The organism is Bacillus cereus group sp. BfR-BA-01441 (assembly GCF_022663075.1).
GTDB classification, from domain to species: domain Bacteria; phylum Bacillota; class Bacilli; order Bacillales; family Bacillaceae_G; genus Bacillus_A; species Bacillus_A cereus.
In genome coordinates this window covers 56,511-114,181 of record NZ_JAKUEU010000005.1, presented here as the reverse complement: position 1 = coordinate 114,181, position 57,671 = coordinate 56,511, and the positions used below count along the sequence as shown (strand labels likewise).

Sequence of the window (57,671 nt, the reverse complement as noted above, 5' to 3'; positions counted from 1 at the left end):
TTTCATATTATGAATAATATGTTAGCATTCTTAGGATAAAGAGAGGTATCATGATGATACCTCTCTTTACTCTTTTTATAACAACTTCTTTATACTAATTTTAATTTCTTTAATTGTCTTATTAGCGAGGATAAATGGATTACAAGCACAATGTAAAAGTATACACAACATAGGATTTATTATTTTTATTGCGGGACTACTGGGGGTTATTTTCTGGGTTCTCATGTCTGCAGGTGATTCATTCTATATCTAATTGAATCCTTGTATAAGAAAACAAAAAAGCAGGGAAATTAATTCCCTGCTTTTCTATTTGGTTTATTGCCTGATTGTAAGAAGAACGATAACACCCAAGCGATACCTGCTAGTATCGTTGCGATTAAGAAGGCATCGTTAATACCGTTAATTGCAGATAGCTTTGAAATTTGTCCATATAATAGTTGTGTGCTCATCGCGTCTCCTGCTTGAGCTGATCCAGCTAAGGCCGCTAAGCTTTGACCCATGCCGTGTACTTTATCAACTAAAATTGGGTTTGATGTTGTTAACATGTTGCCGTAATCAGCTACGTGAGCAGTCGTTTGTTGCGTCATAAGTGTAATTAAAATAGCTGTTCCGATTGAACCCGCTACTTGTCTTGACGTATTTTGCGTTGCTGTACCGTGAGAAATTAATTTCATCGGCAGCGCGTTCATACCAGCTGTCATAATTGGCATCATAATGAATGACATACCAATTGAACGTATAATGTAATCCGTCATAATAACGCTATACGGCGTATCCATCGATAATTTTGTAAATTCATATGTCGCATACGTCGTAATTGCCAATCCAATTATCGCTAATGGACGAATACCATATTTATCGAATAATTTACCCGCTACTGGTCCCATGATCCCCATAATTAATGATCCTGGAAGAAGTAGTAAACCAGATTCAATTGGCGTAAAGCCACGAATGTTTTGCAGATATACTGGAAGCAATAACATACCTCCGAATAATGCCATCGTAACGATTGCATTAATTACTAAAGTAAAAGTAAATACTGGATATTTAAATACTTGTAAATCAAGCATTTTATTGTCCGTTGTTAACTCTCTCCAAATAAATAACGCTAAACCAATTACACCGATAACAAGTGAAATAATGACTTCTGCACTAGTCCAACTATTATTTCCAGCTTCACTAAATCCGTACAATAAGCTTCCTAGTCCAATACTTGAACTAACCACACCGAATATATCTAATTTCGTTTTAGACACCGGCTGAGCTAGTGTAAAGAATTTTAAAGATAGGAACGTAATAATTAAACCAATAATAAACATCGCATAGAACATTAAGTTCCAGCTATAGTTTTCAATCACCCAACCTGTTACAGTTGGTCCGATAGCTGGTGCTAAAATCATCGCTACACCTAGTAATCCCATCGCCGCTCCGCGTTTATGAGGCGGGAATAACGTCATGAAGATATTCATACCAACCGGCATTAAAATACCCGCACCAACTGCTTGAATTACGCGACCTGTCATCATCATTGTAAAGTTTCCTGAAGTAGCACAAATGATAGATCCTACCGTGAAGAATAACATTGCTGCTACGAATAATTTACGATACGTAAATCGTGAAACTAAAAAGGCACTAATCGGTACTAAAATACCATTTACAAGCATGAAGCCTGTAATTAACCATTGTGCTGTTGAAGTTGATACATTAAATTCATTCATTAACGGAGGTAATGCAACATTAATGATTGTTTGGTTTAAAATAGAAACGAACATGCCTAGAATTAATACAGCTACAACTGCTTTTGCGTTCACATTCTCTACAGGCATAGACATTTGTTTTTTCGGCACTTCTTTTTCTTGTTTTACTTCTTCTTGCTTTCCTGTTTCTAACTCAACTACATTAGAAATTTCCGATTCTTGCTTTCGTTCAATTTCTTTCTCTTTTGTTTCAACTTTACTTACTTCTATTTTACTTACGGCTGGGACTTGTTCTTCTCCCATTTTCGTTTTTTTCTTTCGTAAAAGACGATTTACAAGGAAGAAGACGATTATACAAAATAGTGCATATCCTGCAATTACAATTGAGGACATCTCATCTCCCCCTTACTTATGAATACGAACTGTCACATTCATGCCAGGAACAATATTTACTGATTTGCTATGATCTAAAGAAATTTTAACTGGTACTACTTGTGTTACTTTCGTATAGTTCGCTGTTGCGTTGCTTGATGGCAACATAGAGAATGTATTCGCTGTTGTTAAGCCAACTTGTTCTACTTTTCCTGTTAACGTTGTATCTGGGTATGCATCTACATACACATCTACATCTTGACCTTTTTGAACATCATCAACATCTGTTTCTTCAATGTTTGCTGTTACCCATAAATTGTTCATATCAAATGCATAAGCAATTGGGCTACCCGCTCCAACGAAAGCATTTGTTGTCGCGTTTGATTGTACAACTGTTGCATTTTGTGGAATTGTTACATCTACTGTTTGTTCTCCATTAGCTGCCGCTACAGTAACAGTACCTAATTTATCGTTCTCATTATAATTTTTTCCTACTTCAGCTTTCCAGTCAGTTAGTTTACCTGCTACTGGTGAAGCAACCGGAATTACCTTTCCATCAATCTTTGCATTGTCTGTTTTTAAGTAATTTTCCGTTTGATTGTAATAGTAATAACCGCCAATACCGCCGCCAACTAGTACAATTAATGTGATAATGTTGATAATTACCATTCTTCGAAACTGATTCATTGCATTCCTCTCCTTATATCGCATATAATTTTTTTCTAAACTATTTATGTCCTTATTGTTTAGATTGTTTAATTGTTAATTATATTAACCTTTTAACAAAAAAATCACACCATCTGCAGCGTAAATCGAAATTTATCTACCTGCGAGCGGTGCTGATTTCTGAAGGACTATCGTTTATAATTATAAATAATTATTTTGAATCTACAACCGACAATTTACGTATGAAATGTTGCTTAAACAACAATATAATACCAATATGTTGTTTAAGTATAGAAAATTAAACGAGGAGAAGGAAAATGTCTATTAAAAATACAAATGATCCACGTGTAAAGCGAACGAGACAACTCATTCAGGATGCTTTTGTCGCTTTAGTAGGCGAAAAAGGCTTTGAAAATGTAACTGTGCAACATATCGCAGAACGCGCTCCTGTAAACCGCGCTACATTTTATAGCCATTACCATGATAAATATGACCTATTAGACAAAAGCATTGAAGAAATGTTAGAGAAGCTAGCAGAAGTAATTAAACCGAAAAATAGAAATAAAGAAGATTTTCAACTTACATTTGATTCACCTCATCCTACATTTTTGGCTTTATTCGAACATATCGCAGAAAATGTAAACTTTTATAACGTTATGCTTGGGGATAAAGCTGCCGGAAACTACTCTTATAAAATGATGAAAACAATACAAGTGCATTTAACATTAAGCTTGTCTATTTCACAACCAGATGATGAAGATCTTATGGTTCCTCGTGATATTTTGATTAGTTATGTGACAGGGGCTCACATCGGAATGATTATGTCATGGTTAAAAAGAGGAATGATATATACCCCGCATTTTATGGCGATGCAATTAACTCGTTTAATTATTTTAGGGGCTCATACTGCTGCAGGATTAGAAAGGCCTTTTTAAAACATAAAAAAGCGAAGGAGAAGCTCCTTCGCTTTTTCTATTAATTAAATGTAATGTTATGTACAGCCTCTTTATCAAGACGTTTAATAACTTCTACAATTAACTTCACTGCATTTTCATAATCATCACGATGTAACATTGCCGCATGAGAATGGATATAGCGCGTTGCAATTGTAATTGCCATAGAAGGAATACCATTTACAGCAATGTGAATCGCACCCGCATCCGTTCCTCCGCCTGCTACTGAATCATATTGATACGGGATTTGTAATTCATCAGCAACATCAACTACGAAATCACGTAAACCTGTATGTCCAATAACAGAAGCATCATATAAAATGATTTGTGGCCCATCGCCCATTTTACTTTGTGCTTCTTTTGACGTTACACCCGGTGTATCTCCAGCGATACCAACATCTACTGCGAACGCGATATCTGGTTTAATATAATTCGCAGATGTTTTTGCGCCACGAAGACCAACTTCTTCTTGTACAGTTCCAACGCCATATACAACGTTTGGATGCTTTTCATCTTTTAATTGTTTTAATACGTCAATTGCAATTGCACAACCGATTCGGTTATCCCATGCCTTTGCAAGTAACATTTTTTCATTCTTCATCACTTGGAATTCAAAGTAAGGTACAACTTGATCTCCTGGTCGTACGCCCCACTCCATCGCTTCTTCTTGGCTAGAAGCACCGATATCGATGAACATGTCTTTAATTTCAACTGGCTTTTTACGAGCTTCTGGAGGTAAAATGTGCGGTGGTTTTGAACCAATTACACCTGTTACATCTCCTTTACGCGTTACAATCGTCACGCGTTGCGCAAGCATAACTTGTGACCACCAGCCACCAACCGTTTGGAAGCGAAGGAAACCTTTGTCATCGATTTGTGTAATCATAAATCCAACTTCATCTAAATGACCTGCAACCATAATTTTCGGGCCGTTTTCTTCCCCTACTTTTTTCGCAACTAAACTCCCTAAATTATCAGTAGAAAGTTCGTCCGCAAACGGCTCAATATATTTCTTCATTACTTCACGTGGTTCACGCTCATTACCAGCAATACCACGTGCATCTGTTAATTCTTTTAGCATTGTCAATGTCGCGTCTAATTTTGTCATTGCCAACACCCTCCTTTTTCTTCAGTCAATTCATTATACAATAATTAAATTGAAATATTCAAAAATTAAATTAGTATCCTTGTGTTTGACGCTGATGATTTACTTCATTTTTATCTAAATATGCTTTTTCAATCTCTTCTTGTTCAAATTCAAGTGCTTGTCCAAGTCGAAGATAGCTCGTAAATAATTCAATATAGTTTGTAATAGATGGTTGATCTGTAAAACGAATTACTTTCGCATATGTGTCTAAGAAAATTTCCACTTGTGTTTTATTCGTCTGTGCACATTTATAGAATAGGAAGTTTTTATCAATACCTAAATCAATTCCGATTGATAAAATAAAATGCAAACCATCTACGTATTCTTCTAATATTACTTCACGTTCTGATGCTGGTTTGTTGCTCCAATATTTAAAACAACGTGTTTCATTTGCAAGTTCTCCAATTTCTACAAGAAGAGCTAACATTTTTTCTTTTAACAATTTTTTCGGTTGTAAGTCATGTTCTTTTGCAATACGGTCATCTAATTCTTTTTGTAATTTAAATAGTTGTAGTAAGTCCATTCTATTGTCCTCCTCCAACATCGCATTTTACGCAACAATGTTGTTTCATCTCAAAGTTCATTATTATGTTTCAGTTCTTATGAATAAGTCAGCTATCTAACTCTTTATAAAATAGCTTGTCCTTAATTTACAAATACGTTTCAGTCATCGCTCTTAAATTGTTCATCTGATGAAAGTTCCATATCATCTTTCCATTATAGCAGTGTCGTTTCAGCTAGGAAAGATACTCTTCTTTCCAAACGAGCAGAATTGAAAAAAGCCAGGAGTATTCTCCTGACTTCATATGTATATTCTTCTATACTGCTATAACTTTTATATTGATTTTGTCATATTGATAACAACATAGCCGTTAATCTTTAGAATTTCTTTCACTTCTAACTTCTATTTGAATACAAATAAAAAAACCTTAGAAGAAAATTCTTCTAAGGTTTCAACTAATTAATTAGTTAATGTTGTTTTTTGCAACTGTTGCTAATTCAGCGAAAGCTTTTTCGTCATGAACAGCTAAGTCAGCAAGCATCTTGCGGTTAACTTCGATGCCAGCATTTTTAAGACCGTGCATTAAGCGGCTGTAAGAAAGACCATTCATACGAGCTGCTGCGTTGATACGTGTAATCCATAATTTACGGAAGTCACGTTTCTTTTGACGGCGGTCACGGAATGCATACATTAGAGATTTCATAACCTGTTGGTTAGCAACCTTGAATAATGTATTTTTTGAACCGTAGTAACCTTTTGCTAATTTAATTACTTTTTTACGACGTTGACGAGTAACTGTACCACCTTTTACTCTTGGCATAATATTACCTCCTAATTGTTCTATATATCAGCCGAACTTATTTTAAGTTGTCAAGCATTTGACGAATGCGTTTGAAGTCACCAGCGCTTACTACACCAGCTTTACGTAGTTTACGTTTAGCTTTTGTAGATTTGTTAGCGAATAAATGGCTTGTGTAAGCGTGAGAACGTTTCAGTTTACCTGATCCAGTCTTTTTGAAACGCTTTGCAGCGCCGCGATGAGTTTTTTGTTTAGGCATAGGTATTTCCTCCTCTATCTATTACTTATCGTTTTTCGGTGCTAAAACTAAGAACATACTGCGTCCTTCCATTTTAGGCTTAGATTCAACTGTGCTAACTTCAGCACAAGCTTCTGAGAAGCGATCTAAAACACGTTGACCGATTTCTTTATGAGTAATGGCACGTCCTTTAAAGCGAATTGATGCTTTAACCTTGTCGCCTTTCTCTAAAAACTTGATAGCATTACGAAGTTTTGTGTTAAAGTCGTGTTCATCAATTGTTGGACTTAAACGAACTTCTTTCATGCTAATTACTTTTTGATTTTTGCGCTGCTCTTTTTCTTTCTTCTGTTGCTCAAAGCGGAATTTACCGTAGTCCATAATGCGGCATACTGGCGGTTTCGCATTTGGAGCAACTAATACTAAATCAAGATTAAGATTTGCAGCTAAGTCTAAAGCGTCATTACGAGACTTGATTCCAAGTTGATCGCCATTTGCGCCAACTAAACGTACTTCACGTGCACGAATTTGCTCGTTAATCATCATATCCTTGCTAATAGTAAGCCACCTCCAAGGTTTTCTCAGAACATATTTTGTAGTCATAGAACCCGAACAAAAAAAGTGCGGGCATACGACACCCACACTTGTAAAATCTTAAGTAAGAAATACATTTACCTGTTAACTGCGAATGCGTCCATCAGGTGAGAAGCGGGTGCTTCTACTTGTTCCACAAAACAATATTCTATTATCCTTGATGAGTTTATCATAGGACATGACGTCTGTCAAGAAGACGCGATGTGTTTTACTAACAACAAGAAATATTGTAACAAACAACTAACATACTTGCAATACTTTTTTATGATAAGTATTACATGGTTATTTTTTCTAATTTTTCTCAAGTATATTACATAAAAAAGCCGCGGTATACCGCGGCTTTTTCTTATCGTTTTCCTTCTACTTTAATCATGTCAACAAAAGCATCTAATGCGATTGTTTCTGATTTTTGTTCACCATATTTACGTACGTTTACGCCGTTTTCAGTTACTTCATTGTCACCTACTACAAGCATGTACGGAATTTTTTGCATTTGTGCTTCACGGATTTTGTAACCGATTTTCTCTTCACGAGTGTCTAATTCAACACGGATACCAGCACGACGCAATTCGTCTTGTACTTTCTTCGCATAGTCTAAATGTACTTGCGGAGAAACTGGAATTACTTGTACTTGAACTGGAGCTAACCATGTTGGGAATGCACCTTTGTATTCTTCAATTAAGAAGGCTACAAAACGTTCCATAGTTGATACAACACCACGGTGAATTACAACTGGACGATGTTGTTTACCGTCTTCACCGACGTATGATAATTCAAAGCGTTCTGGAAGCAAGAAGTCTAATTGTACAGTTGAAAGTGTTTCGTCTTTTCCAAGAGCAGTACGAACTTGAACGTCAAGTTTTGGACCGTAGAATGCCGCTTCACCTTCAGCTTCATAGTAATCAAGACCCATTTCATCCATAGCTTCTTTTAACATACCTTGTGCTTTTTCCCACATCTCATCATCCGCATAATACTTTTTAGTATCTGCTGGGTCGCGGTAAGATAGACGGAATGAGTAGTTCTCTAAACCGAAATCTTTGTACACTTCTAGAGTTAAGTTTACAACACGTTTTAACTCTTCTTTAATTTGATCTGGACGAACGAAAATATGCGCATCGTTTAAAGTCATTCCGCGTACACGTTGTAATCCAGATAACGCACCTGACATTTCATAACGGTGCATTGTTCCAAGTTCCGCAATACGGATTGGTAATTCACGGTAGCTGTGAATATCATTTTTATAAACCATCATATGATGAGGACAGTTCATTGGACGAAGAACTAATTCTTCGTTATCCATTTCCATTGATGGGAACATGCCATCACGGTAGTGGTTCCAGTGACCAGAAGTTTCATAAAGCTCTCTGCTTCCTAGTACTGGAGTATATACGTGATCATAGCCTAAGCTTGCTTCTTTATCAACGATATAACGCTCGATAATACGACGAATTGTTGCACCCTTTGGTAACCAAAGTGGTAAACCTTGTCCTACTTTTTGGCTATTAGTAAATAGTTTTAATTCTTTACCTAATTTACGGTGATCGCGCTCTTTCGCTTCTTCAAGCATACGTAAGTGCTCATCTAATTCCGCTTTTTTAACGAATGCAGTACCGTAAATACGTTGTAGCATTTTATTATTGCTATCGCCGCGCCAGTAAGCACCTGCAACGCTTAATAATTTAAACACTTTAATTTTCCCTGTAGATGGAAGGTGAACACCACGACAAAGGTCGAAGAATTCGCCTTGCTCATAGATTGAAATAACTGCATCTTCTGGAAGATCGTTAATTAAATCTAATTTTAACTCATCGCCGATTTCTTCAAAGCGACGAATTGCTTCTGCACGTGGTACTTCATGACGAACGATTTCTAAGTTCTCGTTCACGATTTTTTGCATTTCTTTTTCGATTTTCTTGAAGTCTTCAACTGTAATTGCTTCTTCCATATCAATATCGTAGTAGAAGCCATTTTCAATTACTGGACCAATGCCGAGCTCAACCTTAACATCTTTATATAAACGTTTTAACGCTTGTGCTAAAAGGTGGGCTGTTGAATGGCGTAAAATATATAGGCCATCTTCAGAATCTAATGTAATGATAGAAACTGCACCATCTTCTTCGATTGGTGTAACAAGATCGATCATCTCATCGTTTAATTTTCCAGCTACAGCTTTTTTCTTTAAGCCTGGGCTAATAGAAGCTGCGATTTCTTCAGTTGTTACGCCTTTTGGAAACTCCTTCACAGCTCCATCAGGGAAAGTAATTTTAACTACATCTGCCATCACTGGTCACTCCTCTTTTTCTCAAAATAAAAAACACTCATCCCGTAAAAAGGGACGAGTGTTGAATTCGTGGTTCCACCCTTGTTCCAATTAACATAATTGTTAATTGCTCAAGTTCAACATAACGGTGTTGTCCGTTAGCAATTACTAGAAAAACCGTTCACTGCTAAAGTTTAGAGGTGGTAAGTAATAATCCCGTACTAGGAAGCTCACACCCTAAGGCTTCCCTCTCTGAAAATCGTAGAAAACTACTCATGTCCTCATCATGACATTTCAATATATTTCATTTATGTAGGTAATTATATGCTCAAAAACTTAGAAAATCAAGGGCGTTACCTTTATTTTTTAAATTTTTCACATTGCGCTCAAAATCATGTAATCCATGTAATTGGACCCGTTCTTGGAACACATTTCGCAAAGTAATAATCATATTATGGTCTTGTTCTTTCGTATATAAATAAATCTTTTTAGGCGAAATAGAAAGAAGCGGCGCAATTACTTTCGTATCAATATATACATCATTTTGCTTTAATAATTCCTCATCTATATATTGGACCAACTTCTCCTGTTTTAAACGTCTACCTTTATCATCATAAAAGATAAAGCTTTCATCAAAAATAAGATGCACGCAAGACAAACGTGATTTACGGCTACTTACTTGTTGCCGAAGCGTCTCAATGAACATTTGGTATTCTTGCTCCATCTTATATTCATCAATTGCCACTTCCGCAAGTTTAGCCACCATTTCCCTATATGTACGAAGACGAAAACGGATATATGATGAAAACGAGAATGAGAGCGGATCACAAAGCCAATTATTTAAAGAAGACTTAATATATGACTCAAATGCGTTACGCGTTAAATCCTGAGCTACACCTTTTCTTCTTCCCTTTAAAATCTCATGTGCCATGTGCAATATTTGATGACACTCTTCTTGTTCTTCATAAAAAAACTTTTCTTTTAAAATCGTATAAATCCACTCATTTTGTTTCACATTCACAATGAAATACACCATTACTGGCAATAAGATCTTTTCAATATAATTCGATTCACGTACTGGTATGTGAATCACCACTTTTTGTTCCTGTAAATACACACTCGTTTCCTTATATAATACTTCCGCTCTTTTCAGCAATTGTCTATATACGTGCATAGCATCATTTTTTTCTTCGAAGCAAATTTCAATCACTTCTGTCCCCCCTTTTATCCCCGCTCTAAAGGACTGTATCTATACGTTACAAATCCTATAAGAGTCCGTTCCGCGTGAAGTTCACTCTTAGTAGAATTACATTTCCTATCGTTAGAAAATCCACTCAATATGGCTTGCTAATTTTATATATATTAAGGGAGGGAGAAAAAAATGATACAAGCTACTATGAATTTTTATTGTATACTTTACTTATCAATAAAATGAGGTATCAGAATGTTTGAATATAAATTCGTAAAAGTCGAATTACATTGGGGGTTCACTCGCTCAAAACCAGCTGAAGACTACCAAGAAATTATTCAAGAACATGCTAGAAATGGCTGGAGGTTCGTACAGATTGTTGCCCCTACGATTGGCAGTTCTGGACAACCTGAATATTTCGACCTCATATTTGAAAAGAAAATATCACTATAATACAAAAGAGCAAGCCTCTCAGCTTGCTCTTTTACTTATGACGACGGTTTTTCCCACCAATCGGAATTGGTTTCGCTAAATATTTAATTCGTTCCATAATACGTGCTGCCTTCATTTCTTCAGCCTCGCCACGCTGCGTATACGTTAAATGGTGTTCCAGTTGTTTAAAATCAAAATTAGACGTAAAGAACGTCGGTAAGTTTTCTAACATACGGAATTGTAAGATTGCACCGAGTACATCGTCACGGACAAAGCTTGACATCGCTTCTGCCCCGATATCATCTAACATTAAAACTTGTACGCGTTTAACCGCATCAATCTTCTCACCAATCGAATTATCTTGAATTGAACTTTTAATTTCACGTAAAAATTCCGGGAAGTATACGAGCATCGAACTTATTTTCTTTCGAGCAAGCTCGTTCGCTATTGCTCCTAACAAATACGTTTTTCCTACACCAAATTTACCGTACAAATATAAACCTTGTGCTTTTTTACCTGGTTCATATGTACTTAAAAATTCATTCGCTGCACCAATCGCATCGATACGTGCATTTAAATCAGAAGGATCTAAGTTTTCCATAGTTGCCTGTAAAATATCCGTTGGCATATATACACTTTGAACAAGTTTTTCATATTTCTTTCTCTCGTCATGCGCTACTTTTCTAACGCAGCGATCGTATTGAATATCAATCATCTTCCCTTGAATAACAAGCTTTGGCTCGTACCCTTGTAGCATATTTTTACATGAGCCTAAATCCGGACAATCCACGCAACCTACACTTTGTCCAATATATTCATATAACTTCACAAGACTGCGCTCAATCATAGAAGTCGTTACTTCACCCTTATGTTCATCTATAAATTCTTTCACACGCGGATGCGCCATTACTTCTGCCTTTAATACTTCATATCTATTTTTAAAGTTTTCATTTTCCATTAATTTTGCAAATGAATTTTGAATATGCTCCATTTTCTCACCTCAAAGAGCGTTCATTCTCTTCTATTAATCACGCTTATATTTTTTTAACACTTCTTCTAGTCGTTTTCGTTCATCTTCTAGCGTACTTGCATCTTTTTCTACACTTACATCTTTCTTCACTGTTTCTTTCTCTTGTTCTTTCGGCTCTTCTTCCTTAAGCCAATCTGGCACCATTTCTTTCCGCACCGTTTTCTTCGCCGTACGGCCTTTTTTCTTCGTCTCAGCCCACTCTTGATATTGACGGTTCTCTTCTTTCGCTAACGCCATCGCGTCCGCTACTGTACCGACCTTTTTACGTGCCCAATGCCCAGCAATCTTCTCGACATACGTTTTCGCAAGTTTCATATCTGAGCGTAGCATAACGTAATAAATAAGTACATTCACAACTCCTGGTGTCAATTTTTGATTAATCATGACATCTTCAACGATCTGCAAGTCCGCTTTCGTTGCCTCTGCACCACCAGAAATCTCTTTCAATAGTTGTTTTGGTGAGATTTCCTCTAGCTGCTTTATTAGCATCTCCTCTTGCGATGAAGGCTCTTTCTCTTTCATCGTACGTGCAGCATGAGGCTGTACTCTTTCACTTAATACCGGTAATGCTTGACCATTTTCAAATTGATACCAATCGCGCGCTCCTTTTCTAAGCCTTTCCATATCAATTGTTTGCATCTCTGTCACTGCACCAAGAACGATATTTTGCATCGATAACACATCTACACCATACACGTAAGCAAGTGTTATAACGCAGTCTCTCACTTGATCTGTAATCGCCTTTTTAGGAACAAGAGCGGACAATCCATCTACAAATAAAGAGAAATCAAAGAAATCATTCCAAACTTTCGGAGCGTCTCCCTTCTCGTTACTTGGCATAGTTGTCGTTTTTGGAATACGAAGGTCTTCTTGCGCATGCTCAAGCTGTCCTGGATTAAACGAACCAAACACATCATTGAAAGAACGCGTAACATTTTCATAAGAAGCAAAATCAAATTCTTCTTCTAAGAAATATTGCTTTACTTGATTATATTTTGTCCTGCTCAATCGATTGTATAAAAAGATACTTAAAACAATATCATCAAAAAACTGCTTCGGAGATAAAGGTGGTTGCAACTCATATATGAACATTCGAATATCTTTTTCTTTCTTAATATATACCTTCAAAAGCCCAATTGCCTCTAACTTTACTCGTTCCTCATATACTTCAGGAAGTTGCATTTGCATAGTCACCATAAGGGAATGATGCGTATTCTCTTTTCCAAATACACGATCTTGCTCAAGCTCTCCCCATAGTGTCATGTATAAGCTAAAAGCTCTACTACCTATTAACGGCTGATACAACATCGTTAACACTTTTCGGTCGTAATTGTGCAGTAGTCCTTTCGCACTTACTTTATAACGATCAATCGGCAATAGCTCCATCCATGACTGTTTTTCCATTCTTGCTTTTCCTTTCTCTCATCCAATCTATCCTCTACTTCATTCGTTCTATCTTCATTATATAAATTCTTAGTGAAAAAGAGCTATTAGCTTGCGCTTCTAGCTCTCTTATCCTATTACTTACGGTATATAAAGAGAATAAAATACAACTTCTACTCTCTTTCTTTTTGCAGTATATCTTTTAATTCTTCAATAAATACATTTAAATCTTTAAATTGACGATATACAGAAGCAAAACGTACGTAAGCAACATCATCAATATCGCGAAGTTCTTCCATAACAATTTCACCAATCATATCACTTTTCACTTCTGATATACCTAAATTACGCAGTTCACGTTCCACGCTTTGTGTTACTTCTTCTAATTGTCTTAAAGATACTGGTCTTTTTTCACACGCTTTAATTAAACCGCGTAAAATCTTTTCTTTATTAAACTCTTCTCGTGTGCCTTCTTTTTTTACAACGATAAGAGGTGACTCTTCTACCCTTTCAAAGGTCGTAAAGCGACTTAAGCAGCTTTCACACTCTCTCCTTCTTCGAATAGAGCGCCCCTCGTCTACCGGACGCGAATCTAACACTCTTGTACCATTATGAGAACAGGATGGACAACGCAATTCATTCACTCCTTTACACTATACTCTTTATTTTTCTCTACTCACTTCACCTAAAATATATATACAATATTATATAACTCATTCTAACTCTCTTACCACTTTAAATTCCAGCGCATCACTTTATCATCTCATCCTTAAAAATAAGATGGTATATAGGGCACTACCTCATTTGCAAGAGTCCAATTTATTCAACTAACGAGTACGTTATATTTTCCCTTTTTTATAAACTAAAAAAGAGGTGCATTATACACCTCTTTACATTTTAAATCAATTATGTTCTTTTTTAAAGAGCTTTTGTTTCTCTCTGCTTAATTTCGAAGCTACCAGTGCCTCGAGGAAGCTCGATGCTCTCACGCGTTTTCGCGTTTAAACCTTCTGCAATATATTCTGCAGCAACATTTGGATCAATACGATCCCCACAAGTATAAACATCAATACTTGCGTAACCGTGCTCCGGAAAGCTATGAATTGTTAAATGTGATTCTGAGATAATTACTACTCCACTTACACCTTGTGGTGCAAATTTATGGAAAGCAACCTCACGCACTTCAGCACCAGCTCTTAGTGCTGCATCCACAAATAATTGTTCAATATACGGCATGTCATTAAGCTTGTCGAAATCGCAATCCCAAAGTTCAGCGATCACGTGACGACCCATCGTATCCATAGTATCCATTCTACAGTTCCCCCTTGTAAATTTATTCTAACTGTTCGAATTGAAAACTAATTTGCAATTTGGCTTGCTCCACTACCACGGGGGAAAGTTAGTCCAGAGAGGTCCTAACCCTTTAAGTAGTGACTACGTACCTCAGCTCTTAAGTTTACGAGTGTTAGTATACTTTGTTTATTTTCATTTTGCAACAACAGTTTTTTCGATTTTCTGTCATATTTTCCTCTTTACTTTTCCCTAAAAAAAATAAACGATTCACAAATGCAGTAATCACAACGTTTCGTGGTATGTCCACTTTTTAAAATATACTTATATAATTTTTTTCCTTTTCAGAAAAAATTAAAAAAAGAGGGCAAATATTGCCTTGCCCTCTCCTCCCTTATTCACTTAAATGTGTTGCACATTTTCTTGTTTCGCTAACTCTTGAACAACTAATGTTACAAGATCTACAACACGACGAGAGTAGCCCCACTCGTTATCATACCAAGCAAGTACTTTCACTTTACGATCACCCATTACCATTGTAGATAAACCATCGATAATAGCTGAGTGTGTATTTGTATTAAAGTCGATAGATACTAAAGGCTCTTCGCTGAATTCTACAATACCTTTTAACGCACCGTTTGCAACAGTTTTGAATGCATCGTTAATAGCTTCAACTGTCACATCGCGTTTTACATCTACTACTAAATCAACAAGAGACACGTTTGGTGTTGGTACACGAAGTGCCATACCATGAAGTTTTCCGTTTAAATGTGGAAGAACTTTTGCTAGCGCTTTCGCAGCACCTGTCGTTGTCGGAATGATTGATTGTCCGCAAGCACGTGCTCTTCTTAAATCTTTATGTGGGTTATCAATATTTTTTTGGTCATTTGTATAAGCGTGAACTGTCGTCATTAAACCGTTTTCAATTCCAAACTGCTCATCTAACACCTTCACAACAGGCGCTAAACAATTTGTTGTACAAGATGCATTTGAAATAACAGTATGTTTTGTAATATCTAATTGGTCTTCGTTCACACCAACTACAATTGTTACATCTTCATTTTTACCAGGCGCTGTTAAAATAACTTTTTTCGCTCCAGCTTCAACGTGAAGAATTGCTTTTTCTTTCGAATTAAATTTACCAGTTGCTTCAATTACAACTTCAACACCTAAATCTGTCCAAGGCAATTCCTTTGGATCGCGGTTGTTTAAAAGGCGAATCATTTTTCCATCAACTAATAAGTGATCTTCAAATGCTTCTACTGTTCCGTCAAACTTGCCATGAACTGTATCATATTTAATTAAGTGTGCTAACGTTTCAGATGGATAGCTTGCATTGATTGCTACAATTTCGAATGCGCTTTCTTTTATTGCTTGACGAAATACCATTCTCCCAATACGTCCAAATCCATTAATTGCCACACGAGTCATAATATGTTATCCCCCTTGAATGCGTTATACTATTTATCTCCAATCCCAATAATAGTATAACACAAAAAGGGGATATGTCACTAAGCATTTTCATTAATTTCACAATTTTTTAGTCAATAATGTTCCACTTTTTTAAAATTACCTGCAATTGTGTTTTCGTTCCCATAATTGTGCCATCATTATTTATCACTTCATCTGCATTTTTCATTTTTTCTTCTAACGGCATTTGAGATTGAATACGAGCTGTTGCTTCCTCTTCTGAAAAGTTATTTCGTTTCATTAAACGTTCTAATTGCGTATGCGGCTTAACCGCTACAACTAAAATGCGGTCAACGAGACTTGTTAATTTGCTTTCAAATAAGAGAGGAATATCTAACACAACCGCTTGCATACCTTCTTTTATGTACATTTCCTTTTGCCTATTCATTTCCTCACGCACTGCAGGATGAACAATTTTATTTAACTGCAATCGTTTTTCTTCATTATAGAAAACGACACTTCCTAGTTTTGGACGATCTAGTTCTCCATCCTCTTGTAACACTTCCGTTCCAAATACTTCTACTATTTTGTTATATGCTGGTTTTCCTCGCTCTACAACTTCTCTTGCGATAATATCTGCATCAATAACTGGTATGCTCAGTTCACGAAACATTTCTGATACCGTACTTTTTCCGCTTGCAATGCCTCCCGTTAATCCAATTACTACTGTCATAATAATCCTCCTCATAATAAAAGGCGCGAAACTAATGTTCCACGCCCATACTTACATTTTCCAAATTCCAATAATGATGAGTAATACTCCAGGCAGGAATGTAAATTTTTGTAACCATTTCATATTTGATAAAACCGTTCCAAGTTTCATTCCAATAAATAAAAACAAAGAACTCATAACTGCAACTAATATCGCCATCATAGCGGGTGCATACCCTAATAAAGATGCACCAATTCCGGCACCAAATGAATCTACAGAAAGAGCTATACCAAGAAGTAATGCTTCTCCTGCAGAAATGGTGCCTGATTTATCAAAATCTGCTACAGTCGGTTTCCGTAAAATTTGAATCACTAGCCCTAGCGAGGCAATCTCTAATTTCCAGACCTTCTCCTCTTGCTTCGGTTCTTCTTTTTTCTCACTTCGAAAAAATTGATATAATACCCAAATCCCTATTCCAATAAGAACAAGCCCACCGATACGCGTTGCGATAACAGGTGAAAATACTTTCGCGATCATATGTCCAATTCCCATTGAAACAAGCATAACAGCCGCTGAACACATTCCGATAATTATAATTGATCTTAGTGGAATTCTTACGCTTCTTAAACCATATGTTAGCCCTACACTACAGCTATCTAAGCTTAATGTAAAAGCTAATAAAATAAGAGATAAATAAAGGTACATCGGTAAGCTCCTCCCTTATACATAGCTCTGCTGTATGTATATGACAAATGCCTATCCGATGTTATCTCTTTTCTATATTCTAGGCTGACAAATTGGGCAGTAATGCGTTCCTCGCCCGCCAACAACTGTTTTTTCTAATATCGTGCCACAAGTTACGCACGGCTCTCCTTTTTTCCCATATACATTTAGGATTTCTTGGAACGAACCAATTTGCCCTTGTGAGTTGATATACGTCCGAATTGTACTTCCGCCACGCTTTACTGCTTCGCCTAGCGTTGTAACGGTAGCCTCATAAATTCGCTCAATTTCTTCTACTGTTAAAGACGAAGCTTCTCGTTCTGGATGAATTTGAGAACGGAATAAAACTTCATCTACATATATATTTCCAAGCCCTACTAAAAGACGCTGGTCCAGTAGCACAACTTTTATTTTACGATTTGTCTTTTGTAATCTTTCTTGTAAATACTGCGGTGTCATTTCAGCATCAAATGGCTCCGGACCTAAGTCAGCAAGAGGCATTTGGTTCATTTCTTCACCTTTCTTAAAGAGATGCATCGTACCAAACTTTCTCACATCTTTATAATGTAATTCCGTTCCATCTGTAAATAAGAAACGGACGTGCGTATGTTTATCAATCGGCTCATCCTCTTGATGTAATAAAAACTTACCTTCCATACGCAAATGTGAAACAATGACATAATTCGTTACATATAAAAGCAAAAACTTTCCTCTTCGCTTTATATTTTCAATCTTCTCGCCTTTTAGCATTTCTTTAAAGATTTCTGCATCATCCGGTCGTTTCACTATTTTTGGATAAGTAACAATAACATCTTCAATCGTTTTTCCTGTTACAAGATTTTCAAGTGTCCGTCTGACGTTTTCAACCTCTGGTAATTCAGGCATTTCATCACTTCCTTATTTTGCGTCGTACCAAGTTGGACCGTAAGAATAATCAACTTTCAGCGGAACTGCAAGTTCAATCGCATGTTCCATTACTTCAGGTACAAGCTGCTCTAATTTTTCGATTTCTTCTTTTGGTGCTTCAAATATTAATTCATCGTGTACTTGCAGAAGAAGACGCGCTTGTAATCCTTCTTCTTCTAAACGATCTGCCATAATAATCATCGCTTTTTTAATAATATCTGCTGCAGTACCTTGAATTGGTGTATTCATCGCTGTACGCTCAGCGAAGCTACGCAAGTTAAAATTACGACTCGTAATTTCTGGAATATAACGGCGACGATTTAATAATGTAGCTACATATCCTTTTTGTTTCGCATCTTTTACGATGTCCTCCATGTATTCTTGTACACCAGGGAAACTTTCTAAATACTTTTCAATAAATTCCGCTGCTGCTTTTCTTGTAATTCCTAAGTTTTGTGAAAGACCATAATCACTAATACCATACACAATTCCGAAGTTAACAGCTTTCGCTTGTCGTCTCATATTTGAAGTTACTTCATCTTTTTCAACGCCAAATACATCCATAGCTGTTTTCGTATGAATATCCATGTCATGTTGGAACGCTTCAACTAGCCCTTTATCATTTGCAATATGAGCTAATACACGCAGTTCGATTTGTGAATAATCAGCCGCATACATAATCCATCCTTCTTCTGATGGAACAAATGCCTGACGAATCTTTCTTCCTTCTTCTAATCGAATCGGGATATTTTGCAAGTTCGGATCCGTTGAACTTAATCGACCTGTTTGCGTTAACACTTGATTAAAGCGAGTATGAATTTTAGATGAATCTTCATGTACAACTTTCAGTAAACCTTCAATGTAAGTTGAATTTAGTTTCCCTAATTGACGATAATGTAAAATATTTGGAATAATTTCATGGTGATTCATAAGCTTATCTAGTACATCAGCTGACGTAGAATAACCTGTTTTCGTCTTTTTAATAACCGGTAAGTTTAAGTTCTCAAACAGAATAACACCAAGTTGCTTCGGTGAATTAATATTAAACTCTGTTCCCGCAAGCTTATAGATTTCCTGTTCCATTTCCTTTAATCTACCCGCAAGTTCTTCTCCCATATTACGAAGACGCTCTGTATCAACTTTTACACCCTTTACTTCCATATCAGCTAATACACGTGCAAGCGGCAATTCTAACTCTGTAAACAGTTCATATTGCTCATTCTTCTTTAACTCTTCAACGAATGTTTGCTTTACATCATATAATACATGCACTTTACGAGCCACATGCTCCGCGACTACCTTTAACTCTGGAACAGCACGCTTCGCACCTTTTCCGTAAACTTCTTCATCTGATTTCACAGCATGCGTTTCTTTCATTTTCGCTACAGTACGGAAATCTTTATCTGTATCAGCCGGGTCAAGTAAATAAGCAGCGATTAATAGATCAAAGTCAATCCCTTGCATATCTATCCCATTCCATTTCAGTGCAACGATTGCACGCTTCGCATCAAATGTATGCTTTCTCATCTCTCCATCTGCAAGCCACTCTTTAAAAGCGTCTGACTTAAGAGCAATGTCTGTCTGAATAAAGTAACATCCATTTTCATTTTGAATACCGAAACCTTGAATGTCTGCTTTATGATAGTTATCTTCTTGTACTTCAACGATAAGCGCACTATCTTGCTGAAGCATTTCTTCTGTAACTTCTTCCACAATATCAAATGTAATATTATCTAATTCAGCTGGAGCTGTTTCTTCTGGCGTAACGCCTAATTTATTTAAAAGAGATGTAAATCCTAAACTCTCGAACATTGGAATGACATCACTTGCTTCATATCCTTTATACGCCATATCATCCACATGAACTTTAATCGGCGCATCTGTAATAATAGTTGCAAGATCCTTACTCATAAGAGCTTGTTCTTTATTTTCTTCCAGTTTTTCTTTTAATTTCTTCCCACTTACTTGATCTATATTTTCATACACCGCTTCAACCGTTCCAAACTGTGTTAACAATTTAATTGCCGTTTTTTCACCAACTCCTGGTACACCCGGTATATTATCTGACTGGTCTCCCATTAAACCTTTCATATCGATAATTTGCTTTGGTGATAAGCTGTATTTTTCAAATAAAGCTTCTTTCGTATATTCATCCACTTCTGTAATCCCTTTTCGCGGAATACATACAAGCGTGTTATCAGAAACAAGTTGAAGTAAATCTTTATCTCCTGAAATAACTTTTACACTTGCCCCTTGCTCACTCGCTTCTTTCGCTAACGTTCCCATGATGTCATCCGCTTCATAATTTTCTAATTCATAACGCGGTACATTGAACGCATCCAGCATCTCACGAATAAACGGGAACTGCTCTGATAATTCAGGTGGAGTCTTTTGACGTCCTCCTTTATACTCACTATACGTTTTATGACGGAACGTTGTTTTGCCTGCATCAAACGCCACTAACATATGAGTTGGCTTTTCTTCCTCTAATATTCTCATTAACATCATTGTAAAACCGTAAATTGCGTTCGTATGTATACCTTTGTCGTTATTTAAAAGCGGTAGTGCAAAGAAAGCACGATACGCGATATTATTACCATCTACTAATACGACCTTTTTTTCCAAAATTGAAACCTCCCCATACAAATTTGAAATGATTTTTTTCACAGAAAAAAACCGTTCCTTTCCTCTCTCTATATTAACATGACTAATAGAGAGAAGAAAAATAACGGCTATTTTCTTTCATATATAAAACAGACTTATATTGGCATAAAGGGAAGTGACGAGAACAGCTTAACTATTCTCGTCCAAAATTACTCCTTGGATGAAGGGGTTTTCATGTATTATATTAACAGAGCTTTATTAATATTTAATTAAGCCATTGTTAATATATTGTAAACATCCTTCATCCTATTTTTCAGTTGCTGATTTCGGTAAAACAACTGTAAACGTTGTCCCTTCTCCAACTTCACTATCTACTGTAATCGTACCTTGATGCGCCTCAACTAAATGCTTTACGATCGACAATCCAAGGCCGGTACCACCAGTATTTCTACTTCTTGCTTTATCCACCCGGTAGAAACGTTCAAAAATACGCGGAATTTCCTCTTTACTAATACCAATTCCAGTATCCGATACTTTTATATAAGCATTATATTTATCTTCCGCTAACTCTACTGAAACAACGCCTCCAGCCGGTGTATATACGATTGCGTTATTAATTAAATTAATAAAGATTTGTTTCAAACGACTTGGATCTCCAATAACAGAGACACGTTTTAATACATTAACTTGTAAAGAGATTTCTTTTTCTCCTGCTTTATTATCAAGTACCATATGAATATCTTCAAGCAGCCCCTTCATATCAACGGTTCCCATATTTAATTTAAATCCTTGTTGTTCGATCTTCGACAAATCTAATAAATCTTCAATTAATCCTTGCATGCGCTCACTTTCTTTTAAAATAATGTGCAAGAAATGTTCGCAGAATTTTTTATTATCCATCGCTCCGTCTAAGAGTGTTTCTGAAAAACCTTTAATAGAAGTAATCGGTGTCTTTAATTCATGAGAAACATTCGCTAAAAAGTCTTTTCTCATTTGTTCTAATTTCTTTAACTCTGTTATGTCATGGAATACGAGAACAATCCCTTTCCATTCATGGTTTGTCCCGATAATCGGCGCTCCATATACTTCGAAATGCTTCCGTTCAATTCCAAGTGGCAATAACATTTGTTTACGCACTTTCACTTCTGTCATAAAGATTTCTTCTACAAGCTCAATAATTTCTGTATGATGAAACGATTCATAATATAAGCGATCTAAATATTCTTCATCTGTTACGTGGAAAGTTTCCTTATAAGAGCGGTTTACAAGGTTTATATATCCTCGGCTATCAATTAAAATCATTCCGCTTCCCATATTTTCAATTAACGTATGCAGACGATCTTGCTGCATTTCTTGTTCAAGTGTCATCTCTTGTAAATTTCGAGCTAAAATATTAATCGCTTTACTCAGCATTCCAGTTTCATCCGAATGACTTTCGTATGCACGTGCTTTATAATTGCCCTTTGCCAATTCAATTGCAACTTTCGTAACCGATTCAATTGGCCTAATATATTGCCCTGTAATTTTCATACCTAAAAATACAACTACGAGACAAGCAATGACAAATCCGATAATTAATAATCCCCACGTTTTTTGATGTACGTCTCTTAAAGGATCAATTATACTTTTCACCAAAATGTATCCTTGTTTTCCTTCTACATCTTGAACGAACACCGCATGATAAAATTCATTCTTTCGATCCGTTTCTTTCGTAATCACTTTACTTCGTTGTTTTGCCACTTCCGAAGAAAGTTCTTTAATCGTCTCTGGACTAAATGCCAATTCTTGTCCTTTTCTATATTGAACTTTCTTTTTTTCATCCAAAAATACGATAGAAGCTGGTATTTTTTCTTCTAACTTTTCAAATATGTATGGGTTTTTTAAGACATTATCAAAACCTTGCTCTTCTGCTAACGTCGCAACATACTCTGTCTCTTTTACCATTCTCTCTTTAGCATGATCTATATAGTAGTTTTCAAACACAGTTTCTAGTAATAAACCTAGTCCAACTAAAATAAATACAATAAGAGAAACAAATGTAAAAAGAAGCCTGGAACGAAATTTATTCATTCCCTTTTGGCTCCTCTAATTTATATCCTAAACCACGTATCGTTTTAATGTACGTCGGTTTTTTCGTATTTTGTTCAATTTTATCGCGCAAATGGCTAATATGAACATCAACAATTCGTGTATCACCAGCAAAATCGTAATTCCATACAGCACTTAGTAATTGATCACGTGTCAACACGCGACTTTTATTTTTCGCAAGATACACAAGTAGTTCAAATTCTTTTGGTGTTAATTCAAGCTTTCTTCCTTGGAAATAAGCCTCATAAAATTCCGGTAAAATTTTAAGTTCTGCAATTGTGATGCTATCTTCATCTGGCGCTTCTGCAACTTGTTCTTCTTGTTGTAATTTCGTACGACGCAAAATCGCCTTCACACGAGCAACAACTTCTCTTGGACTAAATGGCTTTGTCATATAATCATCCGCCCCAAGTTCAAGGCCTAGCACCTTATCAAACTCATCATCTTTTGCCGTTAACATTAAAATCGGCGTCATAACGCGCTGCAATCGTAATTCTTTACACACTTCCATACCATCCATTTTCGGAAGCATTAAATCTAATATAATTAAATCTGGGCGTTCTGTTGTCGCTTTTTGAAGCGCCATTTCTCCATCCATCGCTGTTATAACTTCAAACCCAGCTTGTTGTAAATTAAATTCGATTAAAGTTAAGATAAATTCCTCATCATCAACTACTAAAATACGATTGTTCATTCTTTTCCTCCAAGTTATAGACTTGAAACCTTCTTCATCCTAGTATTTTCCCCGTTATTCTCATCATACTAGAAAACAAGGTCCCTCTCAATATAATTGTCTATTCATGGAGATCGTTTGTGTAGAATTGAGAAAATAGAAGTAATTACGATTCACCTGCAACTACACAGGATTTTGCCAAACTTTATAGATTGCTCTCTCTTCTTTAAAGCTCACTTCCGTATGAACTATAAAATCTTGATTTTGTGCTAGGAAAAACGAAAGAGCATACGCTATTTTATAATCTGGTGTTTCATATCCATCAAATACTCTCCCGTACATTTCATTCGCAACCCCGTCTGCCCACACTTCAGCTTCTCTTACCGTTTCAAAGATTACGTCTTCTCTTTTCCACCTCACCTAAAAAACCACTCCTTTAATTGACTTCAATTACCGATAATTATATTATTAATCTTAATATATAAATTAATAATATAAAGAGGTCTATTATGCGACTAATACTATCCATTCTATCTTTAGCAGTCACATGTATCCTTGCTTTTAACGCTCCGAGCTGGGATACGATTAAAACGGGGTGCTCAGAATTTGCTGAAGGGTTCAAAGAAGGATTCTTCAACTAAAAATAGCGCTAGCATCCTTATTAAAGGTATGCTAGCGCTATTCATATTTTCATCTTTTAAAAATTATCTAATGCTTTTTCCATAATAGAGACTGATTTAAAAGGTGGCGTTACTGTTAATGAACCTTTCACAACAGTTTCTCCTTTTTCATCATGAGCAGATACAAGCATATCAATTGTATGTTCCTCCTCAGAAACAGCCACAACTTCAAAGTGGATTTGTAACGTTTCATAATGGTGAACATGTTTCACGAATGTAAGGTCCTTTCTCGTAATATGACTTCCTGGACCCGGTAAATATTTCGTAACCGCCGTTGTAATCATTCCCGTTAGCATAATGCTTGGTACAATCGGCTTTTCATACGGAGTTTGGGATGCGTAATCATGCTGAATATATAATGGATTGGCATCATTCGTTAACCCTAAGTACAATAACAAATCTTTATCCTCAATTTTTTCAGTGATAGATAATTTCTCTCCTACTGTAATTTCATCCATTTTACGACCAATTTGAACTTTTTTCTTTAACATGTTACAACCCCCTCCGATTTTTTCACCTTATTATCCTACTAAAAGCGATACCTTATCCGAAATTTACTATGATGAGGGCAATGTATAGTATAAATCTACAGTTTCATTATAGGATATTACAAATGATAGCGTTTTCATATTATTTCAAAAAAACAATTCGGTAAATAGTAGAAAAAGATTCGGAATCCCGAATCTTTTTCACTACTATTCAATTATTAAACAAGAACCTTCATTACATTACGTACAGATTCTACAGAGCGATCTAACGCTTCTTTTTCATCTGCAAGAAGTTCTAATTCAATAATTTTTTCAATTCCGTTACCACCTAGAATTACTGGTACCCCTAAGTAAAGGTCACTATAACCATACTCACCTTCAAGGTACGCAATAGCTGGTAATATACGGCGTTGATCTTTTAAGATTGCTTCTGTCATTTCAACTAAAGAAGCTGCTGGTGCGTAATATGCACTACCGTTTCCTAATAAGCCTACAATCTCACCGCCACCTTTACGTGTACGTTCTACGATTGCTTCTAAACGCTCTTTCGGAATTAACGTTTCTAACGGAATACCGCCTGCATAAGAATAACGCACAAGAGGTACCATGTCGTCACCGTGTCCGCCAAGAACAAATCCTGTAATGTCTTTTACAGAAAGATTTAATTCTTGTGCGATGAATGTACGGAAACGAGCTGTATCTAATACACCCGATTGGCCGATTACACGCTCTTTCGGGAATCCTGCTTCTTTAAATACAGAATATGTCATTGCATCAACTGGATTTGTTAACACAACAATAATTGCATTTGGTGAATGTTTTGCAATGTCGCGCGTAATACTTTTCATAATTTTAGAGTTTGTTGCTACTAAGTCATCACGGCTCATACCAGGCTTACGTGCAATACCTGCTGTAATAACGACAACGTCAGAATCAGCAGTATCTGCGTAATCAGATGTTCCAATAATGTTAGCATCAAAACCTTGTACTGGGCTCGCTTCTAACATATCTAACGCTTTCCCTTTTGTTGGATTTTCCAGTTGTGGAATGTCCACTAATACAACATCTGCAAGTTCTTTTTGTGCTAATAAGAATGCCGTTGTTGCCCCTGTAAACCCTGCACCGATGACTGAAACCTTCTTGCGTTTGATTGTCATAATTTACCCCCCGCTTTAATTATGCGTTTTTGATTATCGCTACATCCATGTTTTTAATAAGTTCATTAGCGAACTCAGAACATTTCACTTCTGTTGCACCTTCCATTAAGCGTGCGAAATCATAAGTTACTACTTTTGAAGCAATTGTTTTCTCAACAGAAGCAGTTACTAATTTCGCAGCTTCGTTCCATCCTAAATGTTCTAATAATAATACACCTGAAAGAAGAACAGAAGATGGGTTTACTTTATCTAAACCTGCATATTTTGGAGCTGTACCGTGTGTAGCTTCAAAGATAGCATGTCCAGTCACATAGTTAATGTTTGCACCAGGTGCAATGCCAATTCCACCTACTTGTGCAGCAAGTGCATCAGAGATATAGTCACCATTTAAGTTCATTGTTGCAACAACATCGAACTCACGTGGACGAGTTAAAATTTGTTGTAAGAAGATGTCTGCAATAGAATCTTTTACGATGATTTTTCCAGCCACTTCAGCGTCTGCCATCGCTTTATTCGCTGCATCTTTACCATCTTTTTCAACGATACGATCGTATTCAGCCCAAGTAAATACTTTGTCGCCGAATTCTTGTTCCGCTACTTCGTAACCCCAGTTTTTGAAAGCACCTTCTGTAAATTTCATAATGTTTCCTTTATGAACTAATGTAACAGAAGAGCGTTTTTCGTTAATTGCATATTGAATTGCAGCACGAACAAGACGCTTTGTCCCTTCTTCTGAAATTGGCTTAATACCAATACCAGATGTTTCTGGGAAGCGGATTTTATTAACACCCATTGCTTCTTTTAAGAAAGCAAGAACTTTTTCTGCTTCTGGAGATCCTTGCGCATATTCAATTCCAGCATAAATGTCTTCTGTATTTTCACGGAAAATAACCATATCAGTATCTTCCGGACGTTTTACAGGTGAAGGAACACCTTCAAAATAACGAACTGGACGTAGACATACATATAAATCTAATTCTTGACGAAGTGCTACGTTTAGAGAACGAATACCACCGCCAACTGGAGTTGTAAGTGGACCTTTAATCGCGATTAAATATTCACGAATTAAGTTTAAAGTTTCTTCTGGTAACCACTCGCCTGTTTGGTTGAATGCTTTTTCCCCTGCAAGCACTTCTTTCCAAACGATTTTCTTCTCACCATCATAAGCTTTTTCAACTGCTGCTTCTAGTACGCGAGATGCAGCTGCCCAAATATCAGGACCAATTCCATCTCCCTCGATAAATGGAATAATCGGATTGTTTGGTACATTCATAACACCATTAGTTACAGTAATTTTTTCACCTGTCGTCAATGTGATAACCCCCATGTTTGAAATTTCATATGTATGAAACTGAGGGAATAACCCCTCAGTTCAAACCGTTAGTCAAATTAAAATATTCTAATCATTACATCTTTCCGAAAAAATCAGACTTTTGAAAGCGTATTTTCACTATCAAAATAGTGTTATTCGCTTATCGTTGTGCAATTGGAACATACACTTGATGCGTTGGTCCATTATAATCAGCACGCGGACGAATTAAACGGTTGTTTTCATATTGTTCTAGAATATGAGCTAACCAGCCTGACATACGGCTAATTGCAAAAATAGGTGTAAATAAGTCATGGTCAATTCCTAAACAATGGTATACAGAAGCTGAATAGAAATCAACATTTGGTGGAAGACCTTTTTCTTTTGTTACAATGTCTTCAATTTTGATAGACATATTATACCATTTCTCTTCTCCTAAAAGCACGCATAATCTCTTAGACATTTCACGTAAGTGTTTTGCACGTGGATCACCCTGCTCATACACACGGTGGCCAAAGCCCATGATTTTCACTTTATTTTGAAGAGCATTATGAATATATGACTCCACATTTTCTTCTTCACCAATCTCAGTTAACATCTTCATTACATTCTCATTTGCCCCACCGTGAAGAGGACCTTTTAATGCACCGATTGCTGCTGTAATACCAGAATATACATCTGAAAGTGTAGCTACGCAAACACGTGCAGTAAATGTAGAAGCGTTTAACTCATGATCTGCATGAAGTACAAGCGCCTTATCAAAAGCTTCAATTTCAACTTCATTTGGCTCGCGATCATTTAACATGTACAAGAAGTTTGCAGCTAATGATAAATCCTTTCTTGGCTCAACAATATCTAAACCTTTACGGATTCTCGCGTAAGCAGCAACTAAAGTTCCCACTTGCGCCTGTAATTTAACCGCTTTCAAATAATTGGACTTTTCGTCCATAATTTCAGCGCTCTCATCGTATAATGATAGCATGGAAATTGCAGTTCGTAAAACAGACATCGGATGTGCAATTTTTAAATCTACTTGTTTCAAATATGTTAAAATCTCACCTGGAACTTTATAGTATTCTGATACAATTTCATTAAATTCCGCTAGTTCTTTTTCATTAGGAAGCTTGCGGTGCCATAATAAGTACACTACTTCTTCAAACGTAGCATTCTCAGCTAAATCATCAATATTATACCCAACATAAGTTAATGTATCATCAATAATAGAGCTCACAGATGATGTTGTTGCTACTACCCCTTCTAAACCTCGAATAACAGTCATGACATTCTCTCCTTTTCCTGAAAATTCTCCCAACCTTGCTCCTTATATCTATTTGCTCCCCTTATGAATTATGAACGCCCGTTCACTCTTTAGGCAAGCAAAATGCACGATCATGCAAATTTGTTGCGATGTTCCCCTCTTATTGTCCATTGTTTACATGGAAAGCATGAGCGTGAATGTCTCCCCGAATCCTCACGCTCAAAACAACAAGTTAGTGAGGAAAATACATTCCGAAGAGTTTTATGATAAAAACAACATAAAACAATATCATTATAAAATTGTTTTATGTTGTTTTTATTTTATCTGGTGTAAAGTCTCTGCTGTTATGTAACTTTTCAAAGTTTCTAATCCTATTATAAACAATTATCTGACTTTTGTGAACAGAAAGAATTCAAAAATTTTATATTACTATAAAATTCCTTATTTAAACATTTGTATAATACTCATAACCGCATAGGCAATTCCAGCCCCAATTAACGGACCAACAGCAACCCCATTAAATAGCGCAACCGCTATAATTGTCCCAAAAACAAGCGCAGTTGTAATGTGGGGATCCGTTGTCAACAATTGTACGCCGCCTTTCGCTAACAAAGCGACCGCTACACCTGAAGCTAAAGCAATCCACGCATAATAAGATTTCGCCGCTTCTCCAAGTTGTTTAAAACCTATTTCCCCCGTCGCAATCGGTACGAGCACCGCTATTGTAATGACCGTTACACCTAGGTTAATTCCTTTCGTTTGTAAATAAGGAAAGACCTTATCTCCTAAAAACGTAAACTTCAATAAAAATAACACACCAATAGCCACAGTAAGCGATTGGTTTTTCGCAATAAGTCCTATAATAAGTAGTATGAATAAAAATAACGTTGACTGACTAATCATGTTTGCACTTCCTTTCTGAAAATAATGAACTCATTTCCAAACAAAAATACCTTTAAACCTATCGTTATACATGATATATCGATGCCTATTCAACATGAATCACTTCATTTTTTTATGTATTTTAAAATGATAAATTGAGACTTTCACCATAAAAATTTAAGCGTGTATACATTTTAAAAAACAGGCGTCTCTTCTTTCTTTTCTAATTAGAAACAGGTAAAATAAAAAGAAGAGAAAATGAAGTTTTTACCATATAGTAGAAGCATCAACACCAAGCTTTCACAGTCACTCACATACTGAAAAAGCAGGAAAAATCCATCATTCCACTATAACATAAAGTGAAACTTTAATCAGTGGGGCACACTCGTTATAAGTTGAACGAATTAGGATAATCCAAATTGGAATGGGAGGTATACATCTTTGAACCGAAACTTACTATATATGATATTGCGACTCATATTTGTCATTGTAGCAACGGTAGCTGGGTTCTATGTATTACTATACATGTCAGGGCTTATCTATCCTTTTATTATCGCTTTTGCATTTGCTTATTTGATTAATCCTGTCGTCAATTTCCTTAATCAAAAACTACAATTTCCTCGCGCACTAGCAGTACTCGTTAGCTTAATTCTCGTATTTGGAGCTATCGTTGGACTTGTTACATATCTTGTGACTGAAGCAATATCTGCCACAACATACTTACTACAACTTGTTACAGTAAAGTTTCCAGATATCGTTACATTCGCTCAGCAATTTGCACTTAATCATATTATGCCTCTCTACGATGATTTAATCTCTAAATTTAATCATCTTGGAGAACCACAGCGCTATACAATTACACAAAACATTCAAAACTTAGGAACAGAAGCGACAACACAAATGAAAGAACTTTTAACCGCCATTATAAGCGGGTTAACGAATTTCATTAGTGCACTGCCAACAACTTTAACTGTCCTTGTATTCATTTTATTAGCCACTTTCTTCATTAGTTACGATTGGCACCGTCTTGCTCAGAAAGCAAGAAAATTGCTACCGAATCGTGTACATGGCTATGGAAAAACTATTTTTGTCGACTTAAGAAAAGCTTTGTTTGGTTTTGTGAAAGCACAACTTACACTCGTATCTATGACAACTGTCATTGTACTAATCGGGCTTTTAATATTACGCGTACCATACGCCATTACTATCGCGATTATTACAGGGGTTGTAGATTTACTACCATATTTAGGAACAGGCGCAGTCTTTGTTCCATGGGTTATATACGTATTTTTCACTGGCGATACCGCATTCGCCATTGGTCTTCTCATTTTATACATCGTCGTGATTGTCCAAAGACAAATTATGGAGCCGAAAGTACTTTCATCTAACATCGGTCTCGATCCATTAGCAACACTCGTCGCTCTATTTGTCGGCTTTAAACTTTTTGGCTTTTTAGGATTAATCATCGGCCCAGTCACCTTAGTACTACTTAATACATTACACAAAGCTAATGTCTTCCATGACTTGTGGAAATATATCAAAGGTTCACCTTCAAAATAATAGTTTCTAATTCATACACAACAAAAAACTTACCTGTAATCAGTGGGAAATTCCCACTGATTATTCCTTGTACTTATTTTTCATACTTATTACATAAAACAAGAGAATTGCACTCAAAAAAGATAATTCTCTTGTTTTTTTGCATGAAAAACGCATATTCCGTGGTGTTTTTACATATTTATTCTATTTATTTTATAATTATCATTTACATTTATTACTTTTTATGTAAATGAATAAATATACAAAACAGCTTAAAATAAGACTTCAACTAACAATCTCCGCCTTTTTATATGAATTTTTTACACCAATCGTTCCTCTATATAAGAAAGCAAAACTTTAATTTAGCAGTGTTTCCCTCCATCTTATTCATCTAAATTAATAGCACTAAAAAACCACAAGTTTAATCGAAGTACACACAAGAGTTCAAACGAAAATTATATAGCAAATATAATAAGCGAACGTTTTGTTCATCCCCACTCATCATTCGCCCCACATCAGACACTTACGAGCAGCCCAGCTTTGAGATAGAAATTTCACCCCACAAATAGCGCGGTAAAACAAAGCTTCAATCAGCAAGTTCCTCTCCTTTTACAAGACAAAAAAATAGCACTTAGATTTCTACAATCTAAGTGCTATTTCTGAATAATAATAGTAGAATTCTTTCTAAATTTCCATTCTATCCACTTCATAACAAGCGGCTTCAATAAAGCTCTCGTAATAGGGATCACGCAGATAAACCCTAGCATATCTGTCACATACCCAGGAAGCACTAAGAGAATACCTCCTACAAATACAAAAATACCATCTAGTACCGCCTCACCTGGCATTTCCCCTCTATTCAACTTAGATTGAATCTCTCCAAGCACTTTAAACCCTTGTCTTTTCGCCAAATACACACCTACAACACCTGTAAATACAATCATAGCGAACGTAGACCATAAACCTATTACATGACTTGATCCAATTAAGACCGTAATCTCAATCGCCGGTATTAAAATAAAAAAGAATAGTAACCACTTCATAGTTCTACACCTCTCTCACATCTCACTTTCAACGCCCTCACAATGCCTATATACATCATATGGAATATAGATACCCTTTCATATTAAAACCCATAACAAACAGCTTTTAAAAGCAATTCTAGGCGCTTTAAGCTAATTTTATCTCGTTTTTGTGTAAAAAAAAGAGAAGGACTCCGATCCTTCTCTCCGTATTACTTATAGCACTTCCGCATGTCCATTATAAACAATTCCGCGTGCTGCATCAACTGTTACTTCTTGGCCATTTTTTAAAGTTGCTGTTACGCCGTTTACACCAACGATAACAGGAATACCGATTGATACACCTACAACAGCTGCATGGCTTGTTAAGCCACCTTCTTCTACAACTAAAGCTGCAGCTTTTTCGATTGCAGGAATCATATCTTTATCAGTGCTTGTTGTAACAAGGATATCACCTTCGTTTACGTTCGCTACAGCTTCAGCAGCTGTTTTTGCTACAACTACTTTACCTTTTGCAGCTTTACGACCGATTCCTTGTCCTTTAGCAATTTCTTCACCAACAACGTGGATTTTCATTAAGTTTGTTGTACCAGTTTCAGCAACTGGAACACCAGCAGTAATCACTACAGTATCTCCAAGTCCGATTAGACCTGCATCCATACCTGTTTGAATTGCTGTATCTAACATTTCGTCAGTTGAAGCTGCGCGCTTCTCAGCCATAAATGCTTGTACACCCCAAACAAGTGCAAGACGACGTCCTACTTGCTCGTCAGATGTTACAGCTACGATTGGAGATTTTGGACGGTATTTAGAGATCATTTTCGCAGTATATCCACTTTCTGTTGGAGCTACGATTGCAGCTACATCAAGAGCAAGTGCTGTATGTGCAACAGATTGGCTAATTGCATCTGTAATTGTTGGAGTGAACTCTTTAATACGTTTTTTGAACATATCTTCATATTGTAATGATTTTTCAACACGTACCGCAATGTTAGCCATCATTGTTACTGCTTCTACTGGGTATTGTCCAGCAGCTGTTTCACCTGAAAGCATGATTGCATCTGTACCATCGAAGATTGCGTTAGCTACGTCACTTGCTTCCGCACGAGTTGGACGTGGGTTACGTTGCATAGAATCTAACATTTGTGTTGCAGTAATAACTGGTTTACCTAACACGTTACATTTTTTAATTAGACGTTTTTGTACTAACGGTACTTCTTCTGGTGGAATTTCTACACCCATGTCACCACGAGCTACCATTAAACCGTCAGAAACTTCTAAGATTGAATCGATGTTGTCGATACCTTCTTGGTTTTCGATTTTTGGTACGATTTGGATGTATTGAGCGTTATGCTCTTCTAATAATTCACGGATTTCTAATACGTCAGACGCTTTACGTACGAATGAAGCTGCAATGAAATCAACTTTTTGCTCGATACCGAAGATGATATCTTTTACGTCTTTTTCAGTGATACCAGGAAGCTTAATGCTTACGTTTGGTACGTTAACACCTTTTTTATTTTTTACAGTTCCGCTGTTAAGAACTTTTGTACGGATGTTTCCATCAGCTTTTTCGATTACTTCTAGTTCGATAAGACCGTCATCGATTAGAATACGAGAACCTGGGTCTACATCGTCATAAAGACCAGCATAAGATACAGAGAACTTCTCTGCAGTACCTAATACTTGCTCAGTAGAAAGAACTACTTCTGCACCTGTTACAAGCTCAGCTTGTCCGTCTACGAAGTCGTGAGTACGGATTTCTGGACCTTTTGTATCAAGTAAGATACCAACTGTTTTACCAGTTTTCTTTGAAGCTTCACGAATGTTTTTAATACGAGCTCCGTGCTCTTCATGGCTACCATGAGAGAAGTTTAAACGAGCAACGTTCATACCTGCTTCGATTAATTGCTCTAATTTTTCAATACTTTCACTAGCAGGACCTATAGTACATACAATTTTAGTTTTACGCATATTGCACCTCCGAAAATTATGAAACCGTTCCCAAATATCTGACATTACGCCGATTAGATGGATAATTCTTTAGATAATTGATACATATCTTTATCGATTGTATGCTTTTGAGCTAACGCTTCGATAATGTCATGATCAACAAGTTTGTTATCTTGAATACCTACACAACGTCCGCCTTTACCAGCAATTAACAATTCAACTGCTCTTGCGCCAAGACGACTTGCTAATACACGGTCTTGTGCACTTGGTGATCCACCACGTTGTACGTGACCTAATACAGTTACACGAGTATCAAAGTTTGTTGCTTCTTCAATGTGCTTACCGATGTCAATTGCACTTCCAACACCTTCAGCTACAACGATAATACTGTGTTTTTTACCACGTTCACTACCACGCTTCAGACGAGCGATAACATCATCCATGTCATACTCTTCTTCTGGAATTAAGATTGTTTCCGCACCATCAGCTAAACCAGCCCATAATGCGATATCACCAGCGTGACGTCCCATTACTTCGATAACATATGTACGTTCATGAGATGTAGCTGTGTCACGAATTTTATCAATTGCATCAATAACAGTGTTTAAAGCTGTATCGAAACCAATTGTGAAGTCTGTTCCAGGGATATCATTGTCGATTGTACCTGGTACACCAACACATGGGAATCCTTGTTCAGTTAATTTTTTAGCGCCTTGGTAAGAACCATCTCCACCAATAACAACAAGTCCTTCGATACCGTGTTTCTTTAATTGCTCGATACCTTTTAGTCGTACTTCTGGATCTTTAAACTCAGGACATCTTGCTGTATATAATTTTGTACCACCGCGGTGGATAATATCGCCAACAGAACCAAGTTCTAATTTTTCAATGTGACCAGAAATTAATCCAGCGTATCCATGGTAAATACCATATACTTCAATATCATGGAAAATCGCTTTACGAACAACTGCACGAATGGCAGCATTCATACCAGGTGAATCTCCACCACTTGTTAATACACCAATACGTTTCATTTGTACTCACCTCATAAAGATTATTTGCCTTATAATAAAATAACACGAAAAAATATAAAAATACAATGGAGAAGATGTGTCTTTTCATAATAAAAACGTGCATTCGCGAAGTGGAACGCACGCTTTTCTTATTTTATCCAAATGGAAGCGTTTGAAAACGAAACTTGCCCAATTTTCATATATTTTTCATAACGTTTTTCGATTAATTCATCTTTCGAAATTCCGTTTAATTGTTCAAAAGTTTTTCGAATCATTAAGTCTATATTTTCTGACTGTTTCAAAATATTACGGTGAGCTCCGCCTCTTGCTTCTGGAATAATTTCGTCAATTACACCTAATTCTTTCAAATCTGCTGCTGTAATTTTCATTGCCTCTGCAGCTTCCTTTGCTTTTCCTGCATCTTTCCAAAGAATTGCCGCTGCACCCTCTGGTGTAATAACAGAATAAGTGGAATTTTCTAGCATATGAATGTAATCTCCAACTCCAAGGCCTAGCGCACCACCACTACCACCTTCGCCGATAACGATACAAATAACAGGTACCGTTAAACCTGCCATTTCAAATAAATTGCGGGCGATAGCTTCACTTTGACCACGTTCTTCAGCAGCTTTACCAGGATAAGCTCCTTTCGTATCAATAAAACAAATAATAGGACGATTGAACTTTTCCGCCTGCTTCATTAAACGTAATGCTTTTCGATATCCTTCTGGATGAGGCATTCCAAAGTTACGGCGAATATTTTCTTTCGTATCTTTTCCGCGCTGATGCCCAATTACAGTTACAGGCATCCCTTTATATTTCGCAATGCCGCCGACAATCGCTGCATCATCGCCAAATAGACGATCTCCATGACATTCGAAAAAATCAGTAAATAAGTGCTCAATATAATCGAGCGTTGTCGGTCGTTCTGCATGACGAGCAATTTGAACACGGTCCCATACTTTCAGATTGCCGTATATATCTTCCTCTAAATTTTCTAGCTTTTCTTCCAAAATACGAATCTCCTCACTGAAGTCCATCTGGCTGTTTTTCGTATAGTCTTTCAGTTCACGAATCTTATTTCTTAGCTCAACAACTGGTTTTTCAAATTCTAGCTCTGCCATACAGCCATTTCCCCTCCTTGATGAACTTCTAAAATCTTGCGAAGTGATTCTCTCATATCATCACGATGCACCACCGCATCTAATTGACCATGATCTAGTAAGAATTCTGCCGTTTGGAAATCTTCTGGTAGTTTCTCACGCACCGTTTGTTCAATTACACGTCTACCAGCAAATCCGATAAGTGCACCTGGTTCTGCAAGATTATAATCACCAAGTGAAGCGAAACTCGCTGAAACCCCGCCCGTCGTTGGGTGAGTCATAACAGAAATAAATAATCCTCCTGCATTACTATGCTTTTTCAAAGCTACGCTTGTTTTTGCCATTTGCATTAAACTTAATATACCTTCTTGCATACGGGCACCACCCGAAGCAGTAAAGATAATAAATGGAACTTGTAAGTCGTACGCCTTTTCAACCGCACGGGCGATTTTTTCTCCTACTACAGAGCCCATGCTCCCCATTCGAAAACGAGAATCCATTACTGCAACAACAACAAGCATGTCATCAATTGTTCCTTCACCAGTTACAACCGCTTCGTTCAATTCAGTCTTCTTACGATCGCTCTCTAGTTTCTCTTCATAACCTGGAAACTCGAGTGGATTTAATGAAACCATTTCTTTGTCATACTCACGGAATGACCCTTCGTCCAATATACTATCAAGACGTTCCCATGCATTCATAGGATGATGATATCCACAATTCACACATACTTTTAAATTTTTTAGAAGTTCTTTCGTATACATGATTTTTTTACATTCCGGACATTTTGTCATAACGCCATCTGGTACATCTTTTCGTACTTGTTCTGAAGGTATTGCAGCGTACTTTTTCTTTTTCACGAATAAATCTCTTAGCACAATTTGACCCCCTTCGTTGAGAGCTAAGGTTAGCGTAAGAAGAAAATGGGGCTAACACCAAAGTTTGATGTTAGCCTTATCTTCTCAATCTGTCTAATAACCTCACTCTTTACGTTTAACTTTAACCGCTACGCGGTAGAATGTTTGTCATAACGTGTCATGGTCATTTCGACAAATTTTATACATTACGAGTGAAACTGTATATTCTCTACTAATTCATCGTAAATTTTTAGTGCATCATTTTCTTGTTTTTCTTCCAAAGTAGCATAAAGCTTTCTATACATATCGATAGAATCTCTTGAAACTTTACAAGAAAGAGTTGCTACGTAATCATTTACGATCATCCAAATGCGATATAGTAAATAATTATCGACTTGTTCAATAAGTGTTTTAAAGAACGTTTGATGAAGCGTTGGGACTGAGCTTTCATTTCCTTCAAGTACTTGGTGTAATCTACTTAGTACTTTAGAAAACGTTTCTTTCGGTAAATTACATACAATTCGAATCATATCTTTCTCAAGTAATCGTTTCGTTTGTAATAAATCACGAATTGTTTTCTCATCTTGCAATAAGAACGGAGCAATTAATTGTACAAGACCGTTATCATAAAAGTTTCGAATAAACGTCCCTTCACCACGTCTCGTTTCAATCAATCCTACCAGTTCTAAAGCACGCAATGCTTCTCTTACAGAGGAACGTCCTACGTTTAAGCGTGAACTTAACTCACGCTCAGACGGCAAACGATCCCCCGCCACCAAACCATCCTCTTCCATAATGGAACGGATTTTTTTTACAATTTCGAGATATACTTTTGTATTTGATGATGTCAATGGAAATTCCTCGCTTATTCTTTACCAATCAGCGCTAATTGTTTTGTTTTTTCAGCGATCTCATTTGGATCTACTTGACGGCGAGCTACTCCTGTCTCCATTGCTGCTTTTGCAACGTAAGCCGCTACTTGAGGCGCTACACGCGCGTCAAATGGTGCCGGAATGATATAGTCTGCATTTAACTCATCTTCTGCTACAAGCTCAGCAATAGCCTGTACAGCTGCCATCTTCATTTCTTCGTTAATTTGTGTCGCATGTACGTCAAGTGCACCGCGGAAAATACCAGGGAACGCCAGTACATTATTTACTTGGTTCGGGAAGTCAGAACGACCTGTTCCAACAACAGCTGCGCCCGCTGCTTTTGCCAATTCTGGCATAATTTCTGGAACTGGATTCGCCATTGCAAAAATAATCGCATCGTCATTCATTGTACGAACCATCTCTTCTGTTAATGCACCTTCTGCAGATACACCAATGAATACGTCCGCACCTTGTACAACATCAGCTAAAGAACCTTCTATACGATTCTTATTTGTATATTTTGCAACTTCATCCTTCACCGGATTCATACCTGTAGGACGACCATCATAGATTGCGCCTTTACGGTCACACATAATAATGTCGCGTACACCATAGCGATATAAAAGTTTAATAATTGCAATACCTGCTGCACCTGCGCCATTTGCGACAACTTTAATGTCAGACATTTTCTTTCCAACTAATTTCAGTGCATTTACAAGACCTGCTACTGTTACAATAGCTGTTCCGTGTTGATCATCATGGAAGATAGGAATATTTGTTTCTTTTTTCAAACGCTCTTCAATAATGAAGCAGTTTGGTGCTGCGATATCTTCTAAGTTAACGCCGCCAAAAGTTGGCTCCATTAATTTTACAGTTTCAACAATTTTATCTACATCGTTTGTATTTAAGGCAATTGGGAATGCATCTACACCAGCAAAGCTCTTGAATAATACAGCTTTACCTTCCATTACTGGAAGAGATGCTTCAGGTCCAATGTTACCAAGACCAAGTACAGCTGTTCCATCTGTCACAACTGCTACCATATTTCCCTTCATCGTATATTCATATACCTTACTTTTATCGTCATAAATTTCTTTACAAGGTTCTGCAACCCCTGGAGAATATGCAAGACTTAAATCTTTTGCATTTTCTACTTTTACTTTTGATACAGTTTCTAATTTTCCTTGATGCACTTTATGCATGTGAAGTGCTTCTTCACGAAGTGTTGACAAACTATCCACTCTCCTCAAATTATTCTTGCTGATATCAATTTCTCCAAGTGGTCTGACCACGAACACTACTACTATAATAATCGAAGTGTAGGGAAATTGTCCATTATATTTTCACAACTACATTTTCTTCCCCGACAATTTCACGAAGTGCTCCTAAACATTCTTCACTTGGATGAATCGATAAACTCCGAGATAATTGTACCATTTTATGTTCCTTTTCATAATAAATTAGTACTTTCGCAAAACCTGAATAGTCGAACAATATTTTCGTAACCTGATTTAAAAGCTTTTTCTCATACTGAGACGGCAATTTCACGTAAACAGATGCGTCTTTCTTTTCTTCATAAACATCCATTTCCTCTAGCGGATATAGTCCATTTACAATCCATTGCAGCTTATGATTTCTTAGCTCAATCGTACCGTCAACTAAAACAATTGCTCCTTCTTGCAACTTATCCGAGAAATGTATATACGTTTCCGGGAAGAGGACCGCTTCCATTTCATCATTTTGATCACAGAATGTAATAAATGCCATCTTTTGAAACTTTTTCGTACGAATCACTCTCACACTTGTTATATACACAATAGCTCTTTGTACTTTTTTCTTGTGTCGCATCGCCTGAGCGAGAGATGGAATTTCTAATTCTTTTGCTAACTTCACATATTGCGCTGTCGGATAACTTGATAAATAAAAGCCAAGTGCTTCCTTCTCTTTATTTAGTTGTTCAATAAAAGATAACTCTTCTCCTTGTACATATTTTGATTTTGGAACAGCATCTCCTAAATCACGTGCGAGATTCGCGTACTCTAACGCCCCTTTAATACTTTTCCATAAATTCGTTCTCGAAACACCAAAATCGTCAAAACATCCCGACCAGACGAAAGCTTCTAAATTACGCTCCGTTACGAACTTTGACGGCATACGAAGACAAAATTCAAATAAATCTTCGAACATTTTTTTCTCTCGTTCTTCTAATAATGCCGTCACTGTAGCCATTCCAATATTTCGGATCGAAAGTAAACTGTAACGTATCGCATTCCCTTCTATTTGGAAGTTGTAGCCACTCCTCTGAAGAGACGGTGGCAAAACGTGAAAACCTTTCCGCTTCGTTTCTCGTATATACTGTACAATCTTATCTTCATTTCCAATTGCGCTTGATAATAATGCCGTCATAAATTCCAGCGTATAATTCGCTTTCAAATAGGCAAGCTGATATCCGATCATACTGTAAGCTACAGCGTGACTTCGGTTAAAACCGTAATTCGCAAATCTTACAATTAAATCATAAATTTTCTCTGCGGATGTCTCATCATAACCATTTCGCAAACATCCTTGGACGAAATGCTTACGTTCCTGATCTAAAATATCACGATTTTTTTTACTCACCGCACGGCGCAGTAAATCTGCTTCTCCGAGCGAAAAACCAGCTAACTTCGATGCAATTTGCATAATTTGTTCTTGGTATACAATGACGCCGTATGTTCTTTCTAAAATTGGCTTTAAATCCGGATGTAAATATTCAATTTTTCTTTTTCCATGTTTCGATTCAATAAAAGTCGGTATCTGTTCCATCGGTCCTGGTCTGTATAACGAGTTAACAGCTACGATATCTTCAAACTCATTCGGTTTTAACCCGCGAAGTACATTTCGCATACCACCCGACTCAAGTTGGAATACACCCGTTGTATCCCCTCTCCCTAATAATTGGAACGTCTTTTCATCTTGAAGAGGTAAGTTTCTTATATCGATTTCTTTCCCTGTTTTGTTCGCGATAAATTTTATAATATTTTCAAGTAACGTTAAATTACGTAATCCTAAAAAGTCCATCTTAAGCAACCCAAGTTCTTCTAGCGCATCGGCTGGATATTGCGTAACATAAACATCGTTATGTCCTTCTTGAATTGCTACACTTCCTGTTAGCGGTTCTTGACTCATAATAACACCAGCCGCATGAATAGACGTATGACGTGGTAAACCTTCTACACGTTTTGCGATTTCAAATACACGCTCATGCAGAAGATTCCCTTGTATAAACTCACGAAGTGATTGTGATTCTTCATATGCATCTTTTAACGTTATACCAAGCTTTGATGGGATAAGTTTTGAAAATATATCAATATCTCGCGGCGGAAGCCCCATTACGCGGGCAATGTCTCTAATTGCCGCTTTTGCTGCAAGCGTACCAAACGTTACAATTTGCGCAACACGGAGCTGACCGTATTTATCTTTCACATAGCGAATCATCTCATCACGTCTTACGTCTGGAAAATCAATATCAATATCGGGAAGCGTCACACGTTCAGGATTTAAAAACCTTTCAAATAATAGATCGTATTCAATTGGATCAATATCTGTAATTTCTAATACGTATGAAACGAGTGAACCAGCTGCCGATCCACGACCTGGTCCTGTTAGAATATGATTTTCATGTGCATACTTCATAAAATCCCATACGATGAGGAAATAATCACTAAATCCCATACGAGAAATAACATTTAATTCATGATCCAAACGCTTTATATGCACTTCTTTCGGTTCACCATATCGTTTCCGCAAACCTTCTTCACAAACACGACGCAAGTATATATCACTCGTTTCATTAGACGGAACAGGAAACTTCGGAAGTTGATTTACATGGAACGGTATTTCTACTTGGCAACGCTCTGCAATTTTTATTGTATTTTGGATTGCTTCCGGCGCATGGGAAAATAGTGCTTCCATTTCATCCGATGACTTTAAATAATACTGATCTGTTTTCAGCCTCGGCCTATCTGGATCAGTCATTTTCGTTCCACTTTCAACAGATAGTAAACATTCGTGAACAAGCGCGTCACTTTGATTGATATAGCGCACATCGTTTGTTGCAACGACTGGAATATTAACCCTACTAATAAATTCAGGTAGTTTCTCTTGTAAAAGCAACTCATCTTGAATCGCATGATGCTGCAAACTCATATAAAAATGGCCAAACATATTTTGATATGTGCGAGCTACTTCTTCAGCCTGACTCTCATTGTCTTCTAGTAATAATTGCTCAATTTCGCCATCTTTACCTGGTGAAATTGCAATTAATCCTTTCGCATAATGCGCAAGCCACTTCTTAGGAATACCTTCTTTGGACTTTGTCATAATACTGCTAGAAATCTTTAATAAATTTTGGTAGCCTATTTCATTCTCAGCAAGTAATACAAGCGGATAAGACCTTTCTTCTTCTTCACTAAAAATAGAAGCGGTTAATCCAATAACAGGCTGTATACCATGTTTCTTACATGCTTTATAAAACGGAATAACGCCATACATAACATTTTCATCCGTAATAGCCAGCGATGAAAAACCGAGTTCTTTCGCCCTGACTACAAGCTCATCAATTTTACAAGCACTTTTTAATAAACTAAAAACGGTTTGACATTGTAAATGCACAAACTTCACTGTTGTACCCTCTCTTTACCTATTTGACTACTTTTATTATAGGTGATGAGGAAAGCGGAAATCAAAACATACTTCTTATACTTTGTCCATATATATGAAGAAGAAGAAAGGGGAATGACGATGGATGTAAGAGAACATACTTTTTTCTCTCTGCTTATTATTAGTTATTTTATTGCCTTTGGGGTTATACTTGGCGGTTCATTAATTGGTGGATTTGGTGCGTTTCTTATCGGAAAACCAGCTCTAACTTACATTAATCAATTCGCCCAAAATTTAAGAATTTGGGCACTCGTTGCAGCAATCGGCGGAACATTCGATACCTTTTATAGCTTTGAAAGAAGTTTCTTTGGCGGAGATATGAAAGATATCGTAAAGCAAATTCTCCTTATTTTTTTCGCAACTGGTGGTATGCAAACAGGTCTCATTATTATTAAATGGCTAACTCAGGAACATGTATGAGAGTACCAAGTGCCAATACAGCAAAAAGATGGTACTTAGTATTAGCTGGGGCTGCTGTTGGAGGCGTGTTGAGCTGGTTTATTTTTTTGTACATATACGGTGTTTTTCAAGAAGAACAAGCTAGTAAAATAGCAGAACAAAGAGAAATTATAGAAAAACAAGAAGCAAAGCTCCACGTCCTTCTCGAAGATCAAGAAAAATTGAACACTGAAAATAAACGGCTCTTAACCATTCAAGAGATTAAAATAAAACTTATCAATCGAGAAAAATACGATTTAGACAATCTCACACTCGAAAATATGACTACATCTATCCATAATGACCTCCAACATCTTTTAACGAAAAACATTCAAAGTATCGCAAAAAATAAAGACCTACTTAAAAAGGTAATCGAAAATAAAACGTACAAACATTACGATCGGCTATACCGTTTTAAAGTCGATACAATATCTTTTGATACAGTGCTTGAAATTAGCATTACTATAGAGAAAGAAAAATAAAGAAGGAGGGCTTTAGCGCCGCTCCTTCTTTTCGTTCTAACATATAGTCTCTTATTTACAAATCTCACGTAAATCAGCAAAAAGACGATCCGCTTCTTCCCAAGAAGATGCCTTCGCACCAGAAGCCATCGGATGCCCCCCGCCGTTATATTGCATTGCTAATTTGTTTATAACTGGTCCTTTTGAACGAAGACGAACACGAATTACGTCGTCTTCCTCTAAAAATAGAACCCACGCCTTTAATCCATCAATATTGCCAAGCGCTCCAACAACACCAGATGCTTCAGAAGGAAGTACATCAAACTCTTCTAATACTTCTTTCGTTAATTTAATGTAAGCTGCTCCTTCTTCTACCATCGTAAAGTTTTGTAAAATATAACCGTTTAAACGAGCAATTTTTTCTTTTGTCTTATACATCTCATTGTATAAATCTGTGAATTTCACACCCATGTCAACAAGCTCACTTACGTAACGAAGTGTTTTTGCTGTCGTATTCGGGAATAAGAAACGACCTGTATCTCCAACAATTCCTGCTAAAATAAGGCGGGCTGCTTCTTTTGTTATTTTTAATCCTTTATCTTTCCCATAGTTATAAAACTCATAAATCATTTCACTTGTAGAACTCGCTGTCGTATCTACCCACGTAATATCTCCATATGGATCTTCATTTGGATGATGATCAATTTTAATTAACATCTTCCCTTTTGTATAGCGTTGATCGTCAACACGTTCTTGATTCGCAGTATCACAAACAATAACAAGCGCATTTTCGTATACACTATCTTCAATATCATCCATTACTCGTAAGTATGCTAGTGACGGCTCATTGTACCCAACCGTATAAATATTTTTCTCTGGAAACGATTCTTGTAGAATTGTACCAAGACCACCCTGTGAACCTAACGCATCTGGATCCGGACGCACGTGGCGATGAATAATAATTGTATCAAACTCTTTAATTGCTCCTAAAATTTGCTCATGCATATGTATAATCTCCTTTTTAATCAACTTCTTCACTTTATCCTCCATTATAACGGAAAGTATTTCATACATGCGAACAATTGCTTTATAATAAAAGTTAGAAAGTTTAGATATTTCTTTTTCTTTTCTATTATTTTTCACAAAGCGATGGGAGTGTTCATTATGCCAGTATTAGTCTTCTGTATTATCGTCTCATTTATGTTGTACCTCTTTTACAAAACAAAATACTTTCGTACAAACCGCCCAATGGAGAAAGGTTGGCTCTCAGGAAAATCCGCAATGGCACTCGGTTCATTCGTTTTATTTTTCGGGATAAACCAATTCTTTTTAGAACTTTCAACCGCTCGTATTATCGTTGGTGTTTTATTCGTTCTATTTGGTAGTGCAAGTGTATTTAACGGGTTTCGCCAATACAAACATTTCTTGCCATTAGCAGTTAAAGAAGCTGAAGTCTATGAAGCAACGTAAAAAAGCATCAATATTGTGATGCTTTTTTACGTCCCTTAACTTTCAAAATCATATACGCAACAAACGCAGATGGTATATTAAATGGGTTCCCTTGTACGTGAAAATGTAATTGTTCTTCTCCAAAAGACATTTTTTCATATAGCTCTCGCTGAGATAATCCTGTCTTTTCCTTTTTTTCATGTAAACCTTGTAAATATAAATATTGAATCGGTATCATTACAAGAAAGTAAAATAGTGCGATACTACCAAAAAAGAGTACGGCTGACGACATAATGCATACCACCTCTCACGATTCCATTTTCTTACAATGTAATCATAACACAATATACAACTGAATTGAATTATTATTCCGTCTTTTCTCACATTACTTTTCCACTCCATCCCATACATATTTCACTAAAACTCCCATCTAAAATCATGCCTTTCAAATTTAAAACAACAAAAAAAGATGGAACAAATCAAAACGATTTGTTCCATCTTTTTATTTATCGATTAACTGAACCATAAGTAATGCTTTTCCAACAACATTACCTTCATGATGCACCTCTACATCGACCTTACCAAATTTACGTCCAATTTCTAATACTTTCGGATGAACAGATACAACATTATCAATTTGAACCGGCTTTACGAAATAAATCGTTAAGTTTTCAACAATTAAATCACTCTTCTTTTGCGCACGAATGACGCGATTTGTCGCTTCTGTCACAATTGTTGCAAATACACCGTACGATAACGTCCCGATTGAGTTCGTCATTTGCGGCGTCACCGAAAATTGATATAGATGCTCATTCTTCGCTTCTTTTGGTGTCATAAATTGATTCGTTACAATATCATCAATGGTTTCTCCAACTTGTGGCTGACGTTGAATCATTTGCAGTGCCTGAAGTACATCTTGACGGCTAATAATACCTTGCAGTTTGTTTCCTTCCTCAACGACAGGAAGTAATTCAATTCCTTCCCACACCATCATACGTGCCGCAGCTGCGACAGACATTTTACCGTTCACTGTAATTGGGTGTTTTGTCATTACTTTATCAATTGGTGTTTCTTTCGCTACTCCGATCATATCTTTTGAAGTTACGATTCCTAGTACTTTGTTACTTTCATCGACAATTGGATATCTTCCGTGCATTGTCTCTTCGTTATATGCATGCCATTGCTGTACTGTATCACTCGGCTTTAAATATAACGTTTCTTCAATTGGCGTTAAAATATCTTCAACGAGTACAATTTCTTTCTTAATAAGTTGGTCATAAATTGCACGATTAATTAACGTTGCGACCGTAAATGTATCGTAGCTACTTGAAATGATCGGCAGCTTTAATTCGTCTGCTAATTTCTTCACATGATCTTCCGTATCAAATCCGCCCGTAATTAATACAGCGGCTCCAGTTTCTAGCGCTAATTCATGTGCATTGGTACGGTTACCAATAATGAGTAAATTCCCAGCTTCTGTATAGCGCATCATCGCTTCTAATTTCATAGCTCCGATTACGAATTTATTTAATGTTTTATGTAGTCCTTCTCTGCCCCCAAGTACTTGACCGTCGACAATGTTAACGACTTCTGCATATGTCAGTTTTTCGATATTCTCTTTCTTCTTTTGTTCAATTCGAATTGTTCCGACACGTTCAATTGTACTAACATATCCTTTATTTTCTGCATCTTTAATTGCACGGTAAGCGGTACCTTCACTTACACTCAAATCTTTCGCAATTTGTCTTACAGAAATTTTATGGCCTACTGGCAGGCTATTAATATGTTCTAAAATTTGGTTATGCTTGGTAGCCAAATGGTTTCACCATACTTTCTTTTCCCTAAATTCTTCATGTGTTGTACTTTCAGTATACTATATTTTCAAAACTGTTACACTCTCTCTTTGCATACCTGTACTATTTTTTTTATAACAAAATGACACTTACATTCCACCAGTCATTCTATTACAACAATGTAATGCTATTGTCATCTCATTCGATAGTTCGCCCACTTAATTGCCTATACAATTAAGACAAGAAATAAAACAGAGGAGCGAACACATGATGAAAAAACTTTTAGAGGTTGTAGGTGCTGTATTTTTAGCTTTCGTAGATGGGAAAAAAGTTGCAATGGAATTGAATGAAACACCTGAACAACCACGTACCAAAAGAGAAGAATCACCAAAACAAATACAAGCATTAAAAGCTGTCCTACACACGTAAAAAACCCTTCACTTTTCTTTTCAAATGAAGGGTTTCTTTTCTATAGTGTAATACTTTCTCCAGCTTCTAATACTTTCCCTGTACAATTTTGTAGCTTTTCTACAAATTGATATGGATCTTGTTCAATAACTGGGAACGTATTGTAATGCATCGGTACAACAGTTTTCGCATTAATCCATTTTGCCGCTAGTACAGCATCTTCTGGCCCCATTGTGAAATTATCACCAATTGGTAAAAATGCTAGATCAACTTTATTTAATTCCCCAATTAACTTCATATCAGAGAATAGTGCAGTATCTCCTGCGTGGTATACAGTTTTCTCTTCTGCTGTAAATAAAATACCTGCTGGCATACCTGTATATGTAATCGTCTTATTTGCTTCATCAATATAACTAGAACCGTGGAATGCTTGTGTAAACTTCACTTTTCCGAAGTCAAATTCATGTGAACCCCCAATATGCATCGGGTGTGTATTTACACCTTGCCAACTTAAAAATGTTGCTAGTTCAAATGGCGCTACAACAACTGCATTATTTTTCTTCGCAAGCTCTACTGTATCTCCAACATGATCACCGTGTCCATGCGATAAAAGAATTGCATCCACTTTTACATCTTCAGCTTTTAAATCTGTTTTCGGATTACCTGTTAAAAACGGGTCAATTAAAATAACTTTTTCATTCGCCTCAATTTTCACAACTGAATGTCCATGATAAGATACTTTCATTATTACATTCCTCCCCTATTCACATTCTCACTTTGTATTCTACATGATTTTTCAATTCCCTGTCTTTTCTAACATCTATTTACTTGTCATAACACTTTCTTCCGAGTTAAAGTTATATTTGTAATTAAATATCTCGGGGGTGCCAATCGATGAATGCTAGATTAGAAAATTTAATGCAATGGCTAAAAGAAAAAAACGTAGAAGCTGCGTTCTTAACTTCTACACCAAACGTCTTCTACATGACAAACTTCCACTGTGAACCACACGAAAGATTACTTGGTATGTTTGTATTCCAAGAAAAAGAACCTATTTTAATTTGCCCTAAAATGGAAGAAGGTCAAGCACGTAACGCTGGCTGGGCACATGAAATTATCGGATTTACTGATACTGACAGACCATGGGATATGATTGCAAAAGCAATTAAAGACCGCGGCATCAATGCAAATGCAGTTGCAATTGAAAAAGAACATTTAAACGTAGAGCGCTACGAAGAATTAACGAAATTATTCCCAAATGCAGCTTTCAAATCAGCTGAGGAGAAAGTTCGCGAACTTCGTTTAATTAAAGATGAAAAAGAACTTTCTATTTTACGCGAAGCAGCTAAAATGGCGGACTATGCTGTTGAAGTTGGTGTAAATGCAATTAAAGAAGATCGTAGTGAACTAGAAGTATTAGCAATTATTGAACACGAATTAAAAACAAAAGGCATACATAAAATGTCATTTGATACGATGGTATTAGCAGGTGCGAACTCAGCTCTTCCACACGGTATTCCTGGCGCAAACAAAATGAAACGCGGTGATTTCGTACTATTTGATTTAGGCGTAATCATTGACGGTTATTGCTCTGATATTACACGTACAGTGGCATTCGGCGAGATTTCTGAAGAACAAACTCGTATTTACAACACTGTACTTGCTGGACAACTACAAGCAGTTGAAGCATGTAAACCAGGTGTTACACTTGGCGCAATCGACAACGCTGCTCGTTCTGTTATCGCAGATGCAGGTTACGGAGACTTCTTCCCACACCGACTTGGTCATGGACTTGGAATTAGCGTACACGAATATCCAGATGTAAAAGCTGGTAACGAGTCTCCATTAAAAGAAGGTATGGTCTTCACAATCGAACCTGGTATTTACGTACCAAACGTAGGTGGCGTTCGTATTGAAGATGATATTTACATCACAAAAGACGGATCAGAAATTTTAACGAAATTCCCGAAAGAGTTACAATTTGTAAAATAATAGAAAAAGGCAGCGGGAGTGCTGCCTTTTTCTATTTCCCTACTATTTCAAATTTCTCTACAATCATTTTTGCTGGATAACTTTCAAGTATTTGAGAAAACCATACTTTTATTTTATCCCCTGTTTTTAACTGTTTATATGCGTCTTTGTCCTTAAAGCTCAAGACTATATGTGCTGGATGCTCTTTATTCATTTGTTGTTCTATATAATGTTGCAACTCTACTTTTGTTTCAACCGTTTTATCATCGGCAAAAAACATCGTGTCATTTCTTAATATGATATACCCTTCTTTAGGTACTTCTTTTACCGTTACTTGCTCTACTTGTTTTGTATCACACGCTGATAATACGACTAGAAATACACTTAAAAACATAACAATTTTCATATGCCTATTCATTTTTAACTCCTTACTCTAGGCTATTTCAAATTTAACACCATCTTCTCCTCATACTTATCATCCCATTTAATCACAACTTCTATAGGTTCATCTTTAGAGATAGGCGCGCAACTTACACAAGAAGACTTCATTTCAACCTTTGCTCCTCTATGAACTTCTGACGTTTGTGTCATTGTACTAAAGGCTCCATTAATAGCAATCTCTAAGTTTTTAAATTCTGTCTTTCCATCCCCGCCCTTATATTGAAACGTAAACATTCCATCTTCACTGTCATCCTTAATATGCCCTTTATATTGTCCAGTCCAACTTTTGCTCTCGCTAGAAAAAGTAAAATACCAAATCGAGCAGCTTCCTAAAAAGAAAATACTAATGAAAAAGAATAACGCTCTCTTCATCATGCCCCTCCATTCAAATGCACTTATTTATTGTCTATTTCTTCCTTCTATTATACTATTAAAATACAGAATTTTCTAAAATAGGGGGTTTATATGTTACAACAACAGTTAGAAGAAATTCGTAATAATAATTACATACTGGATAACACACTTAACATTGATTCTTTAAGTTCCAATATGCTTGAGCAAATTGGCGATACTGATAGCTATTTAAGGGACAAACTCATCTACTCTACTTTTTTTCATCTCATCAAGAAGGAATATCTTTCACACACACAATTACAGAAACTATTATTAGAAAGCATCGGTGAAAAATATTTATTGTATAAGATTCATTCAGATGATGAAGATGCGGTATTTACCCGAGCATTTACAACATTATTAATTGCCCTCATTATTGATGCTGATACAAATCATAATTTCTTATCACAGACTGATATTTCAAATGTAAAAGATCAACTAATTCTATATATGAACAACGAACATGATTTCCGTGGATATGTGCAAAAACACGGCTGGGCACATAGTATCGCTCATGCTTCTGATACATTTGAGGCGCTTGTGAATAGTCCTAAACTGGAAACTTTATATTACCAAGAAATATTACAAACTTTATTAAACAAAGTTTGTGTTCATTCCATCTATTACAAATATGAAGAAGATGAACGTATCGTTTATCCGATTGTCGCAATGCTACAAAATGGCTTAAAGGAAGAAGCACTCATATTAGCCCTTCGTGATTTAGTAGCTCAATTACCCGTTCAAAAACAAACATTACATATTGAATCATACGAGTTTCTATACGGAAATATAAAATCTTTCTTACGCAGCTTATTTTTCAGACTGCGCAAGCTTTCTATATGTGAAGAAACAGAATGCGAAATTGAAAAATTGCTACAAGAACTTCCAAAATATTATTAAAAAAAGAAGGCCACTCAAAAAGTGCCTTCTTCTATTTCACTAATATTTAATTGAAATTTCACGATCCAAACTGAGAAAAGGTGGACAAGAAGCGCAAACGCCATACATGCTCCGCTTAAAAAAGTTAGTATAGGATGCGAATACACGTGCCCCAATCCATAGGATACCGCCACGAAAAACATTGTTATGTAAATATAAATTGCTCCATGTATTTGCCTCATATAAACCTCCTTTTCCCATATTATAACATAAATTTTCTGATTATTCACATTAATTGCTTGTAATCAATATTTCTCAACTGTTACACCTCTTACAGCAGCCTTAATATATGGTGCTCCTTGTAAACTTTGTAAATCCTCTGTTTTGCCTGTTACGACTACACCGTATATTGGTAGGTCTTTTGGTTTGGTGTTTTTTATTTCTTTATAGTTTGTCCTAAAAGATTCTAATATCCCTTTTATTTTTACTTAAAGATATCCAAATACAGCTGTTCTACATTTTTATCATAATAAAAAGCACATCTATTTTGATGCGCCCTTCACATATATTTTATTAACATATAAATCACTTTTTTGAAACAAAAACTCTCACTCATCTCTCTCCATACTATCGTTATGACTTAGTTTCCATAATAATTGAACGAGGATAAAACCCCAGCTTTTCATAAAACGATACAGCTTCATTTCCGTACACTACTGTTAATTCAATTTCATCTATCTTCTTCGCTTTAAACCATTCCACTGCACTATTCATTAATTTCAAACCAAATCCGTTTCTTCGGTATCTTTCATCAACGAATAAAACTTCAATCTTTCCGTTTACACTTTTGCTATACGCTATACAACATCCTAATATATTATCTGTTTCCGCCTCAACTAATAATTCAATTCTATACTCTCCATACTTTGAATTTTGTTTATAAATTTCAATACGTTCCTCAAATGTCATTCTTGGATAGTCACCAGAAAAATGCCTTGATGTATTATTATGATATTCATGCAATTTATTTAAAGGTTCTCTTATTACTTCTATTTCATCGAGAGTGATATATTTATTACTAATTCTCATCCTACAGCATCTCCAATAATATATATTCCAACCAAAAAGATGACCATTTTACGGTTATAAAATACCAATCTATTATTTCATCGCGTCCTTCACAACATCTTGAATCATAACAACTTCTGTTTTCATATCAATAGACGGTGCTTCTTCATCGATACATTCATACCAAAATGCTAAGTGCTTTTTATCAATTTCATGATGCGAATTTTCGACAAAAATACCAGCTTCTCCTTGCACAGAATACCAATATAAGTACTCTTCTCCATCTCTTATTTCCCGGAAAATTGTCTCAACGTACATCTTTTCGTCGTTTAATGTCAAAAGTACTTCTTTCATATTGTCATTCAGAAGCTGCATCCATTCATCTACACGATGACTTTTATCTTGTTTCACTTTAAATCTCGTTAACTCCACATTCATTTTTATTCCCCCGTTTTCTTACGTACAAACAATCTATATTCTATTGGATGATAAAAACTTAATTTACTAGCTAATTTTTGCGAAGGAATATTGTCTACATAACAATCCCAGCACGGTATAATATCATTTTGTATGCAATGTTCAATAAACCTTGCTGCAACAGCTTGGGCTAATCCTTTCCCTTGATATGCTTTATGCGTCACAATATCAATTTCAGCAAATCCGTTCCCACTAAATATTGAAACACATTCCGCTACAATCATTCCTTCTAGTTCTATACAAAATCCAAAACCACCGTTTAAAAACGTTTCTTTTGATCCCCAATATTCTTTGTAGTACTCCTCTGTAAATTCACTGCTTCGTTCTATATCTCTTCTATCAATACGCTTCACTTCATATGTATTTTTGTTACAATCTCGTTTTCTCTCTTCAAAGGTTACGCTTTGAAATTTCATTCGCGGAATGTTTCGAAGTACATGACTAAAACGTTCTTCTATCATCATTTCCCACTCGTTACTCGAAGAGAACAATGTAAATCTCTTCTCTGTTTTTTCAATAGCCTTTTTTATAAAAGAAAATAAATCTTCGTTATAATTTTGATCATCAGTATCACCAAATAAATAATAAATACCGTTAGCTGTACGAATTAGTCCTGCTGTTAATTTCTCGTTTGCAAAAACCTCACCATCTATCACTTGATCACATACCGCATAAGCAAACGTCGTCGTTTTTGTATGACTTTCTAAAATCGGAAGGATTTTTCTATACTCGGCTACGGATAATTTTTTCATAATTGCTCCACTTTAATCGTATCCGCCTCTATATGTTCAAAACAAAGATTTACAGTTCTCTTTAATGCTCTCGTTCTATGAATCTTACATGCTGGAATTAAGATTGAATCATTTGGCTTTAAAACCGCTGTTTCTCCATCTTCAAAATCAATAAGTAATTCTCCCTCTAACACAATAAATAATTCATCCGAATTAGAATGATAGTGCCAATCATATTCACCAGTAAATACAGCGATTCGTAAGCAATGACTGTTTATATTTGAAACGACGAAGTTTGTATGTTGATCTTTAATATCCTTTGTTAATTCTATTAAGTTCACAGTCTCCATCTTTCGTCCCATCCTTTCATTAGTCGTTCTTCTAAAAAACTAACTTAATCTCCACCACCTCCGCAATCTCCTCCACCATCACTTGAGCTACTACAGTCATTGCTACTGTAGTCACCGAATCCACTTGATGAGCTTGAAGCGTATGAAGATTTTTTGCTTCTTTTTCTATCTTTTTTACTTTCATGACTAGGCCATACTGTAGCAAAGAGTATAACGAATAAGGCTAATTCTATTACAACAAGTATAAATTCTAGAATGCTCTCAATAATATTGGGAGTTATCCCAAAACTGTAAAACACTCCAAATGAATACATACACAAAATTACATACAGAGCCATACAAATATACCGAAATGTTTTCTCTATCGTAATGACTACTTTTTGTGAAAAAGGTATGTTCTGTTCCTTTTTGTTCTTTATATACCTTTGTCTCTTTGCCTGTTTTTTCTTCCTCTTTTTGCTCCCCATCGAATCCCCTCTTTTTATTATATAATTCTAAATTATCATAATAAAAATCGATTTACACCAATAAATAACAATTATTCACATGTTATTTCTCCATATAAAAAAGACCCTCCTCACGAAAAGGAAGGTCTCAAATGTATTTCTATTATGATAAAGCAGGAGCTTTTTCAAGAAGCTCTTTTGCATCAGCGTATTGTAAGCCGTGAGCTTCCGCAACTGCTTCGAATGTTACATAACCATCTAATGTGTTAATACCTTTTAATAATGCAGTGTTGCCTAAGCAAGCTTCTTTGTAGCCCTTGTTAGCAATTTGTACTGCATATGGTACTGTTACGTTTGTTAATGCAAGAGTTGACGTACGTGGAACTGCACCTGGCATATTAGCAACTGCATAATGAACAACGCCATGTTTTTCGTAAGTTGGGTTGTCATGAGTTGTAATACGATCAGTTGTTTCGAAAATACCACCTTGGTCAATCGCGATATCTACAACGACAGAACCTGGTTCCATTGATTGAATCATTTCTTCAGTTACAAGTTTTGGCGCTTTTGCACCCGGAATTAATACTGCTCCAATAACAAGGTCAGATTCTTTAACAGCTTCTGCAATATTGTATGGATTAGACATTAATGTTTTTACTTGGTTACCGAAAATATCATCTAATTGACGAAGACGTTCTGCACTTAAGTCAATGATTGTTACATCTGCACCTAAACCTACTGCAATCTTAGCTGCGTTTGTACCAGCTTGACCACCGCCAATGATTGTTACTTTGCCGCGTTTTACCCCTGGAACGCCTGCAAGTAAAATACCTTTACCGCCTTTGTTTTTCTCAAGGAATTGTGCACCGATTTGTGCAGACATACGACCAGCCACTTCACTCATAGGTGCAAGTAATGGTAAAGAACGATTGTCTAATTGTACTGTTTCGTATGCGATTGATGCAACTTTGTTATCGATTAATGCTTTCGTTAATTCTGGTTCTGGAGCTAAGTGTAAGTATGTGAATAAGATTAAGCCTTCACGGAAATAGCCGTATTCACTTGCTACTGGCTCTTTTACCTTCATAACCATATCTTGATTCCATGCTTCTTCAGCAGTTTCTACAAGTTTCGCACCAGCTTGTACGTATTCTTCATCTGTAAAGCCAGATCCTAAACCTGCTCCTTTTTGAACAAAAACTTCGTGACCATTTTGTACTAAATGTACTGCTCCCGCTGGCGTCATTGCCACACGGTTTTCATTGTTTTTAATTTCTGTTGGAATACCGATACGCATGATTAGTTCCCCCTTGAGTTATGAAATGACCCCTGAATCATTTTTTAAAGCGCTTTCTACGCTCTTATATTTTAACATAATATCTCAATATTTGACAAAAAAATAACACGAGTTTTCCGATAGATTTAATTTTATATTAAAGGACAGTATTATCCGCACCTCTCAGCACAATAGATAAACTGTCCAATTATTCGAAACTTCATCTTATTTTATTCTATCGATGTCTATGAATAACATCCACTGCACCAGTCACTTCAATAATTGTACCGGTAATCATATCGGAATCGTCCTCACATAAAAACGAAATGGTTCTTGCAATATCTTCACCTGTTCCAGATCTACCAATCGGTGTGTTATGCTCTTTCAGCTGACGTGCTTCTTGAATAGTTGCCTCTTTCATATCGCCAATAATATCACCAGGACATACCATGTTCGCAGTGATACCATACTCCGCTTCTTCATAAGCAACTGTTTTCGTTAATGAAACAAGTCCTACTTTCGCTGCGGCAAAAGCTGAACGATAAATCCATCCCGGTGCACTATCCGCCCCTTGAAATCCGTAATTAATAATACGGCCAAAGTTCTGTTTTCTCATGACCGGAACGACAAGTTTTAATAAATGAAATACCGCTGTTAAATTTCCCTGAATCATTTCATTCCATTCATCTTCTTCATAATCAACTAACTTTTTTCGTTCAAATACATATGGACCAGCATTATTAATTAAAAAGTCAATTTTGCCAAAACGGCTCATCGCTTCTTCTACTATTTTATGTAAATCTTCCTTTTTCGTGACATCCGCTTGCACGAATTGTAGACGCTCTTCCACATCTTTATATGTTTCTTTCATCGTTTCCATAGCCGTGATATCGCTATGGTACGTTACTGTTACTGAATAGCCTTTAGCCAATAACTTTTCTGTTACTTGCTTTCCTAAACCTTTCGTACCGGCTGTAATGAGCGCATGTCTCACAAAACTGCCCCCTTTTAAATTGCTATACTTCATATGTAACAAGTTCTCGCTCCAATTACAACTAAAATGAATCGAAACAGAGTTTTCAAAATTCTGTAACGTTTCTGGCAAGCACGTTACCAAAATTTGTTTTATAATTAAGTTGTAAACAGTTATAAAACAGATTGGGAGGAATTTACTATGAATAATACATATACAAATATTTTAATCGCGGTGGATGGTTCTAAAGAAGCAGAAAAAGCCTTTAAAAAAGCAATTCAAGTCGCAAAGCGCAACAATGCAACATTAACAATTGCTCATATCGTTGATGTAAAAGCATACTCAGCAGTAGAAGCTTATAGCCGTGCAATTGCGGAACGTGCAAATCTATTTGCAGAAGACCTATTAGAAGACTACAAAAAAACTGCGCTTGAAGCTGGTCTTGAAAAAATTGAAACTGTATTAGAATTCGGTAATCCTAAATCAAAAATTTCAAAAGAAATCGCTCCAAACCATAAAGTAGATTTAATTATGTGTGGTGCGACTGGTTTAAATGCTGTTGAGCGTTTCCTAATTGGTAGCGTCTCTGAACATATTATTCGCTATGCGAAATGCGATGTCCTTGTTGTTCGTGGTGATGAAGAGCAAGGTGAGCTTTAATTTATAGATAAAACACCAAGTCCACATAGGCTTGGTGTTTTTCATTTTATAAACTTCACTATAAACAAAAGACATGCTACGACAACAACGGTAATTGCCAACACATAAGGCGGAAGAAACTTCAAAGACCATAATGCCATCATAATCGTCGCAACCGTTAAGTACGTTCGCCTTGCACCTCCTGTCATTTTTTTACGAAATAAGAAAACATACAAATAACCAATTGGCGGCGTAATAAAGCAAAGAACGTATATGATTTTTGATTTTAAATACCACTTTTGTTCTCCAAGTTTCTTTATATCCCCTTCTATTCTCTTATGCTCTTGTTCTTTCGCTTCTTCTACAAGCGGATTTTCCTCTTCTCCTCGCTTTTCTTTCATATAAGGAAGAAAGTGCATAAAAAAATAGTATGCGAATACGAATGCTCCAAATCCAATATTTACTCTTTCTAATGGAATATGTTCACTAAAAAAAGCAGCAGTAAGCACTAAAGACAAACAGTATGTCATCATCCAAAAGGAACGTTTTCTCTTTTTCCGTTCCATTTCTTTTTTGCCTTGTATATCTTTTCTTTTCGAAAGCCATATAGAAATAAAGCAATCTACTACAAATAGAGCAAAAATAAATATCGCAACGTGTACTGTTTCTAAATCCTCAAATGAAAAGATATTTGGGAATGCAACATGTAATACAATGAATGTGTACAAAATTAGCCCTATAAAATAAATACGTCTCATTTTCCATCCCTTTCTTATTTCCTAACATTACGTTAACATACATTTTTTAGAAATAGACGGACAAAATATATATGTGTAAAGAAGGAGGATGCTATATGGATGATTCTGAACGTATTATTTTAGATGTGAACGGCAAAGAAATTGAAATGCTAGATACGATTCGCACTCATTTTAAAGAGAAGCACGGCGTTGAACTAAGTAATGGTGCATTACTT

General features: G+C 36.3%; 61 protein-coding genes, 3 pseudogenes and 2 other annotated features (2 of these 66 cut by a window edge). Of the genes and pseudogenes, 14 read left to right on the top strand and 50 right to left on the bottom strand.

The features are described 5' to 3' along the window. Positions 1–39, top strand: a pseudogene (locus MR107_RS04205) (CPBP family intramembrane glutamic endopeptidase) (its annotated part extends 42 nt beyond the left edge of the window); the annotation flags it as partial. A gap of 58 nt (positions 40–97) precedes the next feature. After that, positions 98–253: pseudogene (locus MR107_RS04200) on the top strand (DNA-binding protein); the annotation flags it as partial. Positions 254–290: 37 nt separating this feature from the next. Here the strand turns inward: MR107_RS04200 and MR107_RS04195 are convergent. Beyond that, complete coding sequence (locus MR107_RS04195; protein ID WP_242292075.1) at positions 291–2,090, bottom strand: DHA2 family efflux MFS transporter permease subunit; 1,800 nt, start codon at positions 2,088–2,090, stop codon at positions 291–293. Between the two features lie 12 nt (positions 2,091–2,102). Next, on the bottom strand, positions 2,103–2,756 hold the full coding sequence (locus tag MR107_RS04190; RefSeq protein WP_001071419.1) for an HlyD family secretion protein: 654 nt from the start codon (positions 2,754–2,756) through the stop codon (positions 2,103–2,105). 296 nt (positions 2,757–3,052) lie between these two features. Here MR107_RS04190 and MR107_RS04185 point away from each other — a divergent pair, with 296 nt between their 5' ends. Next, positions 3,053–3,670: a TetR/AcrR family transcriptional regulator gene (locus MR107_RS04185; RefSeq protein ID WP_000023661.1), complete on the top strand. Its 618-nt coding sequence runs from the start codon at positions 3,053–3,055 to the stop codon at positions 3,668–3,670. A gap of 40 nt (positions 3,671–3,710) precedes the next feature. Here the strand turns inward: MR107_RS04185 and MR107_RS04180 are convergent, their stop codons facing one another. From MR107_RS04180 to ytxC, 7 genes are all read right to left on the bottom strand, one after another. Next, complete coding sequence (locus MR107_RS04180) at positions 3,711–4,796, bottom strand: M42 family metallopeptidase (RefSeq protein WP_000163555.1); 1,086 nt, start codon at positions 4,794–4,796, stop codon at positions 3,711–3,713. Positions 4,797–4,866: 70 nt separating this feature from the next. Then, positions 4,867–5,358, bottom strand: coding sequence for a dUTP diphosphatase (locus MR107_RS04175; RefSeq protein WP_000365050.1), 492 nt, complete (start codon positions 5,356–5,358; stop codon positions 4,867–4,869). Between the two features lie 442 nt (positions 5,359–5,800). After that, positions 5,801–6,157, bottom strand: coding sequence for a 50S ribosomal protein L20 (gene rplT, locus MR107_RS04170; protein ID WP_001138362.1), 357 nt, complete (start codon positions 6,155–6,157; stop codon positions 5,801–5,803). Positions 6,158–6,194: 37 nt separating this feature from the next. Next, the gene (gene rpmI, locus MR107_RS04165; protein ID WP_001125945.1) at positions 6,195–6,395 is read right to left on the bottom strand and encodes a 50S ribosomal protein L35; all 201 of its coding nucleotides are present in this window, start codon (positions 6,393–6,395) and stop codon (positions 6,195–6,197) included. 21 nt (positions 6,396–6,416) lie between these two features. Then, positions 6,417–6,920 carry a translation initiation factor IF-3 gene (infC, locus tag MR107_RS04160; protein WP_000973215.1) on the bottom strand — a complete coding sequence of 168 codons (504 nt, stop codon included), beginning with the start codon at positions 6,918–6,920 and terminating at the stop codon, positions 6,417–6,419. A 63-nt stretch (positions 6,921–6,983) separates the two neighbouring features. Beyond that, positions 6,984–7,104, bottom strand: a sequence feature (ribosomal protein L20 leader region). A gap of 210 nt (positions 7,105–7,314) precedes the next feature. Then, entirely contained in the window at positions 7,315–9,252 is a 1,938-nt protein-coding gene (gene thrS, locus MR107_RS04155) for a threonine--tRNA ligase (protein WP_000786083.1), read from the bottom strand. Positions 9,253–9,299: 47 nt separating this feature from the next. After that, positions 9,300–9,528 (bottom strand) — a binding site (T-box leader). 31 nt (positions 9,529–9,559) lie between these two features. Further along, on the bottom strand, positions 9,560–10,441 hold the full coding sequence (ytxC, locus tag MR107_RS04150; protein WP_000569629.1) for a putative sporulation protein YtxC: 882 nt from the start codon (positions 10,439–10,441) through the stop codon (positions 9,560–9,562). Positions 10,442–10,675: 234 nt separating this feature from the next. On the opposite strand from ytxC, the gene MR107_RS04145 reads away from it, so the two are divergent. After that, on the top strand, positions 10,676–10,873 hold the full coding sequence (locus MR107_RS04145) for a DUF4177 domain-containing protein (protein WP_000464458.1): 198 nt from the start codon (positions 10,676–10,678) through the stop codon (positions 10,871–10,873). Positions 10,874–10,904: 31 nt separating this feature from the next. Here the strand turns inward: MR107_RS04145 and dnaI are convergent, their stop codons facing one another. The 12 genes from dnaI to MR107_RS04085 all read right to left on the bottom strand — a co-directional run bounded on the left by dnaI (position 10,905) and on the right by MR107_RS04085 (position 24,091). Beyond that, on the bottom strand, positions 10,905–11,843 hold the full coding sequence (dnaI, locus tag MR107_RS04140; RefSeq protein ID WP_000400104.1) for a primosomal protein DnaI: 939 nt from the start codon (positions 11,841–11,843) through the stop codon (positions 10,905–10,907). Between the two features lie 33 nt (positions 11,844–11,876). Beyond that, on the bottom strand, positions 11,877–13,286 hold the full coding sequence (locus tag MR107_RS04135) for a replication initiation and membrane attachment family protein (protein ID WP_000415049.1): 1,410 nt from the start codon (positions 13,284–13,286) through the stop codon (positions 11,877–11,879). Positions 13,287–13,438: 152 nt separating this feature from the next. Beyond that, complete coding sequence (nrdR, locus tag MR107_RS04130; RefSeq protein WP_001203687.1) at positions 13,439–13,900, bottom strand: transcriptional regulator NrdR; 462 nt, start codon at positions 13,898–13,900, stop codon at positions 13,439–13,441. A 283-nt stretch (positions 13,901–14,183) separates the two neighbouring features. Continuing rightward, positions 14,184–14,567: an adenosylmethionine decarboxylase gene (speD, locus tag MR107_RS04125; protein WP_002003660.1), complete on the bottom strand. Its 384-nt coding sequence runs from the start codon at positions 14,565–14,567 to the stop codon at positions 14,184–14,186. Positions 14,568–14,957: 390 nt separating this feature from the next. Next, entirely contained in the window at positions 14,958–15,986 is a 1,029-nt protein-coding gene (locus MR107_RS04120; protein ID WP_000198975.1) for a glyceraldehyde-3-phosphate dehydrogenase, read from the bottom strand. 109 nt (positions 15,987–16,095) lie between these two features. Continuing rightward, complete coding sequence (gene coaE / locus MR107_RS04115) at positions 16,096–16,698, bottom strand: dephospho-CoA kinase (protein WP_000219283.1); 603 nt, start codon at positions 16,696–16,698, stop codon at positions 16,096–16,098. Positions 16,699–16,749: 51 nt separating this feature from the next. Further along, positions 16,750–17,382 (bottom strand): sporulation membrane protein YtaF, encoded by a 633-nt coding sequence (gene ytaF / locus MR107_RS04110; protein WP_000281744.1) that lies wholly within the window; start codon positions 17,380–17,382, stop codon positions 16,750–16,752. Positions 17,383–17,454: 72 nt separating this feature from the next. Then, entirely contained in the window at positions 17,455–18,285 is an 831-nt protein-coding gene (gene mutM / locus MR107_RS04105) for a DNA-formamidopyrimidine glycosylase (protein ID WP_242292074.1), read from the bottom strand. Positions 18,286–18,297: 12 nt separating this feature from the next. Continuing rightward, positions 18,298–20,931 (bottom strand): DNA polymerase I, encoded by a 2,634-nt coding sequence (polA, locus tag MR107_RS04100; protein WP_242292073.1) that lies wholly within the window; start codon positions 20,929–20,931, stop codon positions 18,298–18,300. Positions 20,932–21,216: 285 nt separating this feature from the next. After that, complete coding sequence (phoR, locus tag MR107_RS04095; protein ID WP_242292072.1) at positions 21,217–22,980, bottom strand: sensory box histidine kinase PhoR; 1,764 nt, start codon at positions 22,978–22,980, stop codon at positions 21,217–21,219. Next, the gene (gene phoP / locus MR107_RS04090) at positions 22,973–23,692 is read right to left on the bottom strand and encodes a two-component system response regulator PhoP (protein ID WP_001065220.1); all 720 of its coding nucleotides are present in this window, start codon (positions 23,690–23,692) and stop codon (positions 22,973–22,975) included. The genes phoR and phoP overlap by 8 nt, the downstream gene beginning before the upstream one ends. Before the next feature lie 162 nt (positions 23,693–23,854). After that, entirely contained in the window at positions 23,855–24,091 is a 237-nt protein-coding gene (locus tag MR107_RS04085) for a hypothetical protein (RefSeq protein WP_001267383.1), read from the bottom strand. 89 nt (positions 24,092–24,180) lie between these two features. Here MR107_RS04085 and MR107_RS31335 point away from each other — a divergent pair, with 89 nt between their 5' ends. After that, a complete protein-coding gene (locus MR107_RS31335; protein ID WP_001237022.1) occupies positions 24,181–24,312 on the top strand; it encodes a hypothetical protein in 132 nt (43 codons plus the stop codon). 56 nt (positions 24,313–24,368) lie between these two features. Here the strand turns inward: MR107_RS31335 and MR107_RS04080 are convergent, their stop codons facing one another. The 5 genes from MR107_RS04080 to MR107_RS04060 all read right to left on the bottom strand — a co-directional run bounded on the left by MR107_RS04080 (position 24,369) and on the right by MR107_RS04060 (position 29,466). Next, positions 24,369–24,842 (bottom strand): MaoC family dehydratase, encoded by a 474-nt coding sequence (locus tag MR107_RS04080; protein WP_000914180.1) that lies wholly within the window; start codon positions 24,840–24,842, stop codon positions 24,369–24,371. Between the two features lie 215 nt (positions 24,843–25,057). Then, positions 25,058–25,996, bottom strand: a complete 939-nt coding sequence (gene mdh, locus MR107_RS04075) for a malate dehydrogenase (RefSeq protein ID WP_000153230.1) — start codon at positions 25,994–25,996, stop codon at positions 25,058–25,060. A 19-nt stretch (positions 25,997–26,015) separates the two neighbouring features. Then, positions 26,016–27,308 (bottom strand): NADP-dependent isocitrate dehydrogenase, encoded by a 1,293-nt coding sequence (gene icd, locus MR107_RS04070; protein ID WP_000206898.1) that lies wholly within the window; start codon positions 27,306–27,308, stop codon positions 26,016–26,018. Positions 27,309–27,468: 160 nt separating this feature from the next. Next, entirely contained in the window at positions 27,469–28,617 is a 1,149-nt protein-coding gene (citZ, locus tag MR107_RS04065) for a citrate synthase (protein ID WP_000503652.1), read from the bottom strand. Between the two features lie 387 nt (positions 28,618–29,004). Beyond that, complete coding sequence (locus MR107_RS04060) at positions 29,005–29,466, bottom strand: DUF441 domain-containing protein (protein WP_000625507.1); 462 nt, start codon at positions 29,464–29,466, stop codon at positions 29,005–29,007. Between the two features lie 420 nt (positions 29,467–29,886). Between MR107_RS04060 and ytvI the strand changes: the two genes are divergently transcribed. Next, positions 29,887–31,005 carry a sporulation integral membrane protein YtvI gene (gene ytvI / locus MR107_RS04055; RefSeq protein WP_001081388.1) on the top strand — a complete coding sequence of 373 codons (1,119 nt, stop codon included), beginning with the start codon at positions 29,887–29,889 and terminating at the stop codon, positions 31,003–31,005. A 632-nt stretch (positions 31,006–31,637) separates the two neighbouring features. Here the strand turns inward: ytvI and MR107_RS04050 are convergent. From MR107_RS04050 to dnaE, 8 genes are all read right to left on the bottom strand, one after another. Further along, positions 31,638–32,027: an FxsA family protein gene (locus tag MR107_RS04050; RefSeq protein WP_242292071.1), complete on the bottom strand. Its 390-nt coding sequence runs from the start codon at positions 32,025–32,027 to the stop codon at positions 31,638–31,640. 195 nt (positions 32,028–32,222) lie between these two features. After that, the gene (gene pyk / locus MR107_RS04045) at positions 32,223–33,980 is read right to left on the bottom strand and encodes a pyruvate kinase (protein ID WP_001232673.1); all 1,758 of its coding nucleotides are present in this window, start codon (positions 33,978–33,980) and stop codon (positions 32,223–32,225) included. 53 nt (positions 33,981–34,033) lie between these two features. Next, entirely contained in the window at positions 34,034–34,993 is a 960-nt protein-coding gene (gene pfkA / locus MR107_RS04040) for a 6-phosphofructokinase (RefSeq protein ID WP_000821157.1), read from the bottom strand. A gap of 128 nt (positions 34,994–35,121) precedes the next feature. Further along, positions 35,122–36,096: an acetyl-CoA carboxylase carboxyl transferase subunit alpha gene (gene accA, locus MR107_RS04035; protein WP_000818804.1), complete on the bottom strand. Its 975-nt coding sequence runs from the start codon at positions 36,094–36,096 to the stop codon at positions 35,122–35,124. Next, positions 36,084–36,953 (bottom strand): acetyl-CoA carboxylase, carboxyltransferase subunit beta, encoded by an 870-nt coding sequence (gene accD / locus MR107_RS04030; protein ID WP_000942856.1) that lies wholly within the window; start codon positions 36,951–36,953, stop codon positions 36,084–36,086. Before accD ends, accA begins: the two co-directional genes overlap by 13 nt. Positions 36,954–37,138: 185 nt before the next feature. Next, positions 37,139–37,783, bottom strand: coding sequence for a FadR/GntR family transcriptional regulator (locus tag MR107_RS04025; protein ID WP_000204448.1), 645 nt, complete (start codon positions 37,781–37,783; stop codon positions 37,139–37,141). Between the two features lie 14 nt (positions 37,784–37,797). Then, positions 37,798–39,006, bottom strand: coding sequence for an NADP-dependent malic enzyme (gene ystJ / locus MR107_RS04020; RefSeq protein ID WP_161508111.1), 1,209 nt, complete (start codon positions 39,004–39,006; stop codon positions 37,798–37,800). 133 nt (positions 39,007–39,139) lie between these two features. Next, a complete protein-coding gene (gene dnaE, locus MR107_RS04015) occupies positions 39,140–42,466 on the bottom strand; it encodes a DNA polymerase III subunit alpha (protein ID WP_000673728.1) in 3,327 nt (1,108 codons plus the stop codon). Between the two features lie 42 nt (positions 42,467–42,508). Between dnaE and MR107_RS04010 the strand changes: the two genes are divergently transcribed. After that, a complete protein-coding gene (locus tag MR107_RS04010) occupies positions 42,509–42,925 on the top strand; it encodes a YtrH family sporulation protein (protein ID WP_137073875.1) in 417 nt (138 codons plus the stop codon). Then, positions 42,922–43,425 (top strand): sporulation membrane protein YtrI, encoded by a 504-nt coding sequence (gene ytrI / locus MR107_RS04005; protein WP_001265736.1) that lies wholly within the window; start codon positions 42,922–42,924, stop codon positions 43,423–43,425. The genes MR107_RS04010 and ytrI overlap by 4 nt, the downstream gene beginning before the upstream one ends. 51 nt (positions 43,426–43,476) lie before the next feature. On the opposite strand, the gene MR107_RS04000 is transcribed toward ytrI, so the two are convergent. Next, the gene (locus MR107_RS04000; RefSeq protein WP_000545136.1) at positions 43,477–44,409 is read right to left on the bottom strand and encodes a DHH family phosphoesterase; all 933 of its coding nucleotides are present in this window, start codon (positions 44,407–44,409) and stop codon (positions 43,477–43,479) included. 159 nt (positions 44,410–44,568) lie between these two features. On the opposite strand from MR107_RS04000, the gene MR107_RS03995 reads away from it, so the two are divergent. Further along, positions 44,569–44,874 (top strand): YtpI family protein, encoded by a 306-nt coding sequence (locus tag MR107_RS03995; protein WP_001144776.1) that lies wholly within the window; start codon positions 44,569–44,571, stop codon positions 44,872–44,874. Between the two features lie 7 nt (positions 44,875–44,881). Here the strand turns inward: MR107_RS03995 and MR107_RS03990 are convergent, their stop codons facing one another. Together MR107_RS03990 and MR107_RS03985 are read right to left on the bottom strand one after the other, a co-directional pair. Continuing rightward, positions 44,882–45,145 carry a DUF3949 domain-containing protein gene (locus tag MR107_RS03990; RefSeq protein WP_000093045.1) on the bottom strand — a complete coding sequence of 88 codons (264 nt, stop codon included), beginning with the start codon at positions 45,143–45,145 and terminating at the stop codon, positions 44,882–44,884. A 210-nt stretch (positions 45,146–45,355) separates the two neighbouring features. After that, positions 45,356–46,669: a CBS domain-containing protein gene (locus MR107_RS03985; RefSeq protein WP_000201572.1), complete on the bottom strand. Its 1,314-nt coding sequence runs from the start codon at positions 46,667–46,669 to the stop codon at positions 45,356–45,358. A 244-nt stretch (positions 46,670–46,913) separates the two neighbouring features. Between MR107_RS03985 and MR107_RS03980 the strand changes: the two genes are divergently transcribed. Further along, positions 46,914–47,075 carry a hypothetical protein gene (locus MR107_RS03980; protein ID WP_000976303.1) on the top strand — a complete coding sequence of 54 codons (162 nt, stop codon included), beginning with the start codon at positions 46,914–46,916 and terminating at the stop codon, positions 47,073–47,075. A 40-nt stretch (positions 47,076–47,115) separates the two neighbouring features. On the opposite strand, the gene MR107_RS03975 is transcribed toward MR107_RS03980, so the two are convergent. Then, positions 47,116–47,799: a metal-dependent hydrolase gene (locus MR107_RS03975; RefSeq protein WP_000868918.1), complete on the bottom strand. Its 684-nt coding sequence runs from the start codon at positions 47,797–47,799 to the stop codon at positions 47,116–47,118. Positions 47,800–47,948: 149 nt separating this feature from the next. On the opposite strand from MR107_RS03975, the gene pepQ reads away from it, so the two are divergent. Then, positions 47,949–49,046, top strand: coding sequence for a Xaa-Pro dipeptidase (gene pepQ, locus MR107_RS03970; protein WP_000994026.1), 1,098 nt, complete (start codon positions 47,949–47,951; stop codon positions 49,044–49,046). Between the two features lie 31 nt (positions 49,047–49,077). On the opposite strand, the gene MR107_RS03965 is transcribed toward pepQ, so the two are convergent. Both MR107_RS03965 and MR107_RS03960 read right to left on the bottom strand, forming a co-directional pair. Beyond that, positions 49,078–49,443: a DUF3221 domain-containing protein gene (locus MR107_RS03965; RefSeq protein WP_001079377.1), complete on the bottom strand. Its 366-nt coding sequence runs from the start codon at positions 49,441–49,443 to the stop codon at positions 49,078–49,080. Positions 49,444–49,463: 20 nt separating this feature from the next. After that, positions 49,464–49,838 (bottom strand): hypothetical protein, encoded by a 375-nt coding sequence (locus MR107_RS03960; protein ID WP_000816717.1) that lies wholly within the window; start codon positions 49,836–49,838, stop codon positions 49,464–49,466. Positions 49,839–49,931: 93 nt separating this feature from the next. Between MR107_RS03960 and MR107_RS03955 the strand changes: the two genes are divergently transcribed. Next, on the top strand, positions 49,932–50,759 hold the full coding sequence (locus tag MR107_RS03955) for a DUF2785 domain-containing protein (protein WP_086402150.1): 828 nt from the start codon (positions 49,932–49,934) through the stop codon (positions 50,757–50,759). Between the two features lie 14 nt (positions 50,760–50,773). Here the strand turns inward: MR107_RS03955 and MR107_RS03950 are convergent, their stop codons facing one another. From MR107_RS03950 to MR107_RS03910, 9 genes and pseudogenes are all read right to left on the bottom strand, one after another. Continuing rightward, a complete protein-coding gene (locus MR107_RS03950; RefSeq protein WP_001248908.1) occupies positions 50,774–50,980 on the bottom strand; it encodes a hypothetical protein in 207 nt (68 codons plus the stop codon). A 63-nt stretch (positions 50,981–51,043) separates the two neighbouring features. Beyond that, positions 51,044–51,233 (bottom strand): annotated as a pseudogene (locus MR107_RS03945) (anti sigma factor C-terminal domain-containing protein); the annotation flags it as partial. A 138-nt stretch (positions 51,234–51,371) separates the two neighbouring features. Next, complete coding sequence (locus tag MR107_RS03940; RefSeq protein ID WP_001222930.1) at positions 51,372–51,827, bottom strand: GNAT family N-acetyltransferase; 456 nt, start codon at positions 51,825–51,827, stop codon at positions 51,372–51,374. Positions 51,828–51,899: 72 nt separating this feature from the next. After that, a complete protein-coding gene (locus MR107_RS03935) occupies positions 51,900–52,244 on the bottom strand; it encodes a DUF6176 family protein (RefSeq protein ID WP_059303410.1) in 345 nt (114 codons plus the stop codon). Positions 52,245–52,246: 2 nt separating this feature from the next. Continuing rightward, positions 52,247–53,035: a GNAT family N-acetyltransferase gene (locus MR107_RS03930; RefSeq protein ID WP_000736747.1), complete on the bottom strand. Its 789-nt coding sequence runs from the start codon at positions 53,033–53,035 to the stop codon at positions 52,247–52,249. Further along, positions 53,032–53,364: a cupin domain-containing protein gene (locus tag MR107_RS03925; RefSeq protein ID WP_242292070.1), complete on the bottom strand. Its 333-nt coding sequence runs from the start codon at positions 53,362–53,364 to the stop codon at positions 53,032–53,034. Before MR107_RS03925 ends, MR107_RS03930 begins: the two co-directional genes overlap by 4 nt. A 44-nt stretch (positions 53,365–53,408) precedes the next feature. Continuing rightward, positions 53,409–53,831: a hypothetical protein gene (locus MR107_RS03920; RefSeq protein ID WP_000534945.1), complete on the bottom strand. Its 423-nt coding sequence runs from the start codon at positions 53,829–53,831 to the stop codon at positions 53,409–53,411. 142 nt (positions 53,832–53,973) lie between these two features. Beyond that, positions 53,974–55,107, bottom strand: a complete 1,134-nt coding sequence (gene ald, locus MR107_RS03915) for an alanine dehydrogenase (RefSeq protein ID WP_001219403.1) — start codon at positions 55,105–55,107, stop codon at positions 53,974–53,976. A gap of 214 nt (positions 55,108–55,321) precedes the next feature. Next, a complete protein-coding gene (locus MR107_RS03910) occupies positions 55,322–56,113 on the bottom strand; it encodes an SDR family oxidoreductase (protein ID WP_002024902.1) in 792 nt (263 codons plus the stop codon). Positions 56,114–56,260: 147 nt separating this feature from the next. Between MR107_RS03910 and MR107_RS03905 the strand changes: the two genes are divergently transcribed. Continuing rightward, the gene (locus MR107_RS03905) at positions 56,261–56,719 is read left to right on the top strand and encodes a universal stress protein (protein ID WP_001066673.1); all 459 of its coding nucleotides are present in this window, start codon (positions 56,261–56,263) and stop codon (positions 56,717–56,719) included. A gap of 41 nt (positions 56,720–56,760) precedes the next feature. Here the strand turns inward: MR107_RS03905 and MR107_RS03900 are convergent, their stop codons facing one another. Continuing rightward, complete coding sequence (locus MR107_RS03900) at positions 56,761–57,456, bottom strand: hypothetical protein (RefSeq protein ID WP_242292069.1); 696 nt, start codon at positions 57,454–57,456, stop codon at positions 56,761–56,763. 95 nt (positions 57,457–57,551) lie between these two features. Here MR107_RS03900 and MR107_RS03895 point away from each other — a divergent pair, with 95 nt between their 5' ends. Beyond that, positions 57,552–57,671, top strand: the 5' portion of a protein-coding gene (locus tag MR107_RS03895) for a hypothetical protein (protein WP_000342760.1). 60 nt of this gene lie beyond the right edge of the window; 120 of the gene's 180 nt are visible here — the first part of the coding sequence; it begins with the start codon at positions 57,552–57,554; its stop codon lies beyond the right edge, outside the window.

What these genes read in the sequence shown, in the direction of transcription:
- MR107_RS04195 (WP_242292075.1), bottom strand. Translation starts at nt 2,090, where the DNA reads ATGTCCTCAATTGTAATTGCAGGATATGCACTATTTTGTATAATCGTC.
- MR107_RS04190 (WP_001071419.1), bottom strand. Translation starts at nt 2,756, where the DNA reads ATGAATCAGTTTCGAAGAATGGTAATTATCAACATTATCACATTAATT.
- MR107_RS04185 (WP_000023661.1), top strand. Translation starts at nt 3,053, where the DNA reads ATGTCTATTAAAAATACAAATGATCCACGTGTAAAGCGAACGAGACAA.
- MR107_RS04180 (WP_000163555.1), bottom strand. Translation starts at nt 4,796, where the DNA reads ATGACAAAATTAGACGCGACATTGACAATGCTAAAAGAATTAACAGAT.
- MR107_RS04175 (WP_000365050.1), bottom strand. Translation starts at nt 5,358, where the DNA reads ATGGACTTACTACAACTATTTAAATTACAAAAAGAATTAGATGACCGT.
- rplT (WP_001138362.1), bottom strand. Translation starts at nt 6,157, where the DNA reads ATGCCAAGAGTAAAAGGTGGTACAGTTACTCGTCAACGTCGTAAAAAA.
- rpmI (WP_001125945.1), bottom strand. Translation starts at nt 6,395, where the DNA reads ATGCCTAAACAAAAAACTCATCGCGGCGCTGCAAAGCGTTTCAAAAAG.
- infC (WP_000973215.1), bottom strand. Translation starts at nt 6,920, where the DNA reads ATGATGATTAACGAGCAAATTCGTGCACGTGAAGTACGTTTAGTTGGC.
- thrS (WP_000786083.1), bottom strand. Translation starts at nt 9,252, where the DNA reads ATGGCAGATGTAGTTAAAATTACTTTCCCTGATGGAGCTGTGAAGGAG.
- MR107_RS04145 (WP_000464458.1), top strand. Translation starts at nt 10,676, where the DNA reads ATGTTTGAATATAAATTCGTAAAAGTCGAATTACATTGGGGGTTCACT.
- dnaI (WP_000400104.1), bottom strand. Translation starts at nt 11,843, where the DNA reads ATGGAGCATATTCAAAATTCATTTGCAAAATTAATGGAAAATGAAAAC.
- MR107_RS04135 (WP_000415049.1), bottom strand. Translation starts at nt 13,286, where the DNA reads ATGGAAAAACAGTCATGGATGGAGCTATTGCCGATTGATCGTTATAAA.
- speD (WP_002003660.1), bottom strand. Translation starts at nt 14,567, where the DNA reads ATGGATACGATGGGTCGTCACGTGATCGCTGAACTTTGGGATTGCGAT.
- MR107_RS04120 (WP_000198975.1), bottom strand. Translation starts at nt 15,986, where the DNA reads ATGACTCGTGTGGCAATTAATGGATTTGGACGTATTGGGAGAATGGTA.
- coaE (WP_000219283.1), bottom strand. Translation starts at nt 16,698, where the DNA reads ATGACAGTAGTAATTGGATTAACGGGAGGCATTGCAAGCGGAAAAAGT.
- ytaF (WP_000281744.1), bottom strand. Translation starts at nt 17,382, where the DNA reads ATGTACCTTTATTTATCTCTTATTTTATTAGCTTTTACATTAAGCTTA.
- mutM (WP_242292074.1), bottom strand. Translation starts at nt 18,285, where the DNA reads ATGCCTGAATTACCAGAGGTTGAAAACGTCAGACGGACACTTGAAAAT.
- phoR (WP_242292072.1), bottom strand. Translation starts at nt 22,980, where the DNA reads ATGAATAAATTTCGTTCCAGGCTTCTTTTTACATTTGTTTCTCTTATT.
- phoP (WP_001065220.1), bottom strand. Translation starts at nt 23,692, where the DNA reads ATGAACAATCGTATTTTAGTAGTTGATGATGAGGAATTTATCTTAACT.
- MR107_RS31335 (WP_001237022.1), top strand. Translation starts at nt 24,181, where the DNA reads ATGCGACTAATACTATCCATTCTATCTTTAGCAGTCACATGTATCCTT.
- MR107_RS04080 (WP_000914180.1), bottom strand. Translation starts at nt 24,842, where the DNA reads ATGTTAAAGAAAAAAGTTCAAATTGGTCGTAAAATGGATGAAATTACA.
- mdh (WP_000153230.1), bottom strand. Translation starts at nt 25,996, where the DNA reads ATGACAATCAAACGCAAGAAGGTTTCAGTCATCGGTGCAGGGTTTACA.
- MR107_RS04060 (WP_000625507.1), bottom strand. Translation starts at nt 29,466, where the DNA reads ATGATTAGTCAGTCAACGTTATTTTTATTCATACTACTTATTATAGGA.
- MR107_RS04050 (WP_242292071.1), bottom strand. Translation starts at nt 32,027, where the DNA reads ATGAAGTGGTTACTATTCTTTTTTATTTTAATACCGGCGATTGAGATT.
- pyk (WP_001232673.1), bottom strand. Translation starts at nt 33,980, where the DNA reads ATGCGTAAAACTAAAATTGTATGTACTATAGGTCCTGCTAGTGAAAGT.
- pfkA (WP_000821157.1), bottom strand. Translation starts at nt 34,993, where the DNA reads ATGAAACGTATTGGTGTATTAACAAGTGGTGGAGATTCACCTGGTATG.
- accA (WP_000818804.1), bottom strand. Translation starts at nt 36,096, where the DNA reads ATGGCAGAGCTAGAATTTGAAAAACCAGTTGTTGAGCTAAGAAATAAG.
- ystJ (WP_161508111.1), bottom strand. Translation starts at nt 39,006, where the DNA reads ATGCATAAAGTGCATCAAGGAAAATTAGAAACTGTATCAAAAGTAAAA.
- ytrI (WP_001265736.1), top strand. Translation starts at nt 42,922, where the DNA reads ATGAGAGTACCAAGTGCCAATACAGCAAAAAGATGGTACTTAGTATTA.
- MR107_RS04000 (WP_000545136.1), bottom strand. Translation starts at nt 44,409, where the DNA reads ATGCATGAGCAAATTTTAGGAGCAATTAAAGAGTTTGATACAATTATT.
- MR107_RS03995 (WP_001144776.1), top strand. Translation starts at nt 44,569, where the DNA reads ATGCCAGTATTAGTCTTCTGTATTATCGTCTCATTTATGTTGTACCTC.
- MR107_RS03990 (WP_000093045.1), bottom strand. Translation starts at nt 45,145, where the DNA reads ATGTCGTCAGCCGTACTCTTTTTTGGTAGTATCGCACTATTTTACTTT.
- MR107_RS03980 (WP_000976303.1), top strand. Translation starts at nt 46,914, where the DNA reads ATGATGAAAAAACTTTTAGAGGTTGTAGGTGCTGTATTTTTAGCTTTC.
- MR107_RS03975 (WP_000868918.1), bottom strand. Translation starts at nt 47,799, where the DNA reads ATGAAAGTATCTTATCATGGACATTCAGTTGTGAAAATTGAGGCGAAT.
- pepQ (WP_000994026.1), top strand. Translation starts at nt 47,949, where the DNA reads ATGAATGCTAGATTAGAAAATTTAATGCAATGGCTAAAAGAAAAAAAC.
- MR107_RS03965 (WP_001079377.1), bottom strand. Translation starts at nt 49,443, where the DNA reads ATGAATAGGCATATGAAAATTGTTATGTTTTTAAGTGTATTTCTAGTC.
- MR107_RS03960 (WP_000816717.1), bottom strand. Translation starts at nt 49,838, where the DNA reads ATGAAGAGAGCGTTATTCTTTTTCATTAGTATTTTCTTTTTAGGAAGC.
- MR107_RS03955 (WP_086402150.1), top strand. Translation starts at nt 49,932, where the DNA reads ATGTTACAACAACAGTTAGAAGAAATTCGTAATAATAATTACATACTG.
- MR107_RS03950 (WP_001248908.1), bottom strand. Translation starts at nt 50,980, where the DNA reads ATGAGGCAAATACATGGAGCAATTTATATTTACATAACAATGTTTTTC.
- MR107_RS03940 (WP_001222930.1), bottom strand. Translation starts at nt 51,827, where the DNA reads ATGAGAATTAGTAATAAATATATCACTCTCGATGAAATAGAAGTAATA.
- MR107_RS03935 (WP_059303410.1), bottom strand. Translation starts at nt 52,244, where the DNA reads ATGAATGTGGAGTTAACGAGATTTAAAGTGAAACAAGATAAAAGTCAT.
- MR107_RS03930 (WP_000736747.1), bottom strand. Translation starts at nt 53,035, where the DNA reads ATGAAAAAATTATCCGTAGCCGAGTATAGAAAAATCCTTCCGATTTTA.
- MR107_RS03925 (WP_242292070.1), bottom strand. Translation starts at nt 53,364, where the DNA reads ATGGAGACTGTGAACTTAATAGAATTAACAAAGGATATTAAAGATCAA.
- MR107_RS03920 (WP_000534945.1), bottom strand. Translation starts at nt 53,831, where the DNA reads ATGGGGAGCAAAAAGAGGAAGAAAAAACAGGCAAAGAGACAAAGGTAT.
- ald (WP_001219403.1), bottom strand. Translation starts at nt 55,107, where the DNA reads ATGCGTATCGGTATTCCAACAGAAATTAAAAACAATGAAAACCGTGTG.
- MR107_RS03910 (WP_002024902.1), bottom strand. Translation starts at nt 56,113, where the DNA reads ATGAAGTATAGCAATTTAAAAGGGGGCAGTTTTGTGAGACATGCGCTC.
- MR107_RS03905 (WP_001066673.1), top strand. Translation starts at nt 56,261, where the DNA reads ATGAATAATACATATACAAATATTTTAATCGCGGTGGATGGTTCTAAA.
- MR107_RS03900 (WP_242292069.1), bottom strand. Translation starts at nt 57,456, where the DNA reads ATGAGACGTATTTATTTTATAGGGCTAATTTTGTACACATTCATTGTA.